This window comes from Hymenobacter metallilatus, assembly GCF_003944705.1.
GTDB lineage: Bacteria > Bacteroidota > Bacteroidia > Cytophagales > Hymenobacteraceae > Hymenobacter > Hymenobacter metallilatus.
Genome location: NZ_RWIS01000009.1, coordinates 115,344 through 173,014, shown reverse-complemented (window position 1 = coordinate 173,014; position 57,671 = coordinate 115,344). Strand labels below are relative to the sequence as shown.

At 61.5% G+C, this 57,671-nt stretch carries 44 protein-coding genes (2 of these 44 cut by a window edge); 24 read left to right on the top strand and 20 right to left on the bottom strand.

Features of this window, described 5'->3' with window-relative positions; translation table 11 throughout:
- On the bottom strand, nt 1-1,235 hold the 5' portion of the coding sequence (proS, locus tag EI290_RS14270) for a proline--tRNA ligase (protein WP_125431671.1). The gene continues 241 nt to the left of window position 1, outside the view; 1,235 of the gene's 1,476 nt are visible here — the first part of the coding sequence; the start codon lies at nt 1,233-1,235; its stop codon lies off the left edge, out of view.
- Between the two features lie 187 nt (nt 1,236-1,422).
- Here proS and EI290_RS14265 point away from each other — a divergent pair, with 187 nt between their 5' ends.
- Complete coding sequence (locus tag EI290_RS14265; RefSeq protein ID WP_125431668.1) at nt 1,423-2,853, top strand: hypothetical protein; 1,431 nt, start codon at nt 1,423-1,425, stop codon at nt 2,851-2,853.
- An 87-nt stretch (nt 2,854-2,940) separates the two neighbouring features.
- Nucleotides 2,941-4,434 carry a hypothetical protein gene (locus EI290_RS14260; protein ID WP_125431665.1) on the top strand — a complete coding sequence of 498 codons (1,494 nt, stop codon included), beginning with the start codon at nt 2,941-2,943 and terminating at the stop codon, nt 4,432-4,434.
- Nucleotides 4,435-4,519: 85 nt separating this feature from the next.
- On the opposite strand, the gene EI290_RS14255 is transcribed toward EI290_RS14260, so the two are convergent.
- Nucleotides 4,520-5,458 (bottom strand): hypothetical protein, encoded by a 939-nt coding sequence (locus tag EI290_RS14255; protein WP_125431662.1) that lies wholly within the window; start codon nt 5,456-5,458, stop codon nt 4,520-4,522.
- 184 nt (nt 5,459-5,642) lie between these two features.
- Here EI290_RS14255 and EI290_RS14250 point away from each other — a divergent pair, with 184 nt between their 5' ends.
- Nucleotides 5,643-7,853 carry a S9 family peptidase gene (locus EI290_RS14250; RefSeq protein ID WP_125431659.1) on the top strand — a complete coding sequence of 737 codons (2,211 nt, stop codon included), beginning with the start codon at nt 5,643-5,645 and terminating at the stop codon, nt 7,851-7,853.
- Between the two features lie 85 nt (nt 7,854-7,938).
- Here EI290_RS14250 and EI290_RS14245 read toward each other — a convergent pair whose 3' ends face one another.
- Nucleotides 7,939-8,154 carry a hypothetical protein gene (locus EI290_RS14245; RefSeq protein WP_125431656.1) on the bottom strand — a complete coding sequence of 72 codons (216 nt, stop codon included), beginning with the start codon at nt 8,152-8,154 and terminating at the stop codon, nt 7,939-7,941.
- A gap of 117 nt (nt 8,155-8,271) precedes the next feature.
- Entirely contained in the window at nt 8,272-9,192 is a 921-nt protein-coding gene (locus EI290_RS14240) for a pirin family protein (RefSeq protein WP_125431653.1), read from the bottom strand.
- 131 nt (nt 9,193-9,323) lie between these two features.
- Here EI290_RS14240 and EI290_RS14235 point away from each other — a divergent pair, with 131 nt between their 5' ends.
- Together EI290_RS14235 and EI290_RS14230 are read left to right on the top strand one after the other, a co-directional pair.
- Nucleotides 9,324-10,754 carry an energy transducer TonB gene (locus EI290_RS14235; RefSeq protein ID WP_125431650.1) on the top strand — a complete coding sequence of 477 codons (1,431 nt, stop codon included), beginning with the start codon at nt 9,324-9,326 and terminating at the stop codon, nt 10,752-10,754.
- Between the two features lie 91 nt (nt 10,755-10,845).
- Entirely contained in the window at nt 10,846-11,427 is a 582-nt protein-coding gene (locus EI290_RS14230; protein WP_125431647.1) for a Uma2 family endonuclease, read from the top strand.
- 14 nt (nt 11,428-11,441) lie between these two features.
- Here the strand turns inward: EI290_RS14230 and EI290_RS14225 are convergent, their stop codons facing one another.
- Together EI290_RS14225 and EI290_RS14220 are read right to left on the bottom strand one after the other, a co-directional pair.
- The gene (locus tag EI290_RS14225; protein WP_185817000.1) at nt 11,442-12,941 is read right to left on the bottom strand and encodes an ArnT family glycosyltransferase; all 1,500 of its coding nucleotides are present in this window, start codon (nt 12,939-12,941) and stop codon (nt 11,442-11,444) included.
- A 278-nt stretch (nt 12,942-13,219) separates the two neighbouring features.
- Nucleotides 13,220-14,662 (bottom strand): aldehyde dehydrogenase, encoded by a 1,443-nt coding sequence (locus EI290_RS14220; RefSeq protein WP_125431641.1) that lies wholly within the window; start codon nt 14,660-14,662, stop codon nt 13,220-13,222.
- Between the two features lie 99 nt (nt 14,663-14,761).
- Between EI290_RS14220 and EI290_RS14215 the strand changes: the two genes are divergently transcribed.
- The gene (locus EI290_RS14215; protein ID WP_125431638.1) at nt 14,762-16,582 is read left to right on the top strand and encodes a hypothetical protein; all 1,821 of its coding nucleotides are present in this window, start codon (nt 14,762-14,764) and stop codon (nt 16,580-16,582) included.
- Here EI290_RS14215 and EI290_RS14210 read toward each other — a convergent pair.
- The 3 genes from EI290_RS14210 to EI290_RS14200 are packed head-to-tail and all read right to left on the bottom strand — an operon-like array spanning nt 16,500 to nt 20,582.
- Nucleotides 16,500-17,453, bottom strand: a complete 954-nt coding sequence (locus EI290_RS14210; RefSeq protein WP_125431635.1) for a glycosyltransferase family 2 protein — start codon at nt 17,451-17,453, stop codon at nt 16,500-16,502. The genes EI290_RS14215 and EI290_RS14210 overlap by 83 nt on opposite strands.
- Before the next feature lie 27 nt (nt 17,454-17,480).
- Complete coding sequence (locus tag EI290_RS14205; protein WP_125431632.1) at nt 17,481-18,230, bottom strand: class I SAM-dependent methyltransferase; 750 nt, start codon at nt 18,228-18,230, stop codon at nt 17,481-17,483.
- 27 nt (nt 18,231-18,257) lie between these two features.
- A complete protein-coding gene (locus EI290_RS14200) occupies nt 18,258-20,582 on the bottom strand; it encodes a glycosyltransferase family protein (RefSeq protein ID WP_125431629.1) in 2,325 nt (774 codons plus the stop codon).
- A gap of 234 nt (nt 20,583-20,816) precedes the next feature.
- On the opposite strand from EI290_RS14200, the gene EI290_RS14195 reads away from it, so the two are divergent.
- The 5 genes from EI290_RS14195 (at nt 20,817) to EI290_RS14175 (ending at nt 26,424) form a co-directional block, all read left to right on the top strand.
- The gene (locus EI290_RS14195; RefSeq protein ID WP_125431627.1) at nt 20,817-21,368 is read left to right on the top strand and encodes a carbohydrate binding domain-containing protein; all 552 of its coding nucleotides are present in this window, start codon (nt 20,817-20,819) and stop codon (nt 21,366-21,368) included.
- Entirely contained in the window at nt 21,361-21,903 is a 543-nt protein-coding gene (locus EI290_RS14190; RefSeq protein ID WP_125431624.1) for a carbohydrate binding domain-containing protein, read from the top strand. Before EI290_RS14195 ends, EI290_RS14190 begins: the two co-directional genes overlap by 8 nt.
- Nucleotides 21,904-22,301: 398 nt before the next feature.
- Nucleotides 22,302-23,636: a hypothetical protein gene (locus tag EI290_RS14185; protein ID WP_125431621.1), complete on the top strand. Its 1,335-nt coding sequence runs from the start codon at nt 22,302-22,304 to the stop codon at nt 23,634-23,636.
- A 35-nt stretch (nt 23,637-23,671) separates the two neighbouring features.
- Nucleotides 23,672-24,229 carry a hypothetical protein gene (locus EI290_RS14180; RefSeq protein ID WP_148103645.1) on the top strand — a complete coding sequence of 186 codons (558 nt, stop codon included), beginning with the start codon at nt 23,672-23,674 and terminating at the stop codon, nt 24,227-24,229.
- Between the two features lie 302 nt (nt 24,230-24,531).
- Nucleotides 24,532-26,424: a hypothetical protein gene (locus tag EI290_RS14175; protein ID WP_125431615.1), complete on the top strand. Its 1,893-nt coding sequence runs from the start codon at nt 24,532-24,534 to the stop codon at nt 26,422-26,424.
- Nucleotides 26,425-26,449: 25 nt separating this feature from the next.
- Here the strand turns inward: EI290_RS14175 and EI290_RS14170 are convergent, their stop codons facing one another.
- Nucleotides 26,450-27,235 carry an SDR family oxidoreductase gene (locus EI290_RS14170; RefSeq protein ID WP_125431612.1) on the bottom strand — a complete coding sequence of 262 codons (786 nt, stop codon included), beginning with the start codon at nt 27,233-27,235 and terminating at the stop codon, nt 26,450-26,452.
- 164 nt (nt 27,236-27,399) lie between these two features.
- Here EI290_RS14170 and EI290_RS14165 point away from each other — a divergent pair, with 164 nt between their 5' ends.
- The 9 genes from EI290_RS14165 to EI290_RS14125 all read left to right on the top strand — a co-directional run bounded on the left by EI290_RS14165 (nt 27,400) and on the right by EI290_RS14125 (nt 36,518).
- The gene (locus tag EI290_RS14165; protein WP_125431609.1) at nt 27,400-27,936 is read left to right on the top strand and encodes a 3-hydroxyanthranilate 3,4-dioxygenase; all 537 of its coding nucleotides are present in this window, start codon (nt 27,400-27,402) and stop codon (nt 27,934-27,936) included.
- Between the two features lie 21 nt (nt 27,937-27,957).
- Nucleotides 27,958-29,286, top strand: a complete 1,329-nt coding sequence (locus EI290_RS14160) for a glycosyltransferase family 39 protein (protein ID WP_125431606.1) — start codon at nt 27,958-27,960, stop codon at nt 29,284-29,286.
- 73 nt (nt 29,287-29,359) lie between these two features.
- Nucleotides 29,360-30,715: a hypothetical protein gene (locus EI290_RS14155; protein ID WP_125431603.1), complete on the top strand. Its 1,356-nt coding sequence runs from the start codon at nt 29,360-29,362 to the stop codon at nt 30,713-30,715.
- A gap of 37 nt (nt 30,716-30,752) precedes the next feature.
- Complete coding sequence (locus tag EI290_RS14150; protein ID WP_125431600.1) at nt 30,753-31,760, top strand: amidohydrolase family protein; 1,008 nt, start codon at nt 30,753-30,755, stop codon at nt 31,758-31,760.
- 31 nt (nt 31,761-31,791) lie between these two features.
- Nucleotides 31,792-32,349 (top strand): hypothetical protein, encoded by a 558-nt coding sequence (locus EI290_RS14145; RefSeq protein WP_125431597.1) that lies wholly within the window; start codon nt 31,792-31,794, stop codon nt 32,347-32,349.
- Between the two features lie 45 nt (nt 32,350-32,394).
- Complete coding sequence (locus tag EI290_RS14140) at nt 32,395-33,705, top strand: hypothetical protein (RefSeq protein WP_125431594.1); 1,311 nt, start codon at nt 32,395-32,397, stop codon at nt 33,703-33,705.
- A 122-nt stretch (nt 33,706-33,827) separates the two neighbouring features.
- On the top strand, nt 33,828-35,111 hold the full coding sequence (kynU, locus tag EI290_RS14135; protein WP_125431591.1) for a kynureninase: 1,284 nt from the start codon (nt 33,828-33,830) through the stop codon (nt 35,109-35,111).
- Nucleotides 35,112-35,221: 110 nt separating this feature from the next.
- A complete protein-coding gene (locus EI290_RS14130; protein ID WP_125431588.1) occupies nt 35,222-35,896 on the top strand; it encodes a hypothetical protein in 675 nt (224 codons plus the stop codon).
- Between the two features lie 13 nt (nt 35,897-35,909).
- Nucleotides 35,910-36,518 carry an alpha-ketoglutarate-dependent dioxygenase AlkB family protein gene (locus EI290_RS14125; RefSeq protein WP_125431585.1) on the top strand — a complete coding sequence of 203 codons (609 nt, stop codon included), beginning with the start codon at nt 35,910-35,912 and terminating at the stop codon, nt 36,516-36,518.
- A 157-nt stretch (nt 36,519-36,675) separates the two neighbouring features.
- Here the strand turns inward: EI290_RS14125 and EI290_RS14120 are convergent, their stop codons facing one another.
- Both EI290_RS14120 and EI290_RS14115 read right to left on the bottom strand, forming a co-directional pair.
- Nucleotides 36,676-39,441, bottom strand: coding sequence for a TonB-dependent receptor (locus tag EI290_RS14120; RefSeq protein ID WP_125431583.1), 2,766 nt, complete (start codon nt 39,439-39,441; stop codon nt 36,676-36,678).
- 308 nt (nt 39,442-39,749) lie between these two features.
- The gene (locus tag EI290_RS14115) at nt 39,750-42,374 is read right to left on the bottom strand and encodes a TonB-dependent receptor (protein WP_125431580.1); all 2,625 of its coding nucleotides are present in this window, start codon (nt 42,372-42,374) and stop codon (nt 39,750-39,752) included.
- Nucleotides 42,375-43,014: 640 nt separating this feature from the next.
- Here EI290_RS14115 and EI290_RS14110 point away from each other — a divergent pair.
- Nucleotides 43,015-44,412, top strand: a complete 1,398-nt coding sequence (locus EI290_RS14110; protein ID WP_125431577.1) for an FAD-dependent oxidoreductase — start codon at nt 43,015-43,017, stop codon at nt 44,410-44,412.
- Between the two features lie 277 nt (nt 44,413-44,689).
- Nucleotides 44,690-45,424 carry a LytR/AlgR family response regulator transcription factor gene (locus EI290_RS14105; RefSeq protein WP_125431574.1) on the top strand — a complete coding sequence of 245 codons (735 nt, stop codon included), beginning with the start codon at nt 44,690-44,692 and terminating at the stop codon, nt 45,422-45,424.
- A 139-nt stretch (nt 45,425-45,563) separates the two neighbouring features.
- On the opposite strand, the gene EI290_RS14100 is transcribed toward EI290_RS14105, so the two are convergent.
- From EI290_RS14100 to rpoN, 5 genes are all read right to left on the bottom strand, one after another.
- A complete protein-coding gene (locus tag EI290_RS14100; RefSeq protein WP_148103643.1) occupies nt 45,564-49,172 on the bottom strand; it encodes a PAS domain S-box protein in 3,609 nt (1,202 codons plus the stop codon).
- A gap of 117 nt (nt 49,173-49,289) precedes the next feature.
- Complete coding sequence (locus tag EI290_RS14095) at nt 49,290-49,928, bottom strand: phosphatase PAP2 family protein (protein ID WP_148103642.1); 639 nt, start codon at nt 49,926-49,928, stop codon at nt 49,290-49,292.
- Nucleotides 49,929-50,038: 110 nt separating this feature from the next.
- Nucleotides 50,039-50,923: an SDR family oxidoreductase gene (locus EI290_RS14090; RefSeq protein WP_125431565.1), complete on the bottom strand. Its 885-nt coding sequence runs from the start codon at nt 50,921-50,923 to the stop codon at nt 50,039-50,041.
- Nucleotides 50,924-51,055: 132 nt separating this feature from the next.
- Nucleotides 51,056-51,970, bottom strand: a complete 915-nt coding sequence (locus EI290_RS14085) for a helix-turn-helix domain-containing protein (protein ID WP_125431562.1) — start codon at nt 51,968-51,970, stop codon at nt 51,056-51,058.
- Between the two features lie 123 nt (nt 51,971-52,093).
- Entirely contained in the window at nt 52,094-53,683 is a 1,590-nt protein-coding gene (rpoN, locus tag EI290_RS14080) for an RNA polymerase factor sigma-54 (protein WP_125431560.1), read from the bottom strand.
- 417 nt (nt 53,684-54,100) lie between these two features.
- Between rpoN and asnS the strand changes: the two genes are divergently transcribed.
- Entirely contained in the window at nt 54,101-55,504 is a 1,404-nt protein-coding gene (asnS, locus tag EI290_RS14075; RefSeq protein ID WP_125431557.1) for an asparagine--tRNA ligase, read from the top strand.
- Between the two features lie 64 nt (nt 55,505-55,568).
- Here the strand turns inward: asnS and EI290_RS14070 are convergent, their stop codons facing one another.
- Genes EI290_RS14070 through EI290_RS14060 form a run of 3 tightly spaced genes read right to left on the bottom strand, consistent with a single transcriptional unit; the run spans nt 55,569 to nt 56,875 of the window.
- Nucleotides 55,569-56,288 carry a hypothetical protein gene (locus EI290_RS14070; protein WP_125431554.1) on the bottom strand — a complete coding sequence of 240 codons (720 nt, stop codon included), beginning with the start codon at nt 56,286-56,288 and terminating at the stop codon, nt 55,569-55,571.
- Between the two features lie 40 nt (nt 56,289-56,328).
- Nucleotides 56,329-56,580, bottom strand: coding sequence for a hypothetical protein (locus EI290_RS14065; RefSeq protein WP_125431551.1), 252 nt, complete (start codon nt 56,578-56,580; stop codon nt 56,329-56,331).
- Nucleotides 56,581-56,635: 55 nt separating this feature from the next.
- The gene (locus tag EI290_RS14060) at nt 56,636-56,875 is read right to left on the bottom strand and encodes a hypothetical protein (RefSeq protein WP_125431548.1); all 240 of its coding nucleotides are present in this window, start codon (nt 56,873-56,875) and stop codon (nt 56,636-56,638) included.
- A gap of 124 nt (nt 56,876-56,999) precedes the next feature.
- Here EI290_RS14060 and EI290_RS14055 point away from each other — a divergent pair, with 124 nt between their 5' ends.
- Nucleotides 57,000-57,671 carry the 5' portion of an FAD-dependent oxidoreductase gene (locus EI290_RS14055; RefSeq protein WP_125431545.1) on the top strand. It continues 948 nt past the right edge of the window, so only the first 672 of its 1,620 coding nucleotides appear in the window; the start codon lies at nt 57,000-57,002; the stop codon falls past the right edge of the window.

Genomic DNA, 57,671 nt, shown 5'->3' with positions numbered 1-57,671 from the left:
GAGAGGGCACGCTGGTAGATGTTCTGCTGAATATCCTGTAGCAGCTGGTCTACACTGTTCACAATGTCGGAGAGGGGCAGCGTGAGCTTCTCCTTGGTGTCGCGGCGGGCCACCTCCAGGGTACCGGCTTCCAGGTCGCGCATACCCACGGCAATGCGTACGGGCACACCTTTCAGCTCCCACTCGGCAAACTTGAAGCCGGGGCGCTCCGTGTCCCGGTCGTCAATCTTCACTGAAATGCCCCGCCCAATGAGGCCCATCTGCATGGGGCGGATGCGCTCTAGCAGCTCATCCAGCTGGCCGGTTTTATAAATGGGCACAATCACCACCTGAATGGGAGCCAGCTTGGGTGGCAGCACCAGGCCTTCGTCGTCGGAGTGGGCCATTACGAGGGCGCCCATCAGGCGGGTGCTTACGCCCCAGCTGGTGCCCCACACGTGCTCGAGCTGGCCTTGCTTGTTGGCAAACTGTACATCGAAAGCCTTGGCGAAGTTCTGACCCAGAAAGTGAGAGGTACCCGCCTGCAGGGCCTTACCGTCCTGCATCAATCCCTCAATGCAATAGGTTTCCACAGCTCCGGCGAACCGCTCATTCTCGGTTTTTACCCCTTTTACTACGGGCAGAGCCAGCCATTCTTCGGCGAACTGGGCGTATACCTCCAGCATCTGACGGGTTTCGGCCAGGGCTTCGTCGGCGGTAGCGTGGGCCGTATGGCCTTCCTGCCACAGAAACTCGGCGGTGCGCAGAAACAGACGGGTACGCATTTCCCAACGCACCACGTTGGCCCACTGGTTGATGAGCAAAGGCAGGTCGCGGTAGCTCTGGATCCAGTTTTTGTAGGTGCTCCAAATAATAGCCTCCGAGGTGGGACGGACAATCAGCTCTTCCTCCAGCTTGGCGTTGGGGTCCACGCGCAGCTTACCAGGCTTGTCGGGGTCATTCTGCAGGCGGTAGTGGGTTACCACGGCGCATTCCTTGGCAAATCCCTCGGCATTTTTCTCCTCAGCCTCGAACAGGCTTTTGGGTACGAACAGGGGGAAATAGGCATTCTGGTGGCCGGTGCGCTTGAACATGTCGTCGAGGGTGCGCTGCATCTTCTCCCAGATGGCGTAGCCGTAGGGTTTGATGACCATACAGCCCCGCACCGACGAGTTTTCGGCCAGACCGGCCCGCTTTACCAACTCATTGTACCACAAAGAGTAATCTTCGGTGCGCTTGGGCAAACTTTTGCTCATATCTTGAGGTAGTGTAGAAGTAGTGAAAAAGTTCCTGTTTCTGGTACAAGATTTGACGTAGAAAAAAGGCACCGTTTCGGCCCCAAATTACGTTATTAAATCCGGAGGAATTGGCCCTGACGGACTGTGCGTTGCCAGCCTTCACCTACTCTCCATTTTTCTGATCCAACTTTACGCGTAAGCAGCCATGAAAAAGATCCTACCTCCGCTATTGCCCGCCCTGGCCCTGCTTACGCTGGGAGGCTGTGCAAGCTCTTCTTACCTGACAACTACCGAAAACGACGGCATGTACTACTCGGCGGCGCGGGACCGGGTAACGGCACCGGAGCAACACGCGGCGGCTACCTACGACACCGCCCCGGAGGAGGCCCCAGCCGCCGCCCCCGGCGACGTAGCCAACCCCGACTACGCGGGCACCACGGGTAGTACTAACAGTAGCCGTTCGGAGTATTACGACGACGATTATTACTATGCTTCCCGGCTGCGGCGCTTCCATAGTCCCTACCGGGGCATTGGCATGGGCTATTACGACTTTGCCTACACCGACCCGTACTGGTACGGCGGCCCGGCCATCGGGTATTCGCCCTGGGGGTTCGGGAATTATTATGACCCTTTCTTTAGTCCCTGGGGCTACGGTGGAGTCAACATAAATATTGGTTTCGGTCGGCCCTGGTACCGGCCGTTTGGCTATGGCTACGGCTACGGCTACAACCCCTACGACTATTATGGTTGGGGCAACTCCTGGGGTAATCCTTGGGGCGGCTATAACTACGGCTACTACAACGGCTACTACAATGGTCTGTACAATGGCTACTACGGCGGTGGCTGGGGTGGCAACGGCTGGGGCGGCAATGGTTGGGGCGGCTACTATGACCGGCCAGGCCGCCGTACTACCTACGGTGCCCGCCGCGACCGTGCCACCGATGGGCCGGGCGTAGTTGCACCAAACGGCGGCTCTACCGGTGGTCGGGGCCGGGTGCAGGAGGGCGGATTTGCCGGGCCCGGCTCTACGGGCGGCACGGCGAGTGGCGTAGTAGGCCAACCAAATGCCGGTGGCGGCCGTCGGCGCGTGCAGGAGCTTGATGCCGCCGGCGCACCTACCACAGCCCCCGCTCCGCAGGCTTCTACTGGTCGTACCCGGTTCAGCGGCGACCAAGCACCGCAGGCGGGCCAACTATCTTCTCCTGCGGGGGGCGACCAGGCGGGTGCCCGTCGTTGGCGGGTATTAGACAACACCACTACTACAGCTCCTGCCGGAGAGGTTGCTACTCCTCCCACCACCGAGCCGACCCGGCGCCGCCGGTTTGAGTATGGCAACAATGGCGGGAGCAATACCAGCCCCGATCAGCAGGCGTCGCAGCCGCGTACGGCCGACCAGCCCCGGCGGCAGCGGCTGTTCGACTCATCCGCGCAACCATCTCAGCCCTCTCAGCCCACGCGCACATACTCGGAGCCTACGCGGGCTGCCCAGCCGTCCCGCTCTTATTCGGAGCCGTCCCGTTCTTACTCGGAGCCTTCGCGCAGCAGCTCCAACTGGGGCGGTAGCAACGGGGGTGGAGGCAATAGTGGGGGCGGTAACTCCGGCGGCGGCGGTGGTCGTCGGGGCCGGGTGCAATAGGTGTGTTAATACAGTAGGCTGAAATTCCGTTATCTGAACTAGGCCCGGCTCCTGTGCGGGAGCCGGGTACTCTTCCCTTCCTTTCCCATGAAAACGCTACAATATGGCCTTGCCGTTGCCCTGCTGGGTTCGGCCAGCCACGCCTTTGCCCAATACAACGTTGACGCCCTGCGCTTTTCTCAGTCGCAGCCGGCCGGTACGGCCCGCACGCTGGGGCTGGGCGGGGCCACTACCGCCGTGGGCGGCGACTATGGCTCCGTATCAGTCAATCCGGCCGGGCTGGGGATGTTCCAACGCTCGGAATTTACCCTTTCGCCAGGGCTAAGCTCCCTGAGCTCGGATAGCCGGGGATTTGGCACTACTACCGCTGACTCGCGCAACAACCTGCACGTAGGCAGCATGGGCCTGGTATTTGCCAACCGCCGCCCCGATGATGACGCCAACCCGTGGCGGTCGGGAGCATTTGCCATTGGCATCACCCGCACCGCCGACTATAACCAGAGCTTCCGTTACCGGGGCCGGCCGGGTCTGACGCAGGATATCTTCCAGCGCCTGAGCGAAAACCAGGGTGGGGCCCTGGACGACTTGGCCTACGATACCTATCTGACGGACGAGGACAACACTGGCCGGCGAATCATTTCTGCACCCTTCAATGACACCGGCGAGCTGGACCAGGCCGAAACCGTCCGGACTACCGGGGCCCAGACCCAGTTTGACCTGGCCTACGGCGCCAGCTACCTCGATAAGCTGTACATCGGGGGAGGCATCGGTATTATTTCGGCCCGTTACACGTCCGAAAACGTACTCACGGCCTCCGATTCGCAGCCGGTTACCAATGCCCCGGGCACGTCCTTCGCCTCTTTGTCGCAGCGGGATGCCCTGGATACCAAAGGCACCGGTATCAACGCCCGCTTCGGGCTGATTTATAAGCCGGTGGAAGCCGTGCGGCTGGGCGCTTCGGTACAAACCCCTACCTACTATCAGTTCACTGAAACCTACAACAGCTCCCTGAACGCGCAGTTCGACAAGCCGGTGAAAGTGGACGGGCAGACCTACACTTCGGCCAGCTCCTCGCTCGACCCCAACATCTTCGACTACGCTCTTACCTCGCCCTTCCGGGCTACCGGAGGAGCGGCCGTGGTGCTGGGCAAATATGGCTTTATCAGCGGCGACGTGGAGTATGTGAACTACGCCGGAGCCCGCCTGAGCAATTACAGCAACGAGGGCGTGCGGGGCAGCTACGACTTCAGCGCCGACAACGACGCCATCAACAACCAGTACGGCAGCGCCCTGAATCTGCGGATTGGGGCCGAGGCCCGTGCCGATATCTTCCGAATCCGGGCTGGGTTTGCGCGCTACGGCGACCCGTACGTGAACCAGCCGGTAGACCGGAGCCGCAACTTTTACACGGGTGGAATTGGGATGCGCCAGAAAAACTTTTTCCTGGATGCCGCCGGAGTGTACAGCAAAGGCAGCCGGTTATACTCGCCGTACTCCCTGAACAGGGCCGCCGATACCCCCGTTATTTCAGTAGAGGAGAAGCGCTTCACCACCACCATCACGGCGGGTTTCATGTTCTAGCAGTAGCACTCCTGCCTGATAATAAAATAAGAACGGCCGGCCTCACGTATGTGGGGCCGGCCGTTGCGCGGTAAGGTGGGGTGGCTTACTTGGTAATACGCACTTGTAGCACCAGCGTCCGGATGCCGGTTGTGATGATGTCCTGTACCAACAGCAGGCCGTATTTGTTGTCGGGGGTTCGGAAGGCAATAACCTGGTCCTTGGTGAGCGGGCCGGTACGAGTGGTAGGGGTAAACCGCTGATTCTGGTACTGCGTTACAATGTTGGTCAGGTCTTCGGTGGTGGCGTAGTTGGTAAAAGCCGAAGCAGTAAGCGGAGTTCGGTATAACTCAGTGGCTCGCCCCACCCAGGGTAGCTTCAGGCCGGCATCGGTAGTGGTAGCCAGGCCGGGGTTGATGGTGGTACTGCCCGGCACGTACACCAAATCCACTAGTTTCTGGTTGTCGGGGAGGGTACGCAGGGAGAAGCTGGGCAGGGCCAGGCCCTCACGCAAAGCCAGGAAGCTACGCCGCCCGAAAGCACCCGGCGCCTGCAGCGGCACCGTGTAGCTGTGGTACGCCGCCGCCGAATCGGTGCGGCCCAACCGCAGATACAGACTTCGCACGCCGTTCTTTCCCTCAGAGTCGGTGAAAGTATAGGTCCAGGTTTCCTTACCGGCGGTGGTGCGGGCCGGCTGCACACTCTGGAAGGCAAACTCGTTGGCGTTCTGAATCAGCGTGTCGAGGTAGGTGAGGCGAAAAGAAAGCGAATCTTCTCCTTCTTCGTAGGTAGTGGTATAAATAAGAGGACGGGCACGGGGCTGGTAGTGGGCTTTAATAACCAGATGCGTAAGCGGCGCGTCGTCCTTGCCAGCTTCGGCAAACACCTTCACCGCAATGGTGTCGCCGGCGGCCGTAATGCGGCGGGAGGCCGGATTGAAGCGGGAGCTGCCCACGAAGCTCACACGGGGACCCGGTTCCAGCGCCGGTTCACAGGCCGTCAAGCAAATCGGGAAAAGCAGCAGGAAGGCGGGACAAAAACGCATAGCAGGGTAAAGATAAGGGGCGGATGTAAACGGAAGCACGGGCTGTGCCGGATTTCGACCGGCTGTCGTTGCTCTGGTATCCCGGAGCATGGCTTCGGGGTACACATTCTGGTTGCGTGCAACCTTGCACGGTGCATTGGCTACCTTAACGCCGGATTCCCGCCGACATTTCATTTTCCCCCGCATGACCCTACGTTCTTTGGGCCTGGCCCTGTTTCTGACCACCGCCAGCCCTGCCCTATTGCCCGCTACTGCTCCGGTAGCTGTTGCCCAGCAAAAGCAGAATATCACCCTCGAAGACATCTGGCAGAAAGGCACGTTTGCCGCCAAATCGGTGCCCGGCTTCAACTGGATGAAGGACGGACGCTTCTACTCCTCCCTGAGCAAGGGTGATTTGGTGCAGAACGACGTGACTACCGGCCAGTCCGTGCAAACCCTCGTGGCGGCCCAGGACCTGAAGCTGCCCGGCCAGACGCAGCCGCTGCAGGTGGATGGCTATAGCTTCAACGCCGATGAAACCAAGATTCTGTTCAGCACCGACACCGAGCCGATTTACCGCCGCAGCAGCAAGTCGTTCTTCTTCGTGTACGACCGGGCCAGCAAGCAGCTCACGCCCCTGAGCGCCGGCGGCAAGCAGCTCTACGCCACCTTCTCGCCCGATGGTAAGCGCGTGGCCTTCGTGCGCGACAACAACCTGTACGTAACCGACCTGGCTACCATGCAGGAAACTGCCGTAACCACGGACGGCGCCCTGAACCGCATCATCAACGGCGGCACCGACTGGGTGTACGAGGAGGAATTCTCCTTCGCCCAGGGCTTCCAATGGTCGCCCGACTCGCGCTACGTGGCCTACTACACCTTCGATGAAAGCCAGGTGCCCGAGTACAACATGCAGGAGTGGGGCCCGCTCTACCCCAAAGACTACCGCTACAAATACCCCAAGGCTGGCGAGAAAAACTCCATCGTCAGCATTTCGGCCTACGATGTAGCCGCTGGCAAAACGGCCAAAATGGACGTGGGCTCCGAAACCGACCAGTACATCCCGCGCATCCTCTGGACGCAGACGCCCGACCTGCTCAGCATTCAGCGCCTCAACCGTCTGCAGAACAAGCTGGAAATCCTGCACGCCAACGCCAAAACCGGCCAGAGCAGCGTGGTACTCACCGACACCGACAAGGCCTACGTGGACATCACCGATGATGTGCGCTACCTGGCCGGCGGCAAGGAGTTCCTGTTCACCAGCGAGAAAGACGGCTACCGCCACCTTTACCTGTATGATATGAAGGGCAAGCAGGTGCGTCAGATTACCAAGGGTAACTGGGAAATCACCGAAATCAACGGTTTCGACGAGAAGAAGGGCCTGGTGTACTTCACCAGCACCGAAGGCTCGCCGTTGCAGCGCCACCTCTACCGCATCGACCTGAAGGGCAAAGGCAAAACCCGCCTCAGCGAAGCCGGCCGCGGTACCGACGCCGTGAACCTCAGCCCCGATACCCGCTACTACCTCAACTATCACTCCGAGGCCGGCGTGCCGGCCGTGGTGAGCCTGCGCAGCGGGCAGGATGGCAAGCTGGTGAAAGTGCTGGAAGACAACGCCAAACTGCGCGAGAAGCTAAACCAGTACAACCTGGCCACGCCCGAGTTCTTCACCTTCAAAACCAGTGAAGGCGTGGAGCTGAACGGCCAGATGCTCAAGCCCACCAATTTCGACGCCACCAAAAAGTACCCCGTGCTGATGCACGTGTACGGCGGCCCCGGCTCCCAGACCAACGCCGACTCCTGGGGTGGTACCAACTACCTCTGGCACCAGATGTTGGCGGAAAACGGCTACATCGTGGTGATTGTGGACGGGCGCGGCACCGGGGCCCGGGGCGCAGCCTTCAAGAAAGTCACCTACGCCAACCTGGGCAAGCTAGAAACCATTGACCAGGGCGAGGGTGCCAAGTACCTGGGCACGCTGCCCTACGTGGATAAGACCCGCATCGGCATTTGGGGCTGGAGCTTCGGCGGGTACATGACCACCCTGGCCCTCACCAAAAATGCCGACCTGTTCAAGATGGGCGTAGCCGTGGCCCCCGTCACCAACTGGCGCTACTACGATACCGTGTACACCGAGCGGTTCCTGAAAACGCCCCAGGATAACCCCCAGGGCTACGACGATAACTCGCCCGTGCAGCACGCCGACAAGCTGCGCGGCAAGCTCCTGCTGGTGCACGGCACCGGCGACGACAACGTGCACTTCCAGAACTCCGTGGCCTTCGTGGATGCCATGGTGAAGAACAACAAGGATTTCCAGACCCTGTACTACCCCAACCGCAACCACGGCATCTACGGCGGCAACACCCGCCTGCACCTCTACCGCCAGATGACGGAGTTCGTGCTGAAAAACCTATAGCGCAAACGCCGTATTATGGACCACCAGAACGTGTACCCCGGAGCACTGCTCCGGAGTACACGTTTTTTCCAGCCTCCCATGATGTTTACTCAGCAACCAGCTGCGGCCGGATTTCGGTGATTTGCAGACCGAGCAGTTGCGGGCTGCGAAATTGCTCGTACAGGTCGGCAAATAACTCGGTTAGCTCGGCGGTAGTGGTACGCACCTGCTGCTTGTGCTGCGAAGTGCCCACAACCCGTCCGCATTCCAGCTGCGCCAGCGTGAGGCGGCAGCAAACGGTGTATTCCAACGTGTTTTTCATAGCTCAGAAACGGAGGAAAGAGGGGCGCGAATAGAATGTAAAGCTAAATATTTTAGTTTAAATATCTAATATTTTTGGTGTTGATTTTTGTGGTGAGCCAAGGAATCAGTAACACTATCAGGACAGCGCCTGCGGGGCCGGGGAGCCACTGCCTGCCGGACGGGTTTTGTCGGGCGGCAGCGGAACAAACTCGTGGTTATCGTTGGGTGGAAGCAGGATGCGGCCGGCCTGCCAGTCGGCCTTGGCCTGCTCAATCCGCTCCTTCCGCGACGACACGAAATTCCACCAGATAAACCGCTCCCCCAGCGGCTCCCCGCCCAGCAGCATCAGTGTAGAGGCTTCGCGGGCTACCAGTACCGGGTCGAGGCCGGGCGTGAACACCAGTAGCTGGCCGGGGCCGTAGGTACGGCCGCTGACCTCAACCAGGCCCTTTGCCACGTACACGCCCCGCTCGGGGTAGCCCCGGGGCAGCCCGAACCGGGCGCCGGGCTGGAGCACCGTGTGCACATAAAACAGGGGCGAGTGGGTTTTGACGTCGTTTTTCAGCCCGAAGGCGTCGCCGGCAATCAGGCGCATCCAGACCCCGGCATCGGTGAAAACGGGCAACTGCTGGGGCTGATAGTTGGTGAAGGCCGGTGCCGTTTCCTCATCGGCCTCCGGCAGTGCCACCCAGGTTTGCACCATTTCCAGCTGCCCCCCGGCCAGGGCCGCCGGGTCCTCAAACCGCTCGGAGTGGGCAATGCCGGAGCCGGCCGTCATCCAGTTCACTTCTCCCGGCCGGATAATCTGCTCCACGCCCAGACTGTCGCGGTGCGTCACCTGCCCGCCAAACAGGTAACTAACCGTGCTGAGGCCGATGTGCGGGTGGGGCAGCACGTCCAGCGTGGGCAGGCGCTCGGGGGCCAGCTGTACCGGACCGGCGTGGTCCATAAAAATGAAGGGGCCCAGCATCCGGCGCAGGCGGTAGGGCAAAATGCGCTTCACCTCAAAACCGGGACTGAGCGCTGCCGGTCGGGCATCAATAACAAGGTCGAGCATGGGAAGGAAATGGAATAGAACGGCCGAAGTACCGGCTAAAATGAAAAGTAAACTGATTTTATGTCAGGTATTTACCAAAAAAAACCGATTTTGGGCCAATAAATCCGGAGTTTCCCGCGTAGAGTCGTCCTATGTCGATGTGTACCCCGATTCGTTTGCTGGTAGTTGGGCTGGCCGCCACTCTGCTGCTGGCCTGCCAACCCGAGCGCACGGCCCACCGCGCGGCGCCGGCTGCCCCGGTACCGGCCCTGGCCGATACGCTTGCCTACGACTCGTTGGCCCCGCCCGTTGGGGCCACCTCGGGGCAGCGCACCTGGCACCGGCTCGCCCGGGCCACCAGCCGCCGCGCCCCGTTGCTGGTGTACCGCAGCAGTTCCCGCCAGCCCGCTTTTCTGACCTCGGCCCCGCCCGCCGAAGCCCGGTTGCAGGATCTGACGCTAAAGGCCAGTGAATACTTTCAGGTGGACCCCACCCAGGCCGCAGAGGTGCGAGGCCGCGAAGGTACTATCGTCCGGATTCCGGCCGGAGCCCTGGTGGATAAGCGCCAGCGGCTGGTAACCACCGCCGTGTGGGTGGAGCTGAAGGAGTGCTACTCGGCCTCCGACCTGCTGCTTTCCAACCTGCTAACCGAAACCCTGGCCGGCGCCCCTCTGGAGCTGAGCGGGGCGGTGCTCGTGCGGGCCACAGCGGGCGGGCAGCCGCTGGCCCTGGCAGCCGGCCGGGCCTTGCAGGTTGAACTGGCCGGCGAAAAACAACAGCTACCCCTGCTGTATGGCCAGGCCACCGGCACCAGCCCGGTGCGCTGGGCCGCTGGCGAGGCCCTGCCGCAACCCTCCGAGGAAATCCTGACCACGGCCCAGCAGATGCCCCGCTACGGCCAGGGCCCGGCCGATATCAACCGCCTGATTCGCTACCCGCGGGCGGCCCAGGAGGCCCAGACGGAAGGGCTGGTATTTGCCTCGTTTGTGGTGGATGAGGCCGGCCGGGTAACCCAGCCCCACATTCTGCGGGGCCTGGGCAACGGCTGCGACGAAGAGGTGCTACGGGTGCTGCGCCACACCTCGGGCCACTGGGTGCCCGGGCAGCAGGACGGCCGGTTTGTGAAAGTAAAGCTGACGCTGCCCATCCGGTTTCACTTCCAGCCGGGCCTGGCCACTGCCCCGGAAACGGCCGCCGTAGCCTCGGCCGCTCCCGCCGAGGAAGCAACTCCCGCCGATTTGCCCGAAAGCTCCCACGCCCTGCAACCCACGCAACTCGGGTGGGTTGCGGCCGGCCGGCCCTGGCAAGGGCCGACCAGCGCCTTATTCGTGCCTACCTTCGCGGCCGACGACCAGTGCACGGTGCGGCTGCTGGTGCCCGGCCACCGGGTAGTGCTGTCGGGGCAGGCCGAAGCGGGCGGCTACCAGTTTCCGGGGGCACCGGTTGGGGCCGCCGTGGTGGGCCTGCGCTACGAAAACGGGACGCCCTTCCTGGCCCGCCTCACCACCGCCGCCCCCGATACCCTGCGGTTCCGGGAAACCACCCTCGCCGACCTGGAGATGACGCTGGAGCGGCTGAATTAAAGCGTATTGCCTACCGCCAGTACCTGTCGTAACTGGAATGGCAGTGACCTTTTCGTGGTATCTTGCGGCATACTTTTACTTTTTGTGTCTGATGGGACTGCCTGCTACGCCACTCAACTACGTTTCGCCCGAGGACTACCTGACGGCTGAGCGCCGCGCGGAATCCAAGCACGAATACTGGAACGGGGAAGTTCGGGCCATGTCGGGTGCCAGCTTCACGCACAACCGCATAGCAGCTAATCTGACCGGTGAATTGTATGTGCAGTTGAAAGGAAAATCCTGCTCGGTGGTGGGCAGCGACCAGCGGGTACAGGTGCTGAGCGAGTCGACGTTCGTGTACCCGGATGTGACGGTGGTGTGCGGGCAGCCCTTATTCGAAGACGATACTAAACCCGATACTCTACTCAACCCCACGCTCCTGGTGGAAATCTTATCGGCTTCTACCCAAAGCCACGACCGGGGCAACAAATTCTTTCTCTACCGCCAGATTCCAACCCTACAGCAATACCTGCTGCTGGATTCGCAGCGTGTACACGCCGAGCTGCACACCCGCGACACGCAAGGCCGCTGGATCTTAACGGAAACCACCGACTTGCAAGCCGTACTACTGCTCGAGAGCATTGCCTGCCAGGTGCCCCTGGTGGATGTGTACGCGGGCCTGTCGCTAAGCTAACTTCCCCCGATGCCCTACCGCCGGGCGCCCAGCCGGAGCGTGCGGCAAGAGTCGGACTGCACCAGGATTTCGGTGTGAAAAGCGGTCTGCCAGGCTTGAGTAGCCTTGTGCCCGCATACTACTACTGTTTCGCCGGGCTGCGAGTCGCGGGCCTGCCAGGCGGCCAAGCGGCGCACGGTATGGTGCTGCTGGTATTCTGCGGCCAGGCGGTAAAACTCCGGGGCATCGTTGAAGGAGCCATCGGTGCCGAGGGTGTAGGCCCACAGCGTAGGCTGCTGCTGCCACTGCTGCCGCAGGTGGTGGCCGTACACTAGCTGGTGGTTGTCGAAGCGGTGCTTGGCGAGGTTGCGCAAAAAGGCAATCTGGTTGAGGTAAGGAAACGCCGCCAGCGCCAGCACCCCGGCCACCCGTGCCCCGTAAGCCAGCGGCCGGCCGCCGGCTTGCCGCAGTAGCCGCCCCCCCGCAACAGTGCCCGCCGCGGCCAGAATTGCCAACAACGGGAAGGCCGGGGCATCGTACCACACCAGCTTGGTTTCGGCTATTGAAATAATCAGCAAAAAGCTGCCTGCCACGGCCGTGAGTCCCCGGCCCAGCCACCAGGCTGGAGTTCCTTTGGGCTGCCACCAGCCCAGGGCGGCTCCCAGCAGGGCCGGCAGCAGCCACAAGGCAAACTGCCCGCCCGCCAACAGGGTGAAATAAAACTCGAACGGCCCATTGTTGCCTTCCAGCTCGTGGGCGGCCGGGCCCCCGACCTCATATTGCCACACGGCCGCCAGGTAGCCGGGGGCGGCAGCTTCCCGTAGAGCATACCAGCCGCCGGCCAGCAGCAGCGCCAGTCCGCCGGCCAGCCAGGGCGCCGGCCGCCGCAGCCGGTGCCAGCTTCCTGTGAGCCCGGCGGCTAGTATCAGGCCCGGCCCGAACATGGCTCCGGCAATGCCTTTGGTGAGAATGGCCAGCGCGAAGCCCGCGCCCGTGCCCCAGGCCCAGCGGGCCCGGCCCGTACGCAGGTAGGCCAGCCAGCTTAGCGCCCCCACCGTGGTCCAAAGCGTCAGGAAAGCGTCGAAGTCGGCGGTGCGGGCTACGTGGAAACTGACGTAGCCGGGTGTGGTCAGCAGTACCAGCCCCGCCAGCAGCCCGGCCAGCGGACTTTTCAACCAGCGGCTGGCGGCATAATACACCGTGCCTACGGTGGTCAGCGCCGCCAGGGCGGCCGGCAGGCGCAGACCTAGCTCCGTGGGTCCCAGCAGCCGGATGCTGCCCGCCAGCGTCCAGAGCCAGAGCGGGGGCTTGCAGTTCCAGAGGTCGGGCTGGCCCTGGTAGCGGGCCACCAGCCAGTCGTGGTGCACCAGCATACCCAGTGCATCCAGCGCCGTGCGCGACTCGTCCCACTGCTGCACCGGAAACGAGGTCAGCTGCCAGAATAATGGGAAATAGGCCAGTGCAAGCAAAAGCAGCAGCGGTACATAGCGCTGCCAAAAAGGCGGAGCAGGCGGAATGGTAGAGGAGGAAGGCACGCCAGGCAGGAGAGGGCTAGAAGAAGTGTATGTTGGTAGGAATCTGAACGTCATTCCGAGCTTGCGAGGAAGCTTGCGTGCTGACGTTGCTGGAAAAAGGGCGTCATGCTGAGCATGCCGAAGCATCTCTACCGCTTCGTTGCACTGCTATAAATTAGTCAGCGGTAAAGATGCTTCGACTCCGGCTGCGCCTTCGCTCAGCATGACGGTTACTACCCCAACGTCGGCCATCCTGTGGCTCCCCGCAGGCTTGGACTGACGTTCTGGTGGCAACCGATTTACAGCTTGATGCACACGTTCTGGGCTTCGGTAAAAAACCGCAGGGCTTCCAGGCCGCCTTCCCGGCCTACGCCGGAATTTTTCATGCCGCCGAAAGGCGTGCGCAGGTCGCGGTGCAGCCAGGTGTTCACCCATACCACGCCGGCGCGCAGCTGCTGGCCAAGGCGGTGCGCCCGGGTCAGGTCGCGGGTCCAGATGGTGGCCGACAGGCCGTATTCGGTACCGTTGGCCCAGCGCAGGGCTTCGTCCTCGGTATCGAAGGGCGTGAGCGTAACCACCGGTCCGAAGATTTCCTCCTGGTTTACCCGGCAGTCGGGGGCGAGACCTTCAAACACGGTGGGCTGCAAAAAATAGCCTTCGGCGCAGCGGCCTGGCACCCGCACCCGCTGCCCACCGGCCAGCAGCCGGCCGCCCTCCTGGTGGGCCAGCTCGATGTAGCCAAGCACTTTCTGCAGGTGGGCCTCACTCACCAGGGCGCCCTGTCGGGTGGCCTCGTCCAGCGGGTCGCCCACGGTCAGGGCCTGCACCTGGGCCACAAACTCGGTTTTGAACGGCTCGTAGAGGCTGCGCTCCACCAGAATGCGGGAGCCGCAGAGGCAAATCTGGCCCTGGTTGGCGAAGGAGCTGCGGATGCTGGTTTGCACGGCCGCCGCCAGGTCGCAGTCGGCGAAGATGAGGTTGGGGTTTTTGCCGCCCAGCTCCAGGGAAAGTTTTTTAAAGCGAGGCGCAGCCGTGCGGGCAATCAGCTCGCCGGTTTTGGTGCCGCCGGTAAAGCTGATGGCCCGGATGCCGGGGTGCTCCACCAAGGCCTGCCCCACGCCCGGCCCGGTGCCGTGCACAATGTTGAGCACCCCCGCCGGAAAACCAGCCTGTTGTACTAGCTCACTCAGCAGAAACGCCGTGTACGGCGTTATTTCCGATGGTTTGGCCACCACGCAGCATCCTACGGCCAGGGCCGGCGCAATTTTCCAGCTGAACAGGTACAGCGGCAGATTCCAGGGCGAAATGCAGGCCACCACCCCCAACGGGTGCCGCACGGTGTAGTTCAGGGCCACACCTTCCTGCACGTGGGCTTCGGTAGCGAAATGCGGCGCGGCCGTCCCGAAAAACGCGAAGTTGCTGGCCGCCCGCGGAATATCGAGGGTGCGGGCCAAACTCAGCGGCTTGCCATTATCCTGACTTTCGGCCTGGGCCAGGCGGTCCAGGTGCTGCTCAATCAGCTCGGCCAGGCGCACCAGCAGGCGGCCCCGCTCCTCGGCGGGGCGGGCGCGCCAGGCCGGCAAAGCCGCTTCGGCCGCCCGCACGGCCGCATCCACGTCGGCCGCGTCGGAATCGGGTACCTGGGCAAAGGGCTGGCCGGTGGCGGGCTCGATGAGGGGCAGGTAGCGGCCGGCCCTGGGGGGGAGCAGCTGGCCGCCGACGAAGTTCTGAAGCTGAATCATAGGGGTGGCAAGTAAACGAAACTACCTTTGCGCTGCTATATCTGGCTACTAATTACGCGGGCGGCTTGTGAATGAGGTACTTAATTAAACGATGAATTGATGATGCGCAATCTGCTGGTGTGGCTGGTTTATGTGGCTGTTTTTTTGGTGTTTACCTGGCCACTCAGCCTGCATCCGGCCACTACTTTCCCGGTAGTACCGGGCCACGATTCCTACCAGTTTTACTGGAACGTATGGCACTTCCGGCACGCTCTGGAGGCCGGCACCAACCCTTGGTACACTACCTGGCTGTTCTACCCGGAGGGCTCCTGGCTGATTATGCACGCCTACATCCCCATCGTGGGCCTGCTGGCGGTGGCAGTGCGCAACGAAATGCTGGCCATCAACTTGGCCCTGCTGCTGAGCTATAGCCTGTCGGGGCTGGGCGCGTACCGGCTGGCCGGGCGCTGGGTGCAGCACCCGCTGCTGTGCGTGCTAGCCGGGTTCATCTTCGCCTATTCGCCCTACAAAATGCAGCGCCTGCCGGAGCATTATAATCTGGTGCTTACGGCCACGGTACCCTTCTACGTGCTGTATTTTCTGCGGGCATTCCGGTTCCGGGTCGGGCAGTTCCTGCCTGAGGTAGCGAGTTGGCAAGCAGTAGCTGCCTGCGCGGGCCTTGGGCTGGTAACGGTGCTGAGCGACTATTACGTGCTGTTTGGGCTGCTGTACTTTTCCGCCTTCTATGCGGCCTGGTTTGGGCTGCGAATCGGGCAAATCAACTGGCGCAGCCAGCGGGTGTGGCTGGGGCTCGTGGTGCTGTTTACGGCCAGCCACATCAGCATCCGGCTGCTGCGGCTGGGGGGTGTGCCTGAGAATGGCTTGTGGTGGGCCGGCGACCTGCTGGCTTTTCTGTTGCCCCCGCCTACCAGCCGCTGGCTGGATTTCAGCTGGAGCCACCGGCTGTATCACTCCACGCTGTTCAACGCGCCCGGCTCCCTGGAAATTACGCTGTTTGTGGGCTACCTGCTGCCGCTGCTGGCCCTGCTCAGCTGCCGGAGGGCCGGCTCGGCCCTCCGGCAGGATGCGGCCGGTCGGCCGCTAGTGTGGGTGCTGCTGCTGTTCGGGATGCTAACAGTGCCCACGCTACGCCTGTACGGGCATGAGCGCCTGAACCTGCCTACGGCATTCATCCATTTTGTGCCCTTCATCAATAATATCCGCTGCCCTACCCGCTGGGTGCTGTACATTACTTTGTTGCTGCCGCTGGTGAGCTTTAGCAGCCTGGAGGCGGGCTGGTTTGGAAAGTGGCCGCGCTGGGCGCAGTACGCGGTAGGCCTAGGGCTGGCCGTAGGACTGGGGGTGGAATTCTGGCCGAAGCCCTACGTGCAGGCTACCGCTGCCGATGTGCCGGCCGTATACCGCTACGTAGCCGGCTTACCCGGTGAAAGCCTGATTTCCGTGCCGTTTGGCGTGCAGGACGGCAACCGGCAAATTGGCCTACCCGACCCCGTGCAGTTTTTGTATCAGCAGTGGCACCTGAAAAAGCTACTAGGTGGCTACTTGTCGAGGGTGAGGCCGGAGCAGTTTGCAGCCGTGGAGAATACGCCGTTTCTGCGGAGCCTTATGTATTACCAGGCACCTTCTGGGGGTGGGGCCAGTCCGCCCCCGCTTACCGGGGCGCAGGTGGCGGCATTTCTGCGACGGTACCAGCCGGCAGCGTTTGTACTACCGCCAGCCTACCGGCAGCAACCCGTCCACCGGTTTCTGCGCCGGGCCCTGCACCCGTACGGCTACCAGGAGCAGAACATTGGGGGCTATGTGCTGTTGCAGCCGCAGCCAGGGCGGGCCGCCGGGCCTAGCGCTGCGGGGGCAGCGGCAGCTCCGGTAAATTTGACTCCGACACGATATACAACGGACGCTGCCGTACGTTGGCGCTGAGGCGGGCCATGTACTCGCCAATGATGCCCACGGCAATCAGCTGCACGCCGCCCAGAAACAGGATGCTCACCATCAGGGAGGCCCAACCCGGTTGGTAGTCGTGGCTCACGAAGCGGGCGTAGAGCGTGTAGAGCATCACCAGAAACGCCACCCCCGACACCAGGAAGCCGCCCACCGTGGCCGCTTTCAGGGGCACGTCGGAGAAGGCCGTAATGCCGTCGAGGGCCAGCTTGAGCATTTTGCGGTAGGTGTAGCCGGTTTCGCCCCCGGCCCGCTCGGCCCGGTCGTACTCCAGGTAGGTCTGGCGGTAGCCAATCCAGGAAATCTGGCCCCGGATAAACTTGTTCTGCTCGGGCATCCGGCGCAGGGCTTCTACCACCTTGCGCGAAATCACCCGGAAGTCGCCGGTATCCACGGGAATGGAAATGTGGGTGATGCTGGCCAGAATACGATAAAACAGCTTGGCCGTGAGCTTTTTGGCAGCGCTTTCGCCCTGGCGGCTGCGGCGCTTGGCGTACACCACCTCGTAGCCCTCCCGCAGCTTCTGGTGCAGCTGCGGAATCAGCTCGGGCGGGTCCTGCAAATCGGCGTCGATAATCACCACGGCCTCGCCCTCGGCCCGGTCGAGGCCGGCCGTCACGGCAATCTGGTGCCCGAAGTTGCGGCTGAAGTTGATGAAGCGCACCCGCGGGTCGCGCAGAGCCAAGGTCTGAATCAGGGGCAGCGACTGGTCGCGGGAGCCGTCATTGATGAAGATAAACTCGTAGCCCTCAGGCAGCGGCATGGGGTCCAGTACCCCGCGCAGCCGCTCATAGAGGGCCGGAATGTTCTCTTCTTCGTTGTAAATGGGAATGATAACGGACAGATCCACGGGCGGACAGGGTAGCAGGAAAGAAGGTTAGGAAGCCGGCTTGCGGGCCAAGGCAAACACGCTCACGCCCACCGGCAGGTTGAGGTGGCGCAGCAGCCAGTTTTCGGCCCGCAGCAGCCAGGTGAGCGAGGCGTTTACCGGCGCCGGCAGGGCCAGCAGGTCGCCGGTGCCGGCCGCGGCTGCGGCCGGGCGGCTCAGCCGCTGCGCCTGCCGTACCAGCAGCGTGGGGAAAAACAAAGCAAAATTCCAGTACGACTGCCGCAGCACCTGCAAAGAGGCCTGGGTCATGGCCTGGCGCAGGGAGCCTCCGGTGTAACGGCGGAAGTGGCGGTTTACTACGTCGTGCTGGCTCCAGAGCTGGGGCCAGGCCGGCACGTACACCAGCAGCTGCCCGCCCGGCTTCAGCACCCGCCGCCACTCGCGCAGGGCCAACTGCTCGTCCTCAATGTGCTCCAGCACGTCGGAGGCCACCACCACGTCGAACGACTCGTCGGGGAAATTCAGCCGGGCCCCGTCCATTACCGACACGTTCGGAATCTGACGCTGCCGGGCCAGGGCAATGGCCGTTTCGCTGATATCAATGCCGGTGAGGTTGTGGAAGCCTGCGGCGCGCAGCTGCTGCTGCAACGGCCCTCCCGAGCAGCCAATTTCCAAGATGGCGGCTGTTTTGGGCAGGTTCAGGTGTTGCAGCTGGTCGAATACTCCGTCGCGCCGGCCCCGAAACCACCAATGATTTTCTTCCAGCTGATGATACAGCGCCTCGTACTGAACTTGCATAACAACGAAATTACGGAATTGCCGGGGCTACCGCAGGCGGTAGCCGTTTTTTATCAGCTGCCGCTTCTTGTCGGGGGTGGTGATATAATAGTACACGTCCGTATTCAGGGGCCGAATCAGCAGGTCGTCGGCCACCAGCTCCCGGCTTTCATACAGGACCTCCAGGCGCGTGGCCCCAGCCCTGATGCGGAACGGCACCGCTACCCGGGCCCAGTCGCCATCCAGCTCCGTGCTTTGCGAAGCGCCCTGTACCTTATGTTCCACCAGCTCGTCGCCGCGGTACACCTTCACCTGCATGTTGCCCACGCCGTGCCACATTTTGGCATTCACCCACACCGATACTTCGTACTGGCCGGTATCGGCCGCGGCCGGGGTGGGGCCGCTGTAAAGCTGCGAGAATTTGTCGGCTGGCTCGTAGAAAGCCCCCGGCTGCAAGCGGGCGTGCGGGGCCGGGCGGCCGTTGAACTGCTCCAGCACTACGCTCCGGCCGGTGCTGGAGTACACCCCGTTCACCGCCCGCAGGTGGGGCAGCAGCGAATCGGCGCGGGCCTGCTCCCGGGCAATAGACGTAGCCTCCAGCGCCGCCAGCGGCAACTCGTAGAGGGTAATGCTGCCGTTGCTGGTAATCTTATGGCTCAAGTCGATAAGCCGCTGCTCGGCCGCCGAAATGGGCCCCGGGGCTACCAGCAGCAGCAGGGGCTTGCGCGACGGGAACTTGGGAATCAGGGCCTTGGGCAGCAGGGGGCTGCTCAGCAGCTGAATCAGGTCCATGGTCTGCCCCACCGAGGCCCGGGCCAGAAACACCGTGAGCAACGGCAGGCCCGTGTTGAGCGAGGCCCGGTACGACTGACTGACCGCGTCGCCGGAGCCATCCAGCTGAAACACGTCGGTGCCCAGGGTGTAGTAGGGCAGAGGCAGCAGGGCCTGAAAGTCGCGGGGCTTGCGGTTGCCCCAGGTCAGCAGCTCGGTGTAGTTGCCGGCGTCGGCTGTAAACAGCCGGCCGGTGGCCCGCTGCTCCACCTCATCGGCCTTGAAGTGCATGTGCCAGTTGGCCTCCACGGCCCAGAGCGCCAGCACCGGGGCCAGCAGGGCGTAGGCCAGGGCCGGCCGCCGGCTGCGCCGCCGCACCGCCCGAAACACCAAGTACAGCGTGTAGGCCGCGTAGGCCGTGAAAACGTAGTAGAACGGCCAGGCAAAGCGGCCCAGGGAGCGGAACTGCCGCAGGGGCGGAAACACATCAGCCAAAGGGCGCAGACCCGGCAGCTTGAAGGGGTAGCACATGGCCAGTAGCAGCAGCAGCAGCGCGGCCCACAGACCCACCCGCAGCGGCTGGGGCAGCGCCGGCCGTAACACCAGCCGGCCCCGGCGCCGCAGGGCATAGCGCACTACCCGTATCAGCGTAAGCAGCAGTACCAGCGTGGACGCTAGGCCCACGTAGGCCCAGCCCTCCCACACCGGCTCCTCAAACCCCAGCAGCTGCTTGAACGGCTCGTGCAGGGGCGGCTCCACCGGAATGAATACGCTGGTGAAGCTGGCAATGTATTCGAAGAAGCCGTAGGGGTTGATGGGCCGGTCGGGGGTGGGGTCGGTGGCCCAGAGCCAGATGCGGAACACCACCAGCGGGGCCAGGGCCGTAAACACCAGCCGGCCCAGCAGCCCCCAGTAAGCCCGCCGCTCGGCCGGAGTACGCCGGGGCTGCTGCCAGGCCAGTACCAGAACATGAGCCAGCAGAAAAAACGCGCCCACGGCCGTATAGTAAGGCGTGACCATGCCCATCATCACGCAGGCGGCCCCGAACAGCACGTACCAGAGTGCCCGCCGGGGCGCGGCCAGCATCCGGATGATGCAGTACCAGAGCAGGGGCACAAACGGGGTGAAACTCAGGGTCATGTGCCCGTCGATGCGGCCGTGCTGGGGCGCGAGGAAGCCGATGAGCAGGGCCGCCAGCACCGCGTAGGCCACCGGCAGCCGCAGCCGCCGCAGAATGGCGTACAGGATTACCGGCGTCAGCATCATGGACAGCAGCAGCAGCACGTTCATGATGCCGATGGTATGCTCGCTGATGGGGTATACGTGGCGGTTGATAAGGCCCAGCACGCCGGTAATGATGGGCTGCATATCGGGGTAGTTCACATGCTCGCCCACGGGGTAGTTCATGCCCGTGAAGCGGTGCCCGGTGTCATATTTCACGTAGTACGCTGATACAAAGTAGGTTTTTAGCCCGTCGCCGGCATCATTATACAGGTAATTGTCCGGGTCGCGGAGTACGTTCGGAAACAACGACGCGACGTAGAGCACCGCCGCCAGGGCAGTGGCAGCCAGCCCAACCCAATGGTTCCGGCGTGTGGTCATGTTATGGAATAAGATAACTGAAGAAAACCGCTCTGTAGCCGGCGAAACGTGCCGGGCTACCCGGACGGCAAACGGGAAGGTGCTCCAAAACTACAGCATCTGCCCGGAACCCGCTCCGCGCTTGGGGCGTAAGGGTCAAGTTTTTATTGCGGGCCGGAATAGTGCCGCGGCTGTTGCCGGGGTGCGGGGCGGTTCTATCTTTGTGGGCATTTTTGCCATTTTTGCCTCATTCCTATGACCTTGTCTGTTACCCGCTTTGCCTGGTTGGCGGTTGCGGCGCTGCCCCTGCTGGGTGGCTGCTCGAAAACCGAAGAGAAAGTTGCTCCGGCTAACCTCATCACCCAGAACGACTTCGAAAACCTCTACGGCTGGGTGTCGGCCACGCCCTCCCTCACCACCGAGAAGGCGCACTCGGGCCGCTACGCCGTGAAAGTGAGCAAGGATGTAGAGTACGGCATTTCTTACATCAGCCTGCTGGGCAAGGCCAGCGCCTCGCGGGTGCAGAAGCTGAACGTGAGCGGCTGGGTGCTCACCGCCGACCCCAAATCCACGGCCTCCATTGTGGTGCAGGTGATGAATCCGGCCCAGGGCAACCAGCAGGTATTCTGGGACAACATCGACCTGAAAAAGGAAGTGACCAAGGCCAACGAGTGGACGGAGGTGAAAAAAGAATTCACCCTGCCCGCCAACGTAGAGGCCGGCCACGAGCTGCGGGTGTACATGTGGCGCAGCGGCTCCGACCAGCCCACTTACCTCGACGACCTGACCATCACCAAGGGTGAATAAGCTGGCGCTGGGCCTGATGCTGCTTCCGGCGCTGGCCGCCTGCTCTGCGGGCTCCGGTGAGGGCAGCTGGGTGGGCGACTACGTGACGCGCTCCGACTTCGAGTCGGTAGTGGGCTGGGGCGGCGACGCGGCCAGCCTCACTAAGGAGCGGGCCCACTCCGGCATGTATTCCGTGAAGGTGGATGCCGGCCGCGAGTACGGCCAGACCTTCGACGTGAGCGTGGGCCAAGCCGCCGTGCACCCGCTGAAAGGCCTGGAGCTGAACGCCTGGGCCCTGCTGCTGGGGCCCCAGGCCACGGCTTCGGTGGTACTCCAGATTGTGGATACCTCGAACAACGGCTTCCGGGTGGTGCACACCGAGCAGCTCAACCTCGCCGACCAGATCAAGAACTACAAGGAGTGGAAGCCGGTGACCCAGCGCTTCACCCTGCCTCCCAACCTCCAGCCCGACTACCGCCTGCGCATCTACCTCTGGCGCAACACCGCCACCGAGCCCGCGTACCTGGACGATTTGAGCGTGAAGGCGCTGGAATAGAATAGGTTGCTGATAGAACGTTCTGCTTGAACGTCATGGTGAGCAAATAGAACGTCATTTCGAGCCTGCGAGGAATCTCGCTCGGCTGACGTTGCGCCTCACGGGACCCCTTCGGGGCCGGCCCCTCTCCGGAAAAGGAGAGGGGGAGCCGAACGATAGAATGGTGCAGATACGCGCCATTTTACGTCTCCTCATTGAACGGCCCGGCAAGGCACAGTATTAACAAATTCAACACGCGCCGAGACGCAAGATATTGCGTCTCTACAATGGTTCGGCTTCCCTTCTCCTTTTCCGGAGAGGGGGCCGGCCCCGAAGGGGTCCCGTGAGGCGCAACGTCTGCGCCGCTCGAAAACATTCTACTCCGAAACCGCCAATCCAACCCCCTAGCTCTATACCTCGTGGCCGAATTTCTTTCCTCTTTCTGGCCGCGTGAGCGGCGCATCTGGTGGCAGCTGGGTGCGGGGCTGGCGTTCTGGCTGCAGGTGCGGCTGTTCACCGATTTGCGCGGGCATTACGGGCCGTTCTGGAGCCCGGTGTGGTTTTATTTGGCCTCGGTGCTGCTGTGCGGGTGCGCCCTTATGGCCCAGCTGAACCGGCCCGCGCCTCTGGCCGCACCCCTGGAGGGCCGGCGGCTGCTGGGCTCCTGGGCGGCGGCTATTCTGGGTGGGGTGGCGGTGCTTTACGCCCAGGCCCCGGTCATTCAGGGCAACCCCATCGACGTGCGGGCCTCCGACATCATCCCGATTCTGCAAAATTACGTGGAGCGGTTCCGGAGTGGGGAGGTGGTGTACCGCTACCTCACCAACCTGCCCTACCCGCTGTTTCCGAATCACCTGCCGTTGCAGTGGCTGCCCTACGTGCTGGCCGATAAGCTGGGCCTGGATTACCGCTGGTGGGCGCTGGGTATCCTGCTGATGGTAGGTTTCGGAGCCTACCTGGCTTTTCTGAACACCCAGCGGCTGCGGCTGGTAGTGTTTGCCGGGGCGGCTATTTTGCCCTGGCTGGTGCTGCGCCGCATGGTTACGGCCGACTACTGGCTGTTTGCTCACACCGTGGAGCCTACCATCATTGCGTACTACTGCCTGCTGGCGGCGTCCATCTTCTCCCGCTCGGCGCTGGTGCAGGCGGGGGCGCTGGTGCTGTGCCTGTTGTCGCGCTACTCGGTGGTATTCTGGGTGCCGCTGTTTCTGTGGCTGCTGTGGCGGGAGCGGGGGCGCTGGCACGCCGGGGCGGTAGCCGGCCTCACGGCCCTGGGCATCGTGCTGCTGTACGTGGTGCCGTTTCTGTCCAAGGACTGGACCATCTTCACACACGCCCTGAGCGAGTACAAAATTGCCACCCTGGGCGAGTGGGGCCGCACCGACTCGCCCGAGGGCCGGCCGCCCCAGCTGTTCGGCGGGCTGGGGTTTGCCGCCTACTTCTACACCTACCTGGGCGGCGACTTGTCGGCGCGCATCGGGTGGCTGCAGCGGGTACACGTGCTGGCTTCGGTGGGGGCGGTGCTGCTGAGCGCCGGAGCCTACTGGCAACTGCGCCACCGCCTCGATTACCGGGTGCTGGCTCTGGTTTCCCTGGGGTTCTACCTGAGCACGTTCTACGTCTTCATCCAGATTCCCTACGCCTACCTCACCTCGCTCACGCTCTTCATATCGGTGTTTGTGCTGGCCGTGGCCTGGCGCACCGACGCCGCTTCAGCAGCGGAGCGCACAGCAGTGCGGGCGCCGGTGGAGTAGGGGCGTACGTTGTTGATATCCTACCTATTGTCCGAGTGATGCACCTGAACAACCTGGCCGGCCCGCTGGCCGCCGCGAGTCTGCTAGTCCTGAGCGCCTGCACCTCCGCCCCCGAAACCGCCACCCCCGACGCCCGCTACTTCACTACCAACGACTTCGAGTCGGTGGTGGGCTGGGAGACGGAGGGCTTGAGCATTACGGACGAGCACGCTCACTCCGGCCGCCTGGCCGTGCGCGTGAACCAGGACCGGGAATACGGCCACACCTACGACCGGGCCTTGAGTCAGCTGAGCCCGCGCGCCATTTCGGCCATTGAGGCCGAGGGTTGGGTATACCTGTCCGGGCCGGGCTCCACGGGGGCGCTGGTGGTACAGGTGGTGCAGGGCAGCGGGGCCGGGTTCAAGGTGCTCTACTCCCAGCAGCTCAACCTCACCGACCGGGTGAAGGATTACGGCTCCTGGCAGCCGGTGCAGTGGAAAGCCCCCCTCACGGCCAACCTTCCCGCCGATGCCCACCTGCGCTTCTTCCTCTGGCGCAACAACGCCACCGAGCCCCTCTACCTCGACGACATCCGCCTGCGCATTGCCGAGTAAGTAATTTGGGTTGCGGATTAGAGCTAGCAACTAGTTCCCCTCCTTGGAAAGGAGGGGCTAAGGGTGGTTGATTCGTAGAACAAACACTAGTTTCTAGTTCTAAAAACCGTTCTAACATCCATCAACCACCCCTAGCCCCTCCTTTCCAAGGAGGGGAACTAGTTGCTAGCTCTAATCCGCAACTTGCGCCGAGTAACCCAGGCACTCTGATTCATCTGACGTTCCGCTGCGCTCAGCTAAACGGACAAGTCATGCAGCAGACAACTTCAACTCCGAACCTTCCTTTCCCCTAGCTTAACCATATGCAGCCGGCTGAACCTCTTTTGCTTTCCGCCCCCGCGCCCCGGCGCTGGTACTCGCTGGTGGCACTGCTGCTGCTGGCGGTACTGATGGTGCAGGCCCGGCTGCTGGCCCCCTATTGGGATACCCGCAATGTGCAGGCCATCCTTACCTGGGATGCCATGGGCTACTACCTCTACCTGCCCGCCAAGTTCATTTACCACGACGTGCGCTACCTGCGCTTCGTGCCCGACATTATGCGCGAGTACGGGCCTTCCAGCAGCTTCTATCAGGCGTTTCCAGCTCCCGGCCTCACCGATGGCACGTTGGTGATGAAGTACCCGATTGGAGTGGCCGTGCTGGAGTTTCCATTTTTCTGGCTGGGGCACTGGGCGGCCGCGCTGCTGGGCTACCCGCAGGATGGGTTTTCGGCACCTTACCAGGTGGCCATTGCCTTCGGCGGAATTGCCTACGGGGTGCTGGGGCTGGCGGTGCTGCGCAAGGTGCTGCTGAGCTTTTTTTCGGATGCCGTAGCGGCCCTCACGCTGGGGCTGGTGGTGCTGGGCACCAACTACTTCCAGTACGCCGTGTTCGATGCGGCCATGTCGCACACCTACGGGTTTACCTTGTACGCGCTGCTGCTTTGGTGCACGGTGCGCTGGCACCGGCGGCCGGCCCTGGGCTGGGCGGCGGGCATCGGGCTGGCGCTGGGCCTGCTGGTGCTCACGCGCCCCTCCGAGGCCGTAGCCGTGCTGCTGCCTCTGCTCTGGGGCATTGATTCGGGGGCGGCGCTGCGGGCGAAAGGCCAGCTGCTGCGGCGGCGCTGGCTTGATGTGCTGGTACTGGCCGCCTGCGGGGCCGTGGCACTGCTGCCCCAGCTGCTGTACTGGCACGCCCTCACGGGCTCTTTCATCGTGTACAGCTACCAGGAGCAGGGCTTTTCGTTTCTGCACCCGCACCTGCGCGAGGTGCTCATCAGCTTCAAGAAAGGTTGGCTGGTGTACACGCCCCTGATGCTGCTGCTGCCGCTGGGGCTGGCGGCCCTGTTTCGGCAGAACCGCGGGATGGCCCTGACCGTGCTGGCGTACGGAGCGGCCACGCTCTGGGTGGTGGCGGCCTGGGACATCTGGTGGTACGGGGGCAGTTTCGGGCAGCGGGCCATGGTGTCGTCGTACGCGGCCCTGAGTTTGCCGCTGGCGGCCCTGCTGGCCTGGTGCTGGGTACCGGGCTGGCGGCGCGTGGTGGGCCTCTGGGTGCTGCTGCCGCTGCTGGTGGGCCTCCTCGACCTCAACCTGTTTCAGCACTGGCAGTACATGTACGGCATCATTCACCCCGAGGAAATGACCCGGCCCTACTACGAGGCCGTGTTCAGCAAAGCCCGCCTCACCCAGGATGACTACGCCTTGCTCGACGTACCCACCCGCATCGGGCAGGTAACCACCCACTTTAGCCGCCGCACCCTGGCCGTGCTCGATTTCGAGGGCCAGCCCCCGGCCGACGATACCGGCATCAGTCGGGAGCGGGGCAGCAGCAGCGGGCAGTCGGCGCGCATTGGGGGCGGTAAGCAGTTCAGCCCGCCACTGGTAGTAACGGTGGGGGCGGCCGGCTTGCAACCCGGCAGCTGGGTGCGGGCCTCGGGGCAAGTGTATTCCGACTGGGGTGCTTGGAACGACCAGCTGGTGCTGGCCGTGGAGCGCCAGGGCAAATCGGTGCAATACCACGCCGTGCGCCTCCAGAACAACGGCTGCGTCAACAAAGCCTGGAACGACATCTGGTTCGATGTGCCCCTGGCCGCCGTGCAGCCCACCGACGAGCTGCGGGTGTACGGCCTCAGCAACAACGGCTCCGTGGCCTTCCTCGACAACCTGCGCCTAGAGCTGCTCACCCCCCAACCCACGGCTGGCGTCGGGCATTGAGGCGAACCGTCTACTCAACTAAACCCTACAAATTCCCCGTCCGGCCGCCATCCACCGGAATGTTAATGCCGGTGATGTAGGCGGCGGCTTCGGAGGCCAGGAAGGCCACGGCGGCGGCTACTTCCGCAGCCTGCCCGAAGCGGCCGGCCGGGATAAGCCGGAGCATGGCCGCTTCCACCTGTTCGGTGGTCTGGCCGGTTTGGGCGGTTTTCTTCTCGATGAGGGAGGTGTGGCGTTGCGTGACGGTGGCCCCGGGCAGCACGTTGTTCACCGTAATACCGTCGGCGGCCAGCTCGTTGGCCAGGGTTTTGGCCCAGTTGGCCACCGCCGCCCGAATGGTGTTGCTCACGCCCAATCCCGGCAGCGGCTGCTTTACGGAGGTACTGATGACGTTGATAATGCGGCCCCGGCCCCGGGCCTTCATGCCCGGCACCACGGCTTGGGCCAGCAGGTGGTTGCACACCAGATGCTGCTCAAACGCCGCTCGAAAGGCCTCCACCGGTGCCTCCAGGATAGGTCCACCGGCCGGTCCGCCGGTATTGTTCACCAGCACATCGAAGCCCACGGGATGCTCACTTAGGTAAGCCTGCACCTGCTGGCGAAGCACGTCGGGCTGGCTGAAATCGGCCACGATGAAGTCGTGGGGCTGGTTGGTGGGCGTAGGCAGGGCGGCGGCCGTTTCGCGCAGGGCAGCTTCGTTGCGGGCCAGCAGCGTAACGGTGGCGCCGCGGCGGGCCAGTTCCTCGGCCACGGCCCGGCCAATGCCCTGGGTACTGCCGCCCACCAGGGCGCGTTGGGAAAGAAAATCCATCTGGGAAAATGAGTGAGTGGGTAGGTCGTTGAATTGGTGTGCAGTAGCCGCAAAGTACGCGGGAACCGGGTAGGCCGCCGCTCGTCTGCGTCTGGAAATCGGGCAAACGCCTACATTCGTACTTTACACCCATCCACCCGTTCAACCATCCAACAATCTATCCTATGCCCGTTGCCCGTCCGTTCAATTTTCAGCAGTGGATTGATGACCACCGCCACTTGCTCAAGCCGCCAGTAGGCAACCAGCAGGTGTTCAAGGATAATAAGGACTTCATTGTGATGGTGGTGGGTGGTCCCAATGCCCGCAAAGACTACCACGTGGACGAGGGCGAGGAGCTGTTTTTGCAGCTGGAAGGCGACATGGTGGTGAAGATTATCGAAGACGGTCAGCCCGTCGACATCGAAATCAAGCAGGGCAGTATGTTTTTGCTGCCGGCCGGCGTGCCTCACTCCCCGCGCCGGCCGGCCGGTACTGTGGGCCTGGTGCTGGAGCGCTACCGTACCCCCGGCGAACTGGACGGCTTTCAGTGGTACTGCGAAAACTGCGGGCATAAGTTGCACGAGGAATTCGCCGAAATTACCGACATCGTGGCCCAGCTGCCCCCCATTATGAACCGCTTCTGGGCCTCCGATGCGCTACGTACCTGCCAGGTGTGCGGTACCTACATGCAGGCTCCTGCGCCGGTTACGCCGGCCCCGTAACAAGCTGATAGTGCTGCCTGCGTGAAGTCCTTATTGGTTTTTCTGTTTACCGCGTTTCTGCTCATCCTGGCCACTTTCAACGATAAGCGCTGGAAGCCCCTGGAAGTATTTGATAACGACCAGGGAGGGTACTACGTGTACCTGCCCTCAGTGCTGCTATACCAGGATGCCGGCCGGGCCGATTCGCTGCTGCGCATTCAGCAAACCTACCGGCCGGGCCCCGAGCCCTACATGGGCCTGCTGAAGTTGCCCAACGGCAACACCATCTCTAAATACCCGCTGGGCGTAGCCCTGGCTGAGCTACCCTGGTTTGCGGGGGCCCACACCTGGGCCCGCCTGCGCGGCCTGCCCACCGACGGCTTCTCGCGCCCCTACCAGCAGGCTATTATGCTGGCTGGCCTGTTTCATGGGCTGCTGGGACTGTGGCTGTTGCGTCGGCTGCTGCAACGCTACTTTTCGCCAGAAGATGCGGCCGTGGCCTGGGCCCTGGCCGCCATTGGCCTCGGTACCAACTGGTTCACCTACGCCAGCTACGAAAGTCCCATGGCCCACAGCCTGCTGTTTTTATGGCACGTGGGGCTGGTGTGGGCCACGGGCGCCTGGTACGAAACCCGCAGCATCCGGTGGGCAGCCGTACTGGGCCTGATGCTGGGCCTGGCTATGCTGGCCCGGCCCACCGAGGCCCTGTACGTGCTGGTGCCGGTAGGGTGGGGGCTGGCTACCCAGGGCGGCCCACGCGGCTGGTTTACCTGGCTGCTGGGCCGGCCCCGGCAGGTGCTGCTGGCCGGCGCCATTGTGCTGGCCGTGGTGGTGTGGCAGCCCGTGTTCTGGCACGCCGTGAGCGGGCAGTGGTGGCTGGATACCTACCAGGGCGAGGGGTTCGATTTCCGGCACCCGCACGTGCTGGAAGGGCTGTTCAGCTTCAAAAAAGGCTGGCTGCTGTACACGCCCCTGGCCGGCCTGGCTTTGTTGGGTATGGCGTGGCTACCGCCCCGTCTGCGCGGCGGGGCCGGGGCCCTGCTGCTCACGCTGCCGGTGGTGCTGTACGTTACGTTTAGCTGGCGCGAGTGGTGGTATGGGGGCAGCTTTGGCTGCCGGCCTCTGATCAGCCTGTATCCGCTGCTGGCCTTGGGGGTAGCAGCCCTGGTGGCAGCCTCGGCGGCCTGGAAGCAGCCGGCCCGCCTGGCCGTGCGGATGGTGCTGGTACTGGGTATTGTGCTGAACCTGTGGCAAACCTACCAGTACGCCGCCGGCGTCATTCATTGGGATAGTATGACGGCCGACCGGTACCGCCGGGGCTTTTTTATTGGGTCTCTGAAAAAGCTGCCCCCCGATTTGCGCGTACCCTAGCCCGGTGCCGGCGGGGCCGCCCGGGTAGGGCCAGCTTGGAGAGGTGCGCCGGGCTCCCGTTATTGCAGTCCTTATGATTCGTATCCAACGAGTGTACCAGTGGCTGGTTCAGGGCTCACATACCAGCTACGTATGGCTTTTTGTGAGCATTATTACCCTGGTTTTTCTGCTGAAAGACGAGAAGTGGAACAGCAACCGGGTGTTCACCAGTGACCCCGCCGGCTACTACATGTATCTGCCCTCGGGCCTATTGCTCGACGACCTGGGCGACGGGAGCTGGACCAGCGCCGCCCGTCGGGAATACCGCCCCAATGTGGATCCGCAGTGGGAGTTTGTGCCCTTGCCCAATGGCCGCAAGGTGTTCAAGTTTCCAATGGGCATGGCCGTGGCCTATTCGCCCTTTTTCTTCACGGCCAATATAGCCTACAAGCTGGAAGGCCGCCCGGTTACCAACGGCTACGAGCGGGCTTATCAGTACCTGATATCGGTGGGGTGTATGCTCTACGTGCTGCTGGGCCTGTGGCTGCTCGGCAAGGAGCTGCGCCGCTACTTCGACGACCACGTGGCGGCCTTCACTCTGCTTATTATTGGGCTGGGCACCAACCTGCTTACCTATGCTACCGCCGAAGGGTTGATGGCGCACGGTACCTTATTTATGCTGAATGTACTGCTGTTGCGGGCTACCCGGCGCTGGTACGAGCGGCCCTCGGCGGCCGTAGCGGCGGGCCTGGGCCTGCTGGGTGGACTAATGCTCCTGATCCGGCCCTCGGAGCTGATGCTGCTGGTTGGGGTGCCGGTGTTCTGGGGCCTTACTAGCTGGGGTGCCCTGCAGGAGCGGCTGCGCTTCTGGCGGCAGCACTGGGGCCAGTGCCTGCTGGCGGCCGGGCTGGCCCTGCTGGTAAGCGGGATGCAGTTTGTGTTCTGGCGGGTGGTGGGCTTGCAGTGGCTGGTTCCTTTCTACCCCGGCGAAACTTTCCACTTCGACGACCCCCACATTCTGCTGGGGTTCTTCAGCTTCCGCAAGGGCTGGCTGATTTATTCGCCCCTGTTTGTGCTCAGCTTCATTGGTATTGTGTGGGTGCGGCGCTGGGCGCCCAAAGCGCTGCCGCTGTTGCTGGGGCTGGTGCCTATTTATACCTACGTCACGTTCTGCTGGCACCAGTGGGAGTATGGCGGCAGCTACGGCGGCCGCCCCATGATTAGTTTGTACCCTATTCTGGCCTTCGGCATGGCGGCCTTCTGGCAGCGGTGGCTGGCCCGGGAGGCCCGGCTGGGCTGGCGGCCGGCCCCGCTGGTGCTGCTGGCCGGTGGCTTGCTGATAGTGGGCCTGATTCAGAATTACCAGTACACCATCGGCCTCATCAACTGCTGCGAGATGGACTGGGAAACGTACCGCAAATACTTCCTGCTGCTGCAATGGCCCTCCTGAGCTGCTGACGTCCCGGCTTCCACCTCCTGTTCTCTCCATGCTCACCATCGACATTCATACGCACATCCTGCCCGAGCGGTGGCCCGATTTGCGGGAGCGGTACGGCTACGGCGGGTTCATTCGGCTGGACCACCACCGGCCCTGTTGCGCCCGCATGATGCAGGACGACAAGTTTTTCCGGGAGGTGCAGGATAACTGCTGGGACCCGGCCGTGCGCCTGCGTGAGTACGACCAGTTTGGGGCCCAGGTGCAGGTGCTCAGCACCGTGCCCGTCATGTTCAGCTACTGGGCCAAGCCCCTGGATACGCTCGACCTCAGCCAGCTGCTCAACGACCACCTAGCCGGTGTGGTGCAGCGCTACCCCACGCGCTTCGTGGGGCTGGGTACGCTGCCTATGCAGGCCCCCGACCTGGCCGTGCAGGAGCTGGAGCGCTGCCGCCGCATTGGGCTGGCCGGCGTCCAGATTGGTTCCCACGTCAACGACTGGAACCTGAGCGAGCCGGCCCTGTTTCCGGTATTTCAGGCGGCCGAGGAGCTGGGCATGTGCGTGTTTGTGCACCCCTGGGATATGATGGGCCAGCAACAGATGCCCGAATACTGGCTGCCCTGGCTGGTAGGGATGCCCGCCGAAAGCAGCCGGGCCTTGTGCAGCCTCATCTTCGGGGGCGTGCTGGAGCGCCTGCCCCGGCTGCGGGTGGCCGTGGCCCACGGGGGCGGTTCGTTTGCCAGTACCATCGGCCGCATCGAGCACGGCTGGCAGGTGCGCCCCGACCTCTGCGCCGTGGACAACCCCCGCAACCCCCGCGAGTACCTGGGCCGCTTCTGGGTTGATTCGTTGGTGCACGACCCGCTGATGCTGGATTACCTACTGAAAACCCTGGGCCCCGACAAAATCACGCTGGGCACCGACTACCCCTTTCCGCTGGGCGAGCTGGAGCCCGGCCAGCTGATTCGGTCTATGCCCTGGGCCGAGGAACTCAAAACCCAGGTGCTGGGTCAGAACGCCCTGGACTGGCTAGGGTTATCGGCGGAAGTATTCCGGTAAGCGGTATGGTATCATGTTTTTACGTAGTGTCTTGGTGTTTTATTTAAGTCGTTATCCGGCGCGGGCAGGCTGGGCCGCGGGCCTGCTGGCGGGGCTGCTGCTGGCCGGCTGCGGCCCCGCTCCCTCCGACAGCTGCGTGCTGCTACAGTCCGATTTTGAGCAGTTTGAGGGCTGGGCCCACCCCTTGCCACCCTTCCTCAGCACCGAGCAGGCCCACTCCGGCCGCTACTCCTACCGGCTGGTGGAGGGCACCGATTTTGGGAGCAAGTTTCAGCAGCCCCTGGGCATCAGCTGCGCCTTTGTGCCGCGCAAGCTGCGCCTGAGCGGGTGGGTGTACCTGCCCAGCGGCCGTATCGGCTCCACCAAGCTGGTGGTGGAAATCAACTGCCAGGGCCGCCGCAAAAACGTGTGGGAGTGCCTGGAAGTGCAGGAGGTGGTGAAGCGCTACGGCAAGTGGGAGTACGTGCAGAAAATCATCCGCCTGCCCCCCGACCTGGAGCCCTCCGACATCCTGCAGCTGTACGTGTGGCACGTAGAGGCCGGCGACCCTACCTGGTTCGATGACCTCCGGCTGGAAGGCTGGCGCTAAACTCCCGGTGTTTTCCTCTGGCCCCCTTACCCCGATTTTCAATCCATGCCCGCTTCTCCGGCTTTAGCTCCCCTTGCTCCCCGGCCCTGGTACCAGAATGCGGCCGGCGTGGTGGCCCTGCATCTGCTGCTACTGGCGGCCCTCACCTCGGCCCTGTATGCCTTCGGCCTCATCCGCTACCTGCCCGCCGACGATACCCTGCTGCGCTGGGACGTGCTCTGGTACGACCAGATTCGGCAGGGCGGGTACCAATATTCGCCCGATAACCTGAGCAACGCCGCCTTCTTTCCGCTGTTTCCGTACTTCTGGCGCTTTACCGGGCTGGGTCCGCTGGGCATGGGGCTGCTGAATGCCGGTATTTTTCTGGTGGCGGCCACCTGGCTGGCGCACCGGCTGCGGGTGCCGCTGCGGCTACAGCTGCTGTGGCTGTCCACGCCCTGCTTCCTGTTTATGGTGGTGCCCTACACCGAGGCGCTGTTTTTTGCCTTTGCAGCCCTGGTAGTGGCCGGGGTGCAGCGGCGGCAGCTGGTGTGGTGGCTGCTGGGGCTGCTGGGCTGCGGCCTCACCCGCTCGGCCAGCACCATGTTTACGCCGGCGTTGCTATTTATGGTGCTGCTGTGGGCCACTCAGCCCGGACAGCTGCGCCGGGCGTTGCTCTGGGGCGCTACGGGGCTGCTCACCCTGGCGCTTACGGTGGGCATGGTAGCCTATATTCAGTGGCAGCAGGTGGGCGAGCCATTTGCCTTTGCTTTGTCGCAGAAGCACTGGGGCCACTTTCTGCAATGGCCCCGCCTCTACTTCAACGACCCCTCCGGGGCCAACGTGCTCTGGCTGGATGCCACGGCCTTGTGGTGGGGGGTGGCGGCTATTGGGGCCTGCTGCTGGCTGGCGTGGCGGTGGCTGCAACAGGTGCGCGGGCGGCAGCCGCTGCCGGCCGTACCGCCCGAAGTAGTGTTTTCCCTGGGCTACTGCGTGTGCGTGTGTTTGTTCATTCTGGCGTACCAGGGCGGTAGCATGTGGAATTTCGCCCGCTACATGCTGGCTACTCCGTTTTTTCTGGTGGTGCTGAACTACGTGGCTGCTCAGCCGGCCTGGCCTTGGCGCCGCTACCTGCTGCCGGCCGGCGGTGCCCTGCTGCTCTGGCAGGTATTTGGTATCTACACCGAGGGCTTCGATGGCTTTACTACCCCTCAGGCCCTGTGGTACTTCGGACTGGTGACGGCCTACCTGCTGGTGTACGTGGCCTGGCGGCAGCTCCGCTGGCAGCGCGAAGCCACCATGCTGCTCTACGTGTTCAACCTGGTGGTTATGCTGCACCTGCTGGATGGATGGTTGCAGTTCTACGTGGTGCAATAGGTGGTGAAATGGTGAGATAGTGAGATGGTGAGTTTAACGTGCCGCTTGCTCCACCTGCGCCGTCAGAACGTCAAACTCACCATTTCACCATCTCACTCATTCCCGCTGGTATCTTTGTTCCGATGACCTTCGAACCCACCCTCGATTTTGCCCGCCGCCTTGATGCCCAGGACCCGCTGCGCGAGTTTCGCCAGCACTTCCTGATTCCGCCCGCCCCCGATGGTACCCGGGAGAGCCTGTACTTCTGCGGCAACTCGCTGGGCCTGCAGCCCCGCACCGCCCGCGCCGCCGTAGAGCGGCAGCTGCTGAACTGGCAGGAATTGGCCGTGGAAGGGCACTTTAAGGGTGAAACTCCCTGGATGCACTTTCATCAGCGCCTGCAGGAGGCCACGGCTCAGGTAGTAGGCGCCCGGCCCCTGGAGGTAGTGGTGATGAACAACCTCACCACCAACCTGCACCTGCTGCTGGTGTCGTTCTATCAGCCTACCGCCACCCGCTACAAGGTGCTCATGGAGGCCGGCGCCTTCCCCTCCGACCAGTACGCCCTCGAAAGCCAGGTGCGCCTGCATGGCCTCCGCCCCGACGACGCCATTGTGGAGCTTACGCCCCGCCCCGGTGAGCATACCCTGCGCCCCGAGGATGTGCTGGCCAAAATCGAGGAGCTGGGCGACTCGCTCTGCACCATCATCATGGGCGGTATTAACTACTACACCGGGCAGGTGTACGACATGGCCGCCATTACCCGGGCCGGTCACGCCGTGGGGGCGCAGGTCGGGTTCGACTTGGCCCACGCCGCCGGCAATATTCCCCTGCACCTGCACGACTGGGACGTGGATTTTGCCTGCTGGTGCTCCTACAAATACCTCAACTCGGGCCCCGGCGGGGTGTCGGGCGTGTTCGTGCACGAGCGGTTTGCCGACCAGCCCGAGCTGCTGCGCCTGGCCGGCTGGTGGGGCCACGACGAGCAGGAGCGGTTTAAGATGCGCAAAGGCTTCCGGCCCATGCGCGGAGCCGCCGGCTGGCAGCTCTCCAACGGTGCCATTCTCACCATGGCCGTGCACGAAGCCGCCCTGGCCGAGCACGTGGCCGCCGGCGGTATGCCGGCCCTGCGCCGCAAGAGCGAGCAACTCACGGGCTACCTGGAGTTTCTCATTCAGCGCCTCAACTTGCCCACGTCGCGCCTCGAAATCATCACGCCCCAGGACCCCGCCCAGCGCGGCTGCCAACTCTCCCTGCTGGTGCATCAGAATGGCCGTGACCTGTTCGAGCACCTCATGGCGGCCGGCGTAATTGGCGACTGGCGAGAGCCCAACGTAATTCGGCTGGCCCCAGTGCCACTCTACAACACCTTTGAGGATGTGTACCACGTGGGCGAGGTGCTGGCCGAGTGGGCGGCCCGGCAGTAGCCTTGGTGTAAAATCCGGGCCCGGGGAAGTTTTTAGCCGATATTGGTTGTTTCTTCGTACACCCTCCGGCCTTGGCCGCTTTTCTTTCTGATCTTTTTTTCTCTACGATAATGGCTGAAGACTATGCGGCTAAAATGGGCCGTAAAACCGAAGCCGAGCTGCGCGATTATGTTCTCAACCGGTATCAGTACCGGGAAGAGGCCGTGTTGGCTGCCCTCGATGAGCTTGCGTTGCGCGGTATTCCGGAGCCGGGGGCGGCTACGCTGGTGGCAGAGCTGCAGTTAAGCAAGCAGGAAACTGACCGGCGTGAGTTGGCGGAGCGGGAGCTGGAAGCCGAAAAAGAGCAAGCCCGGCGTATAGCCCGGGGCGAGGTAGGCCCTGAAATTCAGCAGAAAGCAGGCCCGGCCCTGTATTCGCCGGGGACCATCACCATTTTTTCGGTGCTTTTTAGCATGGTAGCCGGAGGAGTTTTATTGGCGCTCAATCTCCGGGCATTACGCCGTACGGGGCCGGCCTTGTTGGTCGTAGCTTTTATGCTTGCCTATTTGGCAGCCACACATTACACACTGGCCTGGCTACAGCAGGCATATGGCAACGAATACGTGTGGCTGGGCTCGGTATTCAACATCGTGGCCATTGTAATTTACAACCTGGTATTCTGGCCGCGCTACATTGGGTTGCAGGCTTACCAGAGCCGGTCCTGGGGCAGTGCCCTCTTGATATGTGGGCTTATCACGCTGGTATACCTGGCGTGGGCCCTGCGCTTTGGCATGCCTACGGTATAACCACTTGCCCCCAATGGCCCTGCTGCATCTTCCATTACCGGCCGCCGAACTGCTCCTTGACCCCAGCTTCCTGTCGCTCGTCGAAGCGGAACATTTGCTAGCCAACCTCACGGCCGCCGTGCCCTGGCGGCACGAGCCTATCCGGCTGTTCGGGCGGGAGGTGATGCAGCCCCGGCTCACGGCCTGGTACGGCGACGCTGGTGCCGCCTATGCCTACTCCGGCCTGCGCCTGGAGCCGCTGCCCTGGCTGCCGGAGTTGCAGCTGCTGCGTCGGCAGGTGGAACAGGCTACCGGTACGCCGTTCAACAGTGTGCTACTAAACCTCTACCGCTCTGGCCAGGACAGCATGGGCTACCACGCCGACGACGAGCCAGAGCTGGGCTCTGAGCCGGTTATTGCCTCTGTTACGTTAGGGGCCACCCGCCGCTTCCGCCTGAAGCCCCGCCCGGCCGCCTTCGCCGAAGCCACCGGGTTGCCCGCGCCCCTCAGCCTGCCCCTCACTTCGGGCAGCCTACTGGTAATGCGCGGCCCCACTCAGCGCAACTGGCTACATGCCTTGCCTAAAACCAGCCAACCCGTCGGTCCCCGCCTCAACCTCACGTTTCGGTGGGTGAGGGGATAAGGAAATAAGGGAAAGATTGTCATCCTTGAGTTGACGTCCGAAGCGCCAAGGACCTTTTCGCAGCAGAACGGCCGTCGTTTCAACGACGGCCGTTCTGCTGCGAAAAGGTCCTTGGCATTATTGGGGGGACGATTTACCGCATCACCCCATCACTTACTTACAAATCAAACCGCAGGCCCAGGTAGCCCAGGCGGCCAATTTGCGGGCCCCCAAATACCTGCACGTTGTTGGTGTTGAAAGCGTTGGTGACACCGGCCTGGAAGGTTGATTTCAGCTTCGGCACGGTGTAGCCCACGTAGGCATCGGTGGTGCTATAGTCGGTGATGGTGCCGGTAGCAAACGGCATTTCCTGCAAGTGGCCTTGCACCCAGCGGTAGTTCACGGTATAGCTTAGGTTGCCCGCCTGGCCGTTGGCGCCCACGTTATACTTATGCTTGGGCGTATTAAAGAACGTCTGGAAGCCGCTGGGCAGGCTGCTGCGGTCCAGCACGTTCAGCGAGTAGTTACCCGTGATGTTGAGGAAGCGGCGGAAGTAGTAGGTCAGGCCGGCCGTTACGCCCTGGGTGCGTACTTCCCGGTTATTGTTGTAGTAGGCGTACAGTACGCGGGTTGGCTTGCTCTGGTCGGTGTAGGCAGTGGAGTAGCCAGCCGAGAGTTGCTGGGGCGTAGGGCGGCTGCCATCGGTATTGCCCACAAACGTCTGTGCCCCGATGAAGTCATGATACTGGCTGCGGTAGTAGCTTACGTCGGCGTACACATTGGGCAACAGCGCGCCTTTGTAGCCGATTTCACCCGTATTCACCCGTTCCAGCTTCAGCGGGGCAATGGTGTATTCGTAGGGCTGCAGCACGGCCGGGTTCGATTGAGCCGCCGCCAGCGTCTGGGGGGAGTTGAACAAGCTCAGGTTGTAGCCCTGGAAACCGTTGCCCACGTTGCCGATGAGTACGCCCGTCCGGATGTCGTTGTAGAAATACTGTTCCGTTTGGGACGGGGAGCGGAACGCCCGGCCGTAGCTTACCCGGAAGTTGTGCTGCTTGTTCTGGCCCACGGTATACACGGCCGAAGCCCGGGGCGAAAATGCCGCCTTGAAGTTTTTGAACTCATCAACCCGGCCGGCAAAAGCCAGCTTCAGCCGCTCCTGCAACAACGTCTGCGTGAGTTGTCCGTAAGCCCCGTACTCGTGGTTTTTGAGGCGCTTACCCTCTTTGTCGGCAAACAACAGCCCGTTGGAGCCCAGCCGGTACTGCCGGTAGGCGGCTCCCACCGTTAGGTTGGTGCCCCGCTCCGACAATTGGAAGCTACGCTGCCCGCTGATGTCGTGCAGAAATGAGTTGAAATACTGCTGTGCCCCCCGGCCCGGCTGCTGGTCGTTGGCAATGGTGTTCCGCAGGGTAGCAAAACGGGGGTTGGAGGTCGGGAGCTGCACCTGATTGGCTGCCGTTTGGGCAGCAGCAAGTGCCGCATCGGCGGGTAAGCCGTTGCGCCGGGCCTGGCTGTACACGGCATTGTAGGTGCCGAAGAACTGCTGGGCGTAGCTTACCGAACCGCCTTCCGTGAGGGGCGAGTTCTGGATGAGCGTGCCCAACTGGTTGAGCTCGTAAGAATTCCCCGTAAAATCCTCCGTGGTATACAGGCGCAGGAAGCCCTTACTGCTTTTCAGCTCAGCGCGGTATTGGTTGGTACCCAATCCTTTCACCCGGAAGCGGCTGATGTTCTGATAGGTAGCCGTGCCCTCCGCGTGCTTGGCTTCTACAGTCAGCTTCAGGTCGTTGCGCAGCAGGTAGGATACGGCTCCCTGAATCCGATAGGAAGTGGTGCGGTTGTCGTCGGCTATTAGCTCCCCCTCCGAAAAGCCGGGCAGGTAGGCAGTTTTGCCGTACAGCTCGGGGTTGGTGCCACCCGGCAGCTGCTGCATTTGGTTGAAGGTGTAGCCATTGTCGCCGTAGCGGTTCACGGCGTTGTAGCCCAGCGTGGAACCCCGGGGGTTGGCCGAGCTCTGGGTGGCATCTAAATTATCGGCAATCCAGTCGTTGGCCCGAAAAGCGCTGGCATTCACCTTGATGGCCAGCTTCTCCGTCAGTTTTTTGGCGTAGCGCACCTGCCCGTCCAGCAGGTCACGCTGGCCCCCGCGCAAACGCACGCTCAGGCCCTCGTACACGAAGGGGTCTTTGGAGTTGAACAGAATAACGCCGCTTAGGGCGTTGGAACCGTACAGGGCCGAGGCCGGGCCATGAATGATTTCTATGCTCTCCATGTCCAGCTCCGGAATGCCTACCAGGTTGCCGGGGCTTAGGTTCAGGGAAGGCAGGGCAGTATCCATGTAGTCTACCAGCTGAATTACCCGCTCCGATTTGGCCGTGTTGAAGCCCCGCGTACTTACGCTGGTAAACAGCATGGAGGCCGAGCTGACGTCCAAGCCCTTCAACTGTCCCAGCCCACTCAGAATTTCCGGGTTCGGCAGCTTCTCAATCTGCTGGCTCGATACTTTCTCGATAGTTACCGGGGCCCGCAGAATGTTTTCCTCCACCCGCGAAGCCGAAACTACGGTTTCATTCAGCAGGGTTGCGCTGGGGCTCAGTCCCACGTTAATGGCCAGCTCTGGCGCCTCCAGCTTAATTTCCCGGGTATCGTAGCCCACATAAGAAAACACCAGCGTAACAGGCCCGTTCTCGAAGCTGGCATCCAGCCGGAAATTGCCCTTCTGGTCGGTGCTGGTACCTACAAAGGTGCCTTTGATAAACACGGTAGCGCCGGGCAGCGGCTCGCCCTCATCGTTGAGAACAGTGCCCGCCAAGGAGCGTTCGGCTTCGTTGACGGCTACCGGCAGATGGGCAGTAATAGTAGCAGGCAATGAGGAGCCGGCTAATGCAGGCTCCGAAGCGAGGGCTGTAAGGGCCAATGCAGCAGAATAGTAGTGATGCATGAGGATGCGAAATGCAGATAGGTACAAGAGGGCTGTAAAACTATCTACCGACGCATAGGAGAACTATAAGTTTTCGATGAAGGATGTGTAAACATGGGTTCAATAGGGAGCTATTCTGGCCTAAAGATTTCCCAAAATAAGAACGATCCTCATTTTGAGAAATAAGTAAAAAAGAACGATTTAATTGAAATCCAAAAGCTTTTCAATATCGTAGGCGGCCGGTCTTTGATCAGCCGGGTCATAAAAAAACGCCTTCGTCCCTTATTGGGACGAAGGCGTTGTATTGAACTATTTATATATTTATATTCTTATTTGACCTCCAGTTGTACACCTACATAGACTAGGCGGCCAATCTGGGGGCCACCGTACACCTGCACGTTATTGGCATTGAACAGGTTGGACGCACCTGCCTGTAGGGTCGTGCCCAACTTCACGAAGTTGTAGCCCAGGTAGGCATCCGTGGAACTGTAATCCGACAGCTGACCCACGGCGAAGGGCAGGCCATACTCGTGGCCTTGAGCCCAGCGGTAATTAAAGGCGTAGCCCAGGTGGTTCAGCACCGTGCCGTTGGCACCCACGTTGTACTTGTGCTTAGGCGTGTTGAAGTACGTCTGGAACTCGGCGTTCTGCACGTCGCTACGGTCCTGAATGTTCAGGGAGTAGTTGGCGGCAATGTTCAGGAAGGGAGCAAAGGCATAAGTCAGGCCCAAAGCGGCACCCTGGGTGCGTACTTCCTGGTTAGCGTTGGTCCACACCTGCAGCACCCGGCCCGAGGCGGCCGTTGCGGGGCGGCTACCATCGGCGTTGCCGATAAAGCGCTGGGCCCCAATAAAGTCGTTGTAGTAGTTGCGGTAGTAGTTCACGTCTACGGCTACCTTTTCGCCCAGGGCTCCCTTGTAGCCGATTTCGTAGCTGCTCAGGCGCTCCAGCTTCAAGGCCGCAATATCCACGGCCTGGCCGGTAACCAGGCTGTAGCCCTGGTAGCCGTTGTCGACGTTGCCCAGCAGCAATACCTGGCCCAGATCCAGTTTGATATACTGATCCAGTTGAGTAGGGGAGCGGAAAGCGCGGCCATAGCTGGCGCGGAAGTTATGCTGGCGCTTATCGCCGGCCGAGTACACTACGGAAGCACGGGGCGAGAAAGCCGCCTTGAAGTTCTTGAAGCCGTCCAGGCGGCCGGCCAAAGCCAGCTTCAGCCGCTCATCCAGAAACTTCTTGGTCAGTTGAGCATAACCGCCCACTTCATGGTTCTGGATCCGGCCGTCTGCGTCGGAAAACAGGTTACCGTTGGAGCCCAGGCGGAATTTGCGGTAGGCCGCTCCCACAATCAGGTCGGCGGTTTCGGCCAGGCGGAAGTTGTACTGGGCGTTGCCTTCGTTCAGCAGGGAGCTGGGGTTCAGGCGGGCTCCGCGGCCCGGGGTAGCATCGTTGATGATGGTGCTGCGCAGGTTCCGGAACGTGGCGCTGCTGGGGTCCAGCTGAATTCTTACCGCTGCATTCTGGGCCGCTATCTGGGCCTGAGCGTCGGTCTGGCCTCCCTGGCGGGCTCCGCCGTAGGTGGTCAGGTAGGTATTAAAATACTGCTGGGCGTAGGTAGTGCCGCTGCCGGTGCTGATGGGCGAGTTCTGCAAAAAGGCCCCCAGGAAGTTCAGGTCGTAGGAGTTCTTGCCATAGTCCTGAATAGACTGGCCGCGCAGAAACCACCGTTCCCCTTTGATTTCACCGTGGTACTGATTGGTACCGAAGTCTTTGAAACGGTAGCGGCTGGAGCTCTGGTAGCTGGCCGTGCCCCGATTGTAGCTGGCCCCCACCGTCATTTTGATGGAGCTGGTAAGCAGGTAGGAAACCGAGGGGTGGATTTTCAGCGACTTGGCTTTGTTATCGTCGGCCACCAGGGTTTTCTCATCGAAGCCAGGCATGAACAGGGTTTTGCCCCGCAGGTCGGCAAACGGGTAGGTAGCAGGTACCGTGAAAGGTACGTCGCCGTAGCGGTTCACGGCATCGTAGCCCAGCGTGGAGCCCTGAGCATTGTTGCGGCGCTCCACCTGGGTGCTGGTAGCCGAGTAGTTCTCGGCCAGCCAGTCGTCGGCCGTGAGGTAGGCCCCGGTGATTTTGAAGGCGAACTTCTCGCCGATTTTCTGCGCGTAGCGCAACTGCCCGTCGAAAAAGCTCCGCTCCCCGCCGCGTACCCGCAGCGTGATGCCCTCACTCACGAAGGCATCTTTGGAGTTTTGCAGCAGCACCCCGTTGAAGGCGTTGGCGCCGTACAGGGCCGAGGCCGGCCCGTGAATAATCTCAATGCTTTCAATATCCAGCTCGGGCAGGCCCGTGAGGTTACCAGCGTTTACGTTCAGGCTCGGCGACTGAGTATCGAAGTAGTCGGTCAGCTGAATCAGGCGCTCCGACTTGGCCGAGTTGAAGCCGCGCGTGCTGAGCGAGTTCATCAGCATACTAGTGCTGTTCACATCAATGCCCTTGAACTGGTTCAGGCCCACCTGCACGTCGGGTGGAGGCAGGCGCAGCACTTGCTGCGAGGTTACCTTCTCTACCGTTACAGGAGCCTGCAGAATGCCTTCCTCCACGCGGGAGGCCGAGGCAATAACCTCATTGGTTTGCGTAGGGTTGATTTTCAGCTGCACCTTCACCGAGTTGTCGGGCTGGCTGAGCGTTACGTCGCGGCTCTCGTAGCCTACAAACGAAACCGACAGCGTAACTGGACCCTCGCTAAAATCGGCCCGTAGGCTGAATTTACCGTCCCGGTCGGTGCTGGTACCGATGAAAGTACCCCGGATAAAAATAGTGGCACCCGGCATTGGCTCTCCGGTTTCGGTTTGCACCATGCCTGCTACTGCGCCCAAATCCTGCGCCATACTGACGGCCGTCTGGCAAATCAGCAGCAGGAAGAGGAATAGAAAACGGTAATGTTTTCTCATACTGGAAAAATCTAAAAATGATTGTTAACCGCCACTCTAAGAAACGGGATACAAATGTATGGTATGTATGCCGAATTAGCCAGTTTTAAAGGGTTGACACTCATGAATTTGTCGTACAACGCAAATTGTACAAATTTAGGAAAAATAGATTTTTCTATAACTCGACAATAGAATATTCTTATTATAGTCTAATACCGGATATCATCCGGTCCGTACAGAAACGGACAGTTTTCGTCCCCAATTACGTACTCACCAATCTGTAAACTGGCATTTTGGTTGGGAATAGTTCCGGGAAGCCTGTTTTTGCTGCCATACCGGTTGGCCCGTACCGGATTGGACGGAGCCGGGAAGCTGGTCAGACGAATGCGCCGGATGGGGCGACGGGCATGATGGTGACAACGATGCACAAAACCAGTGGGCAGGAGGGCTGACATGTGTGGCATCTGAATACTGTATTAGATCAATTGAATCACTTAATAGTCCAAAGTTAACAGGTGATGGAAGCGCCTCATGTGACTTCCGACTAACTACCATTCATAGCCAGTTCAACCGGTATTTTTTCTCGGTTAAAAGATGAAGGCAGAATCGGTTACATTCGCCGTTCCGCCCGTCATTCACTTTCCACCTGCTTCCGTGCCCCATGGCCGACGTTTCTTCCTCGCCTGCTTCTGCCTCTGCCCCAGAAACTCTGACTGTTATGGGTGGGGGGCTGGTGGGCTCTTTGCTGGCATTGTACTTGGCCCGGCATGGGCACGCGGTAGAGCTGTTTGAGCGCCGCCCCGACATCCGGGGAGCTGGGCCCATTGAGGGCCGCTCCATCAACCTAGCCTTATCGGACCGGGGGTGGCGGGCCCTGGAAGGCGTGGGCATTGCCGAAGCGGTGCGCGAGGTGGCCATTCCCATGCACGGCCGCATAATGCACGATACCCAGGGCGGGCTCACGTTTCAACCTTACGGGCAGGCCGGGCAATCCATCTACTCGGTGTCGAGGGCGGGCCTCAACCGCCGGATGCTGGATTTGGTGGAGCGGGAGCCGGCCATTCGGTTGTATTTCAACCAGCAGTGCCGCCGGGTAGATGTGAAGCGGCAGGAGCTGGAGCTGCTTGACACTGCCACCCAGCAGAGCCGGGTAGTATCGTATCAGCATTTGTTTGGCGTGGATGGCGCTTTCTCGGCCGTACGCAGCGCGTTGCAGCGCACCGACCGGTTCAACTATTCGCAGGAGTTTCTGGATTACGGCTATAAGGAGCTGACCATTGAAGCTGCCCCGGACGGGCAGTGGCCCATCGAGAAGAACGCCCTCCACATCTGGCCGCGTGGGCAGTACATGATGATTGCGTTGCCCAACCTCGACGGCTCCTTCAACTGTACGCTGTTCTTTCCCTACGAGGGCCCCGATTCCTTTGCCACTCTCCAGACCCCGGAGCAGGTACTGGCTTTTTTTCAGCGGGTATTTCCGGATGCCGTGCCGCTGATGCCCAACCTGCAAACCGAGTTTTTTGAGAATCCAACCAGCTCTCTGGTCACCATTCGGTGCTTTCCCTGGGCCGTGCACGACCAGGTGCTGCTGCTGGGAGATGCTGCTCATGCCATTGTGCCGTTTTATGGGCAGGGCATGAATGCCGGCTTCGAGGACTGTACTATTCTTAATGAGTTGCTGCACCGCCACGGCCCCAATTGGGCAGAGGTGTTCCGGGAGTTTGAGGCCCAACGCAAGCCTAATACCGATGCTATGGCCAACCTGGCCGTGTACAACTTTCAGGAAATGCGCGACCGGGTAGCCGACCCCCGGTTTCTGCTCCAGAAAAAGATTGAAAGCAAGCTTTCGGCCCAGTACCCCGATAAATGGCTGCCTTTGTACTCACAGGTCACGTTTTCGAGTCTGCCTTATGCGGAGGCCTGGGCCAACGGACAGGCGCAAGAAAGCATTATGCAGCGCCTGATGCCCCATATCCAGTCGGAGGAGGACTACCAGCGGCCCGAGGTGCAGCAACTGGTAGCGGCCGAAATGGCTCGCCGCCCCACCGGCCCAAGATAAAACCAGTTGTTTGGAACTGGGAAATCTGCAAGAATCTGGTACGCGAAGCTCAACCGTTGAGGCGTTCTTTCGTTTTTGTGCACCCCGGGCTGTTCTCAAAAAGAGAAACCCGACCGCCTACTACCCAAACCGCTTGATTGACAACCCGCCGACCTGTAGCTTAGCTAGCCGATAAATGGCTGCTTTGTTACTTTAGACCTCGTTTTTTGGCCGATGAAAACAAGGTTAGGGTAGAAAAATCAGTAGGTTACACCGTATACTCCTTTCCCGCGCTACTATGTCTGCTCCCGCTCCCGTATTGACCTGTGCCATCATTGATGATGAAGAAATAAACCGGCTGACGCTGGAACACTACATTTCCCTTACCGACTCGCTGCAGCTGGTAGCCTCCATGGACGACGCCCTCCAGGGCCTGAACTATTTCCGGGCCGGCAACAAGGTGGATGTACTGTTTCTGGACGTACAAATGCCCCAGCTCAACGGCCTGGACCTGCTGCGGGTATTGTCCGATCCGCCCATTGTAATTCTGACTACCGCCCACGAGGATTTTGCGGTTGATGCGTTTGATCTGCGTGTGACGGACTACCTAGTGAAGCCCTTCGACTACGCCCGCTTCAGCCGGGCCGTGCAACGGGCTTTGCAGCAACACGCTACCCCAGTAGCCGCGGCAGCACCGGCTCCGCCTGCCGCCCCCCCCGACCACGACCTGTTCGTGAAGGTGAACAACAAGATGGTACGTATCAACTTCGATGATGTGCTGTACATCGAAGCCCTATCCGATTACGTTATCATCGTGACGGACAAGCAGAAGTATATTGTATATACCACCATGAAAGCCCTGGATGCCCGCCTGCCGTTCGACCATTTTGTGCGGGTACACCGTTCCTATATCCTGAACATGCGCCGCATTGAGGCCATTGAGGATGGGGCCGCCGTGGTGCCCGGCGGGCAGCACGTGCCCATCGGCAAATCGTACCAGGAAGCCTTTTTCCGGAAGCTGAACCGGATTTAGGTAGTGGGTAGTGGGTAGTAGGATTGTCGTCCTGACGAAGGAAGGTTCTTCTCATGTATGAATAGGTCGTTATACCGATGGTCGTTCATCTGTAAAAAGATCCTTCCTTCGTCAGGATGACAATCCTACTACCCACTACCTACTCCAACGGGGCAGAGGCCAGCTGCTCCACGGCGGTGGTCAGGGTGGCTATGAGGTGGTGCGCTGCTTCCGTCAGCTCCGCGTCCGATGGTACTACCGGGGCTGGCTCGGGCCGGGAGAATGGCTCCAACAGGGCTACCGGACCATAAGCGGCCTCAATGCCCAGCAACTGCAAAGAAGGTCGGAGCTTGTGTGCCAGGCTGCCTACCGTTAGCCAGTCGCCGGCGGCTGTAGCTTCCTGTAGCTGAGCCACCGCCAACGGGGTGTGGGTACGGAAGGAGCCGATTACCTTCTGCATGAAAATAGTGCTGCCGTGGGCTGTATCCCGCAAACGGCTCAGGTTGTACAACGGCGCTTCGGGGGCAGAGGCGGCAGTGGGTGCCGGAAGCTCGGCCGGTACCAGCGCCGCGGGGGGAGGCGGCGCAGTTTCCAACTCCGCTACCGGTACCGGCCGCAGGTTGGCAACCAGCTTCCGGAACAGGTCGTCTTCTTCGAAAGGCTTCGATAAATAATCCAGGCCAGCTGCCCGGTATATTTCGTTGTCGGCGCGCATTACATTGGCCGTGAGGGCAATAACCGGAGTATTGGCCCGGAGCGGATCGGGGTGCTGGCGCAGGCGGTGCGTTACATCCAGGCCGCTTATGCCCGGCATCTGGATATCCATCAGCACCACATCGTAGAGGCGGGCTTCCAGCTGATCCAGGGCCTCGCCACCGTTGGAGGCCAGGTGGGTTTCTACCTGCCAGCCTTCCAGAATCAGCATGGCCAGCTGCTGGTTCACCGGGTGGTCTTCTACCAGCAAGACCCGCTTGCCCTGCAGTGTGGTATAGTCCAGGGCTGGTAGGGGGGGCGCTTCGGGCAGCTGCAGCGCCCCCTTCGACAGCGAGAGGGTGAAATAGAACGTGCTGCCCTGGCCTTCCTCGCTGGTTACCCACATCTGGCCACCCAGCTGCTGTACCAGGCTGCGGCTGATGGTGAGGCCCAGACCAGTGCCCCCGAAGCGGCGCGAAATATCGGCGTAGGCCTGGGAGAAGCTCTCGAAGATGGTTTCCTGCTTGTCGGCCGAAATGCCGATGCCCGTGTCGCGCACGTAAAACTCCAGGTCCAGGGTAGAGGCCGTTTCCTGCACAAGCCGCCCGCCCAGCTCCACAAAGCCCTGGCTGGTGAACTTAATGGCGTTGCTGATCAGGTTCAGCAGAATCTGGTTGAGCCGGCCCGGGTCGCCGATAACCACCGGATGACGCAAGTACAAGGGCTGGAGCCGGAACTCAATGCCTTTTTCCTCGGCCCGGTACGTCAGGCTTTTTACCCCGTCTTTGATGGACTGGCAGATATCAAATGCAACCTGCTCCATTTCCAGCTTGCCGGCCTCAATTTTGGCTACATCCAGCACATCGTTAATTACGGTGAGCAAATGGCGACCCGAGTTGCGTAGTACCTGCAGGTGTTCCTGCTGGGCCGCGTCGAGCGGGGTTTTGGCCAGCAGCCCAGCCATACCCAGAATACCATTGATTGGCGTGCGGATTTCGTGGCTCATATTGGCCAGGAAGTTTTCCTTGGCCCGGGCGGTGTTTTCGGCTTCTTCCTTGGCCCGTACCAGCTCCTGCTCGGCCAGTATCCGCTCGGTAATTTCCTGGCCGTAGGCAATTACGTAGGGCAGCTCCCCGGGCTCCTCCACGCGGTAATTGTTATAGATAAGGTGGTGGGGCCGGCCGTCGGGGCCGCGCAAAGTCATCAGGCCCGTGAGCTCCTGTTGCTCGTGGGCCTGTTGCAGGTATTGCTCCAGCTGTGGGTGAAGGTCAGGGGTCAGCACCTGCATGAGGGTGCGGCCAATCAGCAGTTCGGGTACCACGCCTACTAGCTGGGCCGCGGCCGGGTTCACGCTCAGCAGCACGCCCTGCAAATCGTGGGTGCAGATGAGGGCCTGGGAGTAGTGCATCAGGTCGCGGTACTGCTTGGCACTACGCTCCAGCGTCTGGCGGGCCCGCTTCATTTCGGTAATATCGGTGCTGACGCCCAGTACGTTTACCGAGCCATCCGCGCGGTAGAGGGGGCGCTTCACCGTCTGCAGCCACATGGTGGTGCCGTCGCGCAGGGTATAGGTAGTTTCCTGCACCAGCTCCTGGCCGGTGGCCAGCACCTGTTCGTCGGTGGTTACAAAGGCCCGGGCTTCGGCGGCCACGGGGTTGGCAAAATCGTCGGGGTCTACCTCCCGGTGGGCGCTTTGCTGTACCAGCTCATCGAAGGCGCGGTTGCTGAACAGCACATTGCCGCGCCCATCCGTCACCCAGATGAAGCTGGGAGTAGTATCAACCACCAACCGGACAAAGTGCTGGTTTTCCTGCAGGGTAGCTTCGCTGCGGCGCAGGCGCTCCTCGGCGGTATGGCGCTCCGTAATATCCACGCCGTAGCCAATTACCATGCGCACCTCGTCCTGGGGGCCGTACACAGCCTGTAGGTGGCGCAGGGCTAGGCGCGGGTTTTCATCGGGGGTACGTATCTGCTCTTCCCAGGCCAGCACGCCGCGCTGGCGGACGGCCCGCTCAAACAAGGCCCGGCGGGTGCGGGCCTGCTCGTCGGAGCGGCCCCGGTAGGCCGCGTACTCAAAGTCATCGTGGCCGATAATCCACTGCCGCATCTCGTCGTTGCGGATGGCGGCCGGGTTCACGAAGCGGTAGCGGTGCTGGGCATCAAACACAACCACGTCGGCCGGTAGCTGGTTGAGCACCGTTTCGTAAAACTCCTGCTGCTCCACCAGCCGGCTTTCCGCATCTTTCAGGGGAGTGATGTCGGTGAAGTAGAGGTTGACATACTGGTCGTCGACAAACGGAGCAATGGCTACTTGGTAGCACTGCCCCCAGAACCACATTTCCCGGCGCGTCAGCCGTTCTCCATCGGCCAGGGCATCGAGGGCGGCCTGGTACACCTGCTGCGGCAGCTCTGGCTCTATTTCGGGGCTCAGGTATTCGCGGCGGAGCTGGTCGGCGGCGGGGTTGCTGTACAGCAGGCGCCCATCGGCGTGCAGGCGCAACACCGGGTTGGGGTTCTGGCCCGGAATGCGCGAGAGAGAGTGCATGTACTGCTCGGCGCGGCGGGCCTGCGTTACGTCACGAAAGGAAAGCATGTAACCGGCGGCTACCAGCTCATCGGGGCCGCTGAGCGGAATGAAATCCAGCTCCAGCACGGTGCTGTCGGCCAGCTCCAGGTCTTCGCCCAGAACTCGCTGGTCGGCTTGGCGCATAGCCTCCAACCGCTGGCTGGTAACCTCCGGTCGGGCCGACTGGGCAATGAGGGCATCCAGAATGGGCTGCACAGGCTGTTCTACCCCTCCCAAGGTTGGGAGTTCCTCAATGCCCAGTAGGTCGCAGAACTCCCGGTTGAGCAGGGCCACCATGCCGTTCTGATGCGCGACCAGTACGCCCACCCGCAGGTTCTGGGTGAGGCGGGTAATGCTGTCGGTGAGCCGCACCACCGTACGCTGGGTAGAAGTAAGGTGGCGGCGGATGGTCTGGATTTGCTGTTCGGCAGCCATACGCCCCTGGCGCTCCTGCTCCAGCTGAGCAGTCAGGGCTTCGAGAGTAGGGGCAGAATCGGGGAGGGTAGACATAGGAAGCAGCAGAATCGGCAGGGCAAACTCGGTAATAACGTACGGCCGGGCGGCGCAGTAAGCAACCCATACTGCCCGGACGCGGCGTAGCACAAGAAAGATACGGAACGATTTGAGCTAGCCTATTGCCAGCCCCGCGCTGCTGCCCAGGGCCACGCTTAAGCCCAACGCCAACCCAGCCCACACCTGGGCCGGCGTGTGGGCCCGCAGCTCCAGGCGGGCCCAGCCCACGGCTGCCGCCAGTGCTACTGCACCCAGTGCCCACCACACCTCGGCGCGCCCCTGCAGGCACAATGCCAGCAGCAGCCCGGCCGCGCCACCCATGCCTACGCCATGCGCTGATATTTTCCAGCGCAGGGTAATCAGGAAGGTCAGCAGTACGGCCAGGGCCATGCCCATCAGCCCAGTCACTAGCACTGGAGCGGCTCCGTGCCAGTGCAGCCATGCGGCCCCGGCTCCAAAACTACAAGCCGCCAACCCCAGGGGCCAGGCCCGCTGCTGGCGCTGGGGCATTTCCAGGGAGTCAATCCGGCCCAGCCGGAGCAGGAGCAAGGCCGCTCCGGTTGGTAGCAGAAAGGTAAATAGTACCACTGTCCATACTCTGTTGTGCTGCGTCTGCTGCAGGTCCATCAGTCCGGCTAAGTAGGAGGGCACCAGTAGCGGATGAAAAACGGCCGACAACAGGGTGGCGAGGCGAACAGAGAGGGAGGATGACAAGCCAATAGAACGTGTGGTACTGAGTACGATGTTACGCAAAACGCCAGGAAGCAATAATACAAAAGCCCCGGGTTCCACTCCCGGCCTGGCCGTAACAGCATCGTTACGGCCAGGCCGGGAGCGGAACCCGGGGCTTGGTTCAACTGGAGTTACTTTCCGAAGTAGGAGCCTTGCTCCAGATCGGCGAGCAAGCCGGGGTGCGTAGGGTGCCAGTTGAGCCGCTGCTGCGTGAGGACACTGGAAGCGGCCAGGTCCATACTCGCGAAGCGCGCCATCCAGCCAAAATGCCCGGCCGCTTCCTCCGGTGACTTGGATACTACCGGTACGTTCAGATGGCGGCCAATAACGGTGGCCAGGTCCCGCATGGAAATACCTTCGTCGGCTACGCCGTGGTACCGGGCTCCTGCCTCGCCGTGCTCCAGAGCCAGCCGGTACAGCCGGGCCGCATCGAGGCGGTGTACGCCGGCCCAGCGGTTCTGGCCGTCGCCGATGTAGGCAGCCACTCCTTTTTGGCGGGCAATGGTAATAAGCGTCGGTACAAAGCCATGGTCACCCGCATCATGCACCGAAGCCGCCAGCCGTACTACGGCCGTCCGTACGCCTGATGCGGCTACTGCCTGCGTTGCAGCCTCCGACATCCGGAGCGAGGGTCCGGCCACATCATCCTCAGTGGACAGGCTCCCGTCGGTGCGCAGGCCGGCCAGCCCGGAGGTGGTTACTAGCGGCTTGCCCGTGCCGGCCAGGGCATCGGCCATAGCCGCAATGGCCTGCCCATCCGTTTCGCCGGCAGCGGCGTAGGCGCTGAAATCGTGGATAAAAGCCAGGTGAATTACGCCATCGGCGGCGGCGGCCCCGCGCTTCAGGCTATCCAAGTCATGGAGGGAGCCGTGGTGGGCTTTGGCCCCTGCCGCCGCCAGCTGTCGGGCGGCTTCTTCGGAGCGGGCCAGGCCCACTACCTGGTGCCCCGCGGTTAGTAATTCCTGTACCACTGCCGAGCCCACAAAGCCGGTGGCACCCGTTACGAAAACTCGCATGTGCTATTCTGTTAAAGGTGAAAACAAACTGCGCTACGGAGGCAGCAGTTCTTGTTTTCAAAGGTCCTAAGAGCAGCGGGCTAGTGGTTTGTGTGGGTCAAACCGTTTACTGCGCCAAGCAAACAACTTGCTCTACCCCCGATACTTGCCGGGGGTAAGGCCGGTCTGGCGCTTGAAAAACGTGCAGAAATGCGCCACGTCGGTAAATCCTAACTGGTCGGCTATTTCCGCAATACCCCGGTCAGACTGCTTCAACAGGAGCTTGGCTTCCTGCGCGGTGCGCTGGCCCAGCAACTCAGTAGTGGTATGCCCGGTGGTTTCCTTCAGGGCCCGGTTGAGGTGGTTGATGTGCATTGCCAATGCATCGGCGTACTCTTTGGCCGTGCGGAGGCGCCGGACAGGTGTGCCGTGCAACGGAAACTGCTGCTCCAGCAACTCCGTGAAACGGGTGGCTATGCGGGTTGCGGCAGAGTGAGTGGGGACTCTTTCTGCCGCTGGCTGAAGCTTTTGCGTAAAGTGCAGCAGTTCCAGTAGGTAAGCACGCAGTAAGTCGTATTTATACGCATAGTCAGAGGCAAGCTCCTGGGCCATCTTCCGGAAAATGGCTTCTACTGCGGCGGCCTGCTCGGCGGTTACGGCCCGCACCGGATACGCATCGGGCTGAAAAACCGGCAACTCATCCAGCACCATTCCACCTTTGGCCGGCAGCAAAAACTCATCGGTGAAAATGCAGAAATAGCCGGTAGGCGTGGCCGTTTGGGGCACCCAGCGGTACGGGACGTGGGGCGTAGCCAGAAACAGCGTACTGCCTTGTATATCAATGGCGTGGTCGGTGTACTCTATCCGGCTGTGCCCGTGTATCAGGCTTACTTTGTAGAAGCGCTGCCTGTCAAAAGGCATAGGCGGCTGGTAGCTGTGGCCGGGCCGGCGGTTTTCCAGGTTGAACACATCAAAGTGGCCTATTTCCCGCCGCGTATCCGCTGGTAGGCCTGAGCCGGCTACCGGTACAAATTTGGCGTACAGTTTCTCCAGCGCAGAAGTGTTCATACGGATAGAAAATAGGATAGAAAACTCTGCCGTCGACTTTTGTACACAACACTGCTCCGCAACGCAGGGTTTGAAACCCGGGCTACGGAGCAGTAAACTCTCGGGCAAGTACTAAGCAATATGCTACAGCTCCTTGCGCAGGCGGGCTACCGGAATATTGAGTTGCTCCCGGTACTTGGCCACCGTGCGGCGGGCAATGTTATAGCCCCGGGCATTCAGCATTTTCTCCAGCTTGTCGTCGCTGAGCGGACGGTTTTTCTGCTCGCCTTCAATAATTTCCTTGAGAATGTGCTTCACCTCCCGGCTGGAGGCATCCTCCCCCGAGTCGGTGGCAATGCCTTCCGAGAAGAAGTACTTGAGCGGGTAAATGCCAAACTCCGTTTGCACGGCTTTGGAGTTGGCCACCCGGCTCACGGTGCTGATGTCCATGCCAATTTCCTGGGCAATGTCCTTCAGAATCATGGGCCGCAGCTTACTCTCGTCGCCCTCGGCAAAAAAGTCGCGCTGGTAGCGTACAATGGCGTCCATGGTGCGCAGCAGGGTATTCTGGCGCTGCCGGATGGCATCAATAAACCACTTGGCCGAATCCAGCTTCTGCTTCACGAAGGTCACGGCCTCCTTCATCTTCTTGTCCTTCTTCGAGGCCTTGTCGTAGGCCCGGAACATCTCAGTGTAGGCCGGCGACACCCGCAAATCGGGGGCGTTGCGGGTGTTGAGCGTTAGGTTGAACTGGCCGTTGTCGTGGGTCAGGATGAAGTCGGGAATGATGTACTGCACCTTGCCCATGCCCACCGGGCCGGTGCCGCCGGGCTTGGGGTTGAGTTTGAGAATGAGGGCAATGGCATCCTTCAGCTCATCGTCCTCCAGGTCCAGCTTCTGCTGAATGCGCTGGTAGTGCTTCTTGGTAAACTCGTCGAAGGTGTCGTGCAGGATCTGCTCGGCGTGCTCGGTGGCCTCGTCCTGGGGGCGGCGCTCCAGCTGCAGCAGCAGGCACTCCTGCAGGTCGCGGGCCCCGATGCCGGCCGGGTCAAACGTCTGGATGACGTGCAGCACGCTCTCAATTTCAGGTACCGTGGCCTCAATGTTCTGCGAAAATGCCAGGTCGTTGGCAATGGCCGACAGGTCGCGGCGGATGTAGCCGTCGCCGTCGATGGAACCGATGAGCTGGCGGCCAATGGCTTCCTGCTTTTCATCGAGACTGGCAAAGCCCAGCTGGTCGAGCAGGTTGTCGATGAGCGAGCCGCTGGTGTCGGCCAGGGGCATTTCCCGGTCGTCCTCGTCCTCGCCGGGGCCGTCACCCTGCATTTTGTAGCCGGCTATTTCGTCGTCGTGCAGGTAGTCGCTCAGGTCCAAATCGTCGGCCGATTCCGACTCCTTGATTTCCGTGGGCTCATCCTTGGCGCTGAGGTCGATTTCGGGCTGCTCCTCGGCCTGGTCGCCGTCGAAATCTTCGTCCAGCGTGTTGTCGGGATTATCAAATTCGGCGTCCGGGTCGTTGTCAAAGTCGTCTTCCGGGTCGTCGGAGTCGTCGCGTTCCTGCTCCTCAAACTCGTCATCCTGGTCGTCGCCTTCTTCCAGGGCCGGGTTGGCTTCCAACTCTTCCTTAATGCGCGCCTCCAGCTCCACCGTCGGAATCTGCAGGAGCTTAATAAATTGAATCTGTTGGGGGCTCAGCTTCTGCGAGAGAAGCTGCTTCATGTCCAGTCGTTGCATACTCTGAAAACGCGTACGCCCCGCCGGTAGTAAAACGGGGTGGTTAGGCCAAATATAGCCCTTTCTGTACTTGAGTTTAGGGGAAAAAGTTGGGCGTAGTAGCGCGCAGCTCCGCTTCGCGTACGAGCAAAGCGAGTATCGGGCGTCTGGTTCACATGCGTAGGGTCTCGCATTGCTCGTGCGCCAGTAGCGCGCAGCTCTGCTTCGCGCACGAGCCACAGGCGAGTATCCCGGTTCCGCACTACCGTATCTCCGTGCCCGCCGCTCCGGAACTCGCTTTGCTCGTGCACGAAGCAGAGCTGCGCGCTACTGATGCAGTACCGGCTACTCGCTGGCAACTCGTGCACCAAGCAGGAGCTTCGCGCTACATCTTCTACCTTTGCGGCTCTTACATTCTTTAGTAGAACCGATTTCCCCATGTCCGACCTCCGAAGAACCAGCGTGCAGGAACTGCTTAGCAGCACCGAGCTGGACCGTGAAGTGCTGGTAAAAGGCTGGGTACGCACCCGCCGCGGCAACAAATACGTGCAGTTTATTGCCGTGAATGACGGCTCCGGCTTTAATTCCATTCAGGTAGTAGCCAATGCCGAGCAGTTTCCGGAGGAAAAGCTGAAAGCTGACGGCGTGGACAACGGCGCCGCCGTGGCCGTGCGCGGCCAACTGGTAGCCAGCCAGGGTAAGGGCCAGACGGTAGAAATTCAGGCCACGGAAATTACTGTGTACGGCACCGCCGACCAGGATGCGTACCCGCTCCAGAAGAAGGGCCACACGCTGGAATTTCTGCGCGGCATTGCCCACCTGCGCCCCCGCACCAACACGTTTGGCGCGGTGTTGCGCATCCGGCACGCCATGTCGTTTGCGGTGCACAAGTACTTCAACGACCACGGCTACTTCTACATCCACACACCCATCATCACCGGCTCCGATGCCGAGGGTGCCGGCCAGATGTTCCGCGTTACCACGCTGTCGGACACCAAGCCGCCCCTGAATGAGGCCGGCGCGGTGGATTACAGCCAGGATTTCTTTGGCAAAGCCACCAACCTCACCGTATCGGGCCAGCTCGAAGGCGAGGTGGCGGCCATGGCCCTGGGCAAGGTGTACACCTTCGGGCCCACGTTCCGGGCCGAGAACAGCAACACGGCCCGCCACCTGGCCGAGTTCTGGATGATTGAGCCCGAAGTGGCCTTCTTCGACCTGCAGGACAACATGGACCTGGCCGAGGACTTCCTCAAGAGCCTGGTGCGCTACGCCCTGGAGCACTGCCCCGACGACCTGCAGTTCCTCAACGACCAGTACGACAAGGAACTGCTGAACCGCCTGCGGTTTGTGGTAGAAAACGACTTCCAGCGCCTCACCTACACCGAGGCCGTGGACATCCTGAAAGGGGCCAAGCAGAAGTTCGAATTCCCCGTGGACTGGGGCACCGATTTGCAGTCGGAGCACGAGCGGTACTTGGTGGAGAAGCACTTCAAGAAGCCGGTTATTCTCACCAACTACCCCAAGGACATCAAGGCCTTCTACATGAAGCTGGACGAGGACGGCCGCACCGTGCGCGCCATGGACGTGCTATTCCCCGGCATCGGCGAAATCATCGGCGGCTCCCAGCGCGAGGATGATTTGCAGAAGCTGCAGCAGCGCATGCAGGAAATGCACGTGCCCGAGGAAGACCTCTGGTGGTACCTCGATACCCGCCGCTTCGGCTCGGCCCCGCACGCCGGCTTCGGCCTGGGCTTTGAGCGTCTCATCCTGTTCATCACCGGCATGGCCAACATCCGTGACGTAATTCCCTTCCCCCGCTTTCCGAAGTCAGCGGAATTCTAGGCTCACGGATTTTCAAAAAAAGCCAGTACGCTGCAGCGTACTGGCTTTTTTTATAATTGAGCTGTTACCACGGAAAACGTCGGCGCTTATAAAAATCGGGATAAACCACTCGGGGCTTGGTAAGTGGCGGCACTAGGTACGGGACTGATTCACAGGAACCAGGCTGTGGGTACGGGTAGCACTCCACTTGAGCATCAAGTGGTAAAAGCGGAAAATCAGATAACCGGGCATAGCCTGGACTGAGTTTTGTTTGCAAGCGGCCGTTTTGCAGATACAACAGCGCTACCCCTTTGTGGGTAACTACGGCAAGCGTATCGGGCTTACGGTAGAGCAGCTTTGACCGGTCGAATTGGCGGCCGGTGTAGAAGTAGCGGCGGCTATCTGCAACCGGTAAAACGGCCGGAATAACCACGCTATCAACTGCGCGGTCATCCTGATAAAGCTTAACATATGTATCAGGGGCATTTTTGGCATCATCCCAATTCCAGGGTGGGGGCAAGCCGATACCTGTAGGGATTTTAAGGAGCACGTCCGGGTTGCGCACGCTCACATACACGCAACCAATCATGCGGGTCAGGTGAAACTCCCGCAGTATCTTTTGTGTGGTGGCATCCAGTACTTTAAGGCAACCTTCTGTACCATCGGAGCAGAAGTAAGGAACCGATACGATATGGTAGCACCCATCAGGAGTGGTGGTGCGAATCGTATAGTTATCGTTGAACCGGCCCGGATTAAATGTCGCCGAAAACGAGAGTAATGAACATATAACTAGAGGTCTTTTCACGGTTTCTAGTTAGTGCATTGCCACCCGAAAAACCAGAGGCTCAGCAGTAATTCCGCAGCTCCTTGTCATCCAAAGCTAGCAGGTTATCCAAGCGTAGCTCGAAGCCATCCTGCAGGCGCAGGTATTCTACTTTGTCGCGGATATAAAGGTCCTGAATGGTGCCGTGGTAGGTGCTGGGCGGGGTGTCGGGCTCCGTGCGGTAGGTGAGGGTGCAGGGCTGGCCGGTGGTGGCGTGGGCCTCCAGCTCGTCGTAGAACGAGCAGCTGATGGGTTTGTAGGGGGCGTGGGACATGGCGGGTGGGGAAACTGGGTGTCAATGGAATACGATGAACCGTGGCCCCGAGATGTCAGGCTGCCAGTCGGTGCCCATTTACGGAAACCAGCCAATCAAGGCGCAGCTCGCAGCCGCCGGCCAGCTGCAGGTAATCGACCTGCCCGCGCCGCAGTACGTTCAGCAAAATGCCGCGCACCGCAAACTCGGCCGAGGTGCCCGGCGTGCGGTACACCAGCAGGCAGCGGTGGCCGCCGCGCAGCAGTTGGTGCAGCTCCGGCGGCAGGCCACCATGCAGGGGAGGGGAGGAGAGCATAGCGGACTGAACGAATTGAGCAGTAAAAGGATACGGACTGGAAGCAGGAATTACGAAAAGACAACACAACCTGGTTTTCCTCCGGCTCGTTGGCAGGGCAGGCCCTACTGCTATTCTGCCGCTTATGCCCGAACTTGACTTTGCTCCCGCCGATGCCCTCCAGGAGGGCGAGATGCGCACCTTTACCGCCGCTTCGGGGGCGGCAGTGCTCTTGCTGCTGCGCCAGGGACAGTACGTGGCCCTGGCTCCCAACTGCCCCCATTACGGTGCCCCGCTGGAACAGGGCCGCTTAGTGGGCGACCAGCTGGTGTGCCCCTGGCACCACGCCTGCTTCCGCGTGCCCGATGGCCACCTCTGCCAGCCCCCGGCGCTTGATGACTTGCCTAGCTACCCCGTGCGCGTGGCCGACGGCCGCGTGTGGGTGCAGCTGCCGGCCCGGCCCACCGCCGCCACCAACTCGCCCGATGCCACGCCTACGGCTTTGGTGCAGGGCACTGCCCCAGCTCCTAACGCGGCCGCGCCTGATGCGCGCACTTTTGTGATAGTAGGGGGCGGGGCTGCCGGCCAGTTTGCAGCCCAGACCTTACGCACCGAAGGCTTCGGGGGCCGGATTGTGCTGGTTTCGGCCGAAGCCGCCGCACCCTACGACCGCACCAAACTCAGCAAGGCCTACCTCGCCGGCAAGGCCGATAACAAGGCCCTGCCGCTGCGCGAAGAGGACTTTTATGAGCAGCACCGCATCGAACTGCTCTCCGAAACCCGCGCCACCGGCCTCAGCCTGCGTACCCGCGAGCTG

Excerpts from the sequence above, each read along its gene's own strand:
- EI290_RS14265 (WP_125431668.1), top strand. The coding sequence starts at position 1,423 with ATGAAAAAGATCCTACCTCCGCTATTGCCCGCCCTGGCCCTGCTTACG.
- EI290_RS14260 (WP_125431665.1), top strand. The coding sequence starts at position 2,941 with ATGAAAACGCTACAATATGGCCTTGCCGTTGCCCTGCTGGGTTCGGCC.
- EI290_RS14255 (WP_125431662.1), bottom strand. The coding sequence starts at position 5,458 with ATGCGTTTTTGTCCCGCCTTCCTGCTGCTTTTCCCGATTTGCTTGACG.
- EI290_RS14250 (WP_125431659.1), top strand. The coding sequence starts at position 5,643 with ATGACCCTACGTTCTTTGGGCCTGGCCCTGTTTCTGACCACCGCCAGC.
- EI290_RS14245 (WP_125431656.1), bottom strand. The coding sequence starts at position 8,154 with ATGAAAAACACGTTGGAATACACCGTTTGCTGCCGCCTCACGCTGGCG.
- EI290_RS14240 (WP_125431653.1), bottom strand. The coding sequence starts at position 9,192 with ATGCTCGACCTTGTTATTGATGCCCGACCGGCAGCGCTCAGTCCCGGT.
- EI290_RS14235 (WP_125431650.1), top strand. The coding sequence starts at position 9,324 with ATGTCGATGTGTACCCCGATTCGTTTGCTGGTAGTTGGGCTGGCCGCC.
- EI290_RS14230 (WP_125431647.1), top strand. The coding sequence starts at position 10,846 with ATGGGACTGCCTGCTACGCCACTCAACTACGTTTCGCCCGAGGACTAC.
- EI290_RS14220 (WP_125431641.1), bottom strand. The coding sequence starts at position 14,662 with ATGATTCAGCTTCAGAACTTCGTCGGCGGCCAGCTGCTCCCCCCCAGG.
- EI290_RS14215 (WP_125431638.1), top strand. The coding sequence starts at position 14,762 with ATGATGCGCAATCTGCTGGTGTGGCTGGTTTATGTGGCTGTTTTTTTG.
- EI290_RS14205 (WP_125431632.1), bottom strand. The coding sequence starts at position 18,230 with ATGCAAGTTCAGTACGAGGCGCTGTATCATCAGCTGGAAGAAAATCAT.
- EI290_RS14200 (WP_125431629.1), bottom strand. The coding sequence starts at position 20,582 with ATGACCACACGCCGGAACCATTGGGTTGGGCTGGCTGCCACTGCCCTG.
- EI290_RS14195 (WP_125431627.1), top strand. The coding sequence starts at position 20,817 with ATGACCTTGTCTGTTACCCGCTTTGCCTGGTTGGCGGTTGCGGCGCTG.
- EI290_RS14175 (WP_125431615.1), top strand. The coding sequence starts at position 24,532 with ATGCAGCCGGCTGAACCTCTTTTGCTTTCCGCCCCCGCGCCCCGGCGC.
- EI290_RS14170 (WP_125431612.1), bottom strand. The coding sequence starts at position 27,235 with ATGGATTTTCTTTCCCAACGCGCCCTGGTGGGCGGCAGTACCCAGGGC.
- EI290_RS14165 (WP_125431609.1), top strand. The coding sequence starts at position 27,400 with ATGCCCGTTGCCCGTCCGTTCAATTTTCAGCAGTGGATTGATGACCAC.
- EI290_RS14155 (WP_125431603.1), top strand. The coding sequence starts at position 29,360 with ATGATTCGTATCCAACGAGTGTACCAGTGGCTGGTTCAGGGCTCACAT.
- EI290_RS14150 (WP_125431600.1), top strand. The coding sequence starts at position 30,753 with ATGCTCACCATCGACATTCATACGCACATCCTGCCCGAGCGGTGGCCC.
- EI290_RS14140 (WP_125431594.1), top strand. The coding sequence starts at position 32,395 with ATGCCCGCTTCTCCGGCTTTAGCTCCCCTTGCTCCCCGGCCCTGGTAC.
- kynU (WP_125431591.1), top strand. The coding sequence starts at position 33,828 with ATGACCTTCGAACCCACCCTCGATTTTGCCCGCCGCCTTGATGCCCAG.
- EI290_RS14130 (WP_125431588.1), top strand. The coding sequence starts at position 35,222 with ATGGCTGAAGACTATGCGGCTAAAATGGGCCGTAAAACCGAAGCCGAG.
- EI290_RS14125 (WP_125431585.1), top strand. The coding sequence starts at position 35,910 with ATGGCCCTGCTGCATCTTCCATTACCGGCCGCCGAACTGCTCCTTGAC.
- EI290_RS14120 (WP_125431583.1), bottom strand. The coding sequence starts at position 39,441 with ATGCATCACTACTATTCTGCTGCATTGGCCCTTACAGCCCTCGCTTCG.
- EI290_RS14115 (WP_125431580.1), bottom strand. The coding sequence starts at position 42,374 with ATGAGAAAACATTACCGTTTTCTATTCCTCTTCCTGCTGCTGATTTGC.
- EI290_RS14110 (WP_125431577.1), top strand. The coding sequence starts at position 43,015 with ATGGCCGACGTTTCTTCCTCGCCTGCTTCTGCCTCTGCCCCAGAAACT.
- EI290_RS14105 (WP_125431574.1), top strand. The coding sequence starts at position 44,690 with ATGTCTGCTCCCGCTCCCGTATTGACCTGTGCCATCATTGATGATGAA.
- EI290_RS14100 (WP_148103643.1), bottom strand. The coding sequence starts at position 49,172 with ATGTCTACCCTCCCCGATTCTGCCCCTACTCTCGAAGCCCTGACTGCT.
- EI290_RS14090 (WP_125431565.1), bottom strand. The coding sequence starts at position 50,923 with ATGCGAGTTTTCGTAACGGGTGCCACCGGCTTTGTGGGCTCGGCAGTG.
- EI290_RS14085 (WP_125431562.1), bottom strand. The coding sequence starts at position 51,970 with ATGAACACTTCTGCGCTGGAGAAACTGTACGCCAAATTTGTACCGGTA.
- rpoN (WP_125431560.1), bottom strand. The coding sequence starts at position 53,683 with ATGCAACGACTGGACATGAAGCAGCTTCTCTCGCAGAAGCTGAGCCCC.
- asnS (WP_125431557.1), top strand. The coding sequence starts at position 54,101 with ATGTCCGACCTCCGAAGAACCAGCGTGCAGGAACTGCTTAGCAGCACC.
- EI290_RS14065 (WP_125431551.1), bottom strand. The coding sequence starts at position 56,580 with ATGTCCCACGCCCCCTACAAACCCATCAGCTGCTCGTTCTACGACGAG.
- EI290_RS14060 (WP_125431548.1), bottom strand. The coding sequence starts at position 56,875 with ATGCTCTCCTCCCCTCCCCTGCATGGTGGCCTGCCGCCGGAGCTGCAC.